52 protein-coding genes and 2 pseudogenes (1 of these 54 running past the window's edge) are annotated in these 56,192 nt (G+C 68.9%); 38 read left to right on the forward strand and 16 right to left on the reverse strand.

Going from position 1 to position 56,192, the window contains the following annotated elements; translation table 11 throughout:
• Positions 1 to 203: substrate-binding domain-containing protein (locus ACH4EW_RS25905; RefSeq protein ID WP_398260768.1), on the forward strand; the 203-nt coding region annotated here is incomplete at its 5' end.
• A 291-nt stretch (positions 204 to 494) separates the two neighbouring features.
• On the opposite strand, the gene ACH4EW_RS25910 is transcribed toward ACH4EW_RS25905, so the two are convergent.
• The gene (locus ACH4EW_RS25910; protein ID WP_398260770.1) at positions 495 to 1,082 is read right to left on the reverse strand and encodes an RICIN domain-containing protein; all 588 of its coding nucleotides are present in this window, start codon (positions 1,080 to 1,082) and stop codon (positions 495 to 497) included.
• A 582-nt stretch (positions 1,083 to 1,664) separates the two neighbouring features.
• On the opposite strand from ACH4EW_RS25910, the gene ACH4EW_RS25915 reads away from it, so the two are divergent.
• Entirely contained in the window at positions 1,665 to 2,312 is a 648-nt protein-coding gene (locus tag ACH4EW_RS25915) for a hypothetical protein (protein ID WP_398260772.1), read from the forward strand.
• A gap of 221 nt (positions 2,313 to 2,533) precedes the next feature.
• Here ACH4EW_RS25915 and ACH4EW_RS25920 read toward each other — a convergent pair whose 3' ends face one another.
• The gene (locus ACH4EW_RS25920; RefSeq protein WP_398260774.1) at positions 2,534 to 3,040 is read right to left on the reverse strand and encodes a pyridoxamine 5'-phosphate oxidase family protein; all 507 of its coding nucleotides are present in this window, start codon (positions 3,038 to 3,040) and stop codon (positions 2,534 to 2,536) included.
• Positions 3,041 to 3,296: 256 nt separating this feature from the next.
• Between ACH4EW_RS25920 and ACH4EW_RS25925 the strand changes: the two genes are divergently transcribed.
• Positions 3,297 to 3,776: a hypothetical protein gene (locus ACH4EW_RS25925; RefSeq protein WP_398260776.1), complete on the forward strand. Its 480-nt coding sequence runs from the start codon at positions 3,297 to 3,299 to the stop codon at positions 3,774 to 3,776.
• Between the two features lie 8 nt (positions 3,777 to 3,784).
• Positions 3,785 to 4,471: a vitamin K epoxide reductase family protein gene (locus ACH4EW_RS25930; RefSeq protein ID WP_398260778.1), complete on the forward strand. Its 687-nt coding sequence runs from the start codon at positions 3,785 to 3,787 to the stop codon at positions 4,469 to 4,471.
• Here the strand turns inward: ACH4EW_RS25930 and ACH4EW_RS25935 are convergent.
• Positions 4,422 to 5,759, reverse strand: coding sequence for a globin domain-containing protein (locus tag ACH4EW_RS25935; protein WP_398260780.1), 1,338 nt, complete (start codon positions 5,757 to 5,759; stop codon positions 4,422 to 4,424). The two genes, ACH4EW_RS25930 and ACH4EW_RS25935, sit on opposite strands and share 50 nt — an antisense overlap.
• 244 nt (positions 5,760 to 6,003) lie before the next feature.
• On the opposite strand from ACH4EW_RS25935, the gene ACH4EW_RS25940 reads away from it, so the two are divergent.
• On the forward strand, positions 6,004 to 6,750 hold the full coding sequence (locus tag ACH4EW_RS25940) for a response regulator (RefSeq protein WP_398260782.1): 747 nt from the start codon (positions 6,004 to 6,006) through the stop codon (positions 6,748 to 6,750).
• 14 nt (positions 6,751 to 6,764) lie between these two features.
• Here ACH4EW_RS25940 and ACH4EW_RS25945 read toward each other — a convergent pair whose 3' ends face one another.
• Positions 6,765 to 8,474: a GAF domain-containing protein gene (locus tag ACH4EW_RS25945; protein ID WP_398260784.1), complete on the reverse strand. Its 1,710-nt coding sequence runs from the start codon at positions 8,472 to 8,474 to the stop codon at positions 6,765 to 6,767.
• Between the two features lie 515 nt (positions 8,475 to 8,989).
• On the opposite strand from ACH4EW_RS25945, the gene ctaD reads away from it, so the two are divergent.
• Both ctaD and ACH4EW_RS25955 read left to right on the forward strand, forming a co-directional pair.
• Entirely contained in the window at positions 8,990 to 10,801 is a 1,812-nt protein-coding gene (gene ctaD, locus ACH4EW_RS25950) for a cytochrome c oxidase subunit I (protein WP_398260786.1), read from the forward strand.
• A 45-nt stretch (positions 10,802 to 10,846) separates the two neighbouring features.
• The gene (locus tag ACH4EW_RS25955) at positions 10,847 to 11,167 is read left to right on the forward strand and encodes a hypothetical protein (protein WP_398260788.1); all 321 of its coding nucleotides are present in this window, start codon (positions 10,847 to 10,849) and stop codon (positions 11,165 to 11,167) included.
• Positions 11,168 to 11,262: 95 nt separating this feature from the next.
• Here ACH4EW_RS25955 and ACH4EW_RS25960 read toward each other — a convergent pair.
• The 4 genes and pseudogenes from ACH4EW_RS25960 to ACH4EW_RS25975 all read right to left on the reverse strand — a co-directional run.
• A pseudogene (locus ACH4EW_RS25960) lies at positions 11,263 to 11,469 on the reverse strand (indole acetimide hydrolase); the annotation flags it as partial.
• Positions 11,470 to 11,478: 9 nt separating this feature from the next.
• Positions 11,479 to 12,099 (reverse strand): L-threonylcarbamoyladenylate synthase, encoded by a 621-nt coding sequence (locus ACH4EW_RS25965; RefSeq protein WP_351197723.1) that lies wholly within the window; start codon positions 12,097 to 12,099, stop codon positions 11,479 to 11,481.
• Positions 12,100 to 12,435: 336 nt separating this feature from the next.
• Positions 12,436 to 13,488, reverse strand: a complete 1,053-nt coding sequence (locus ACH4EW_RS25970; protein ID WP_398260790.1) for a polyprenyl synthetase family protein — start codon at positions 13,486 to 13,488, stop codon at positions 12,436 to 12,438.
• A complete protein-coding gene (locus tag ACH4EW_RS25975) occupies positions 13,485 to 14,549 on the reverse strand; it encodes a tetratricopeptide repeat protein (RefSeq protein WP_398260792.1) in 1,065 nt (354 codons plus the stop codon). Before ACH4EW_RS25975 ends, ACH4EW_RS25970 begins: the two co-directional genes overlap by 4 nt.
• A 522-nt stretch (positions 14,550 to 15,071) precedes the next feature.
• Between ACH4EW_RS25975 and ACH4EW_RS25980 the strand changes: the two genes are divergently transcribed.
• Both ACH4EW_RS25980 and ACH4EW_RS25985 read left to right on the forward strand, forming a co-directional pair.
• A complete protein-coding gene (locus ACH4EW_RS25980) occupies positions 15,072 to 15,263 on the forward strand; it encodes a DUF6381 family protein (RefSeq protein WP_398260794.1) in 192 nt (63 codons plus the stop codon).
• A 282-nt stretch (positions 15,264 to 15,545) separates the two neighbouring features.
• A complete protein-coding gene (locus tag ACH4EW_RS25985) occupies positions 15,546 to 16,055 on the forward strand; it encodes a DUF664 domain-containing protein (protein WP_398260796.1) in 510 nt (169 codons plus the stop codon).
• A 131-nt stretch (positions 16,056 to 16,186) separates the two neighbouring features.
• Here the strand turns inward: ACH4EW_RS25985 and ACH4EW_RS25990 are convergent, their stop codons facing one another.
• Both ACH4EW_RS25990 and ACH4EW_RS25995 read right to left on the reverse strand, forming a co-directional pair.
• Positions 16,187 to 16,993, reverse strand: coding sequence for an SAM-dependent methyltransferase (locus ACH4EW_RS25990; protein WP_398260798.1), 807 nt, complete (start codon positions 16,991 to 16,993; stop codon positions 16,187 to 16,189).
• A 321-nt stretch (positions 16,994 to 17,314) separates the two neighbouring features.
• Positions 17,315 to 19,306: an ABC transporter ATP-binding protein gene (locus tag ACH4EW_RS25995; RefSeq protein ID WP_398260800.1), complete on the reverse strand. Its 1,992-nt coding sequence runs from the start codon at positions 19,304 to 19,306 to the stop codon at positions 17,315 to 17,317.
• Between the two features lie 571 nt (positions 19,307 to 19,877).
• Here ACH4EW_RS25995 and ACH4EW_RS26000 point away from each other — a divergent pair.
• Positions 19,878 to 20,891 (forward strand): phosphotransferase, encoded by a 1,014-nt coding sequence (locus ACH4EW_RS26000; protein WP_398260802.1) that lies wholly within the window; start codon positions 19,878 to 19,880, stop codon positions 20,889 to 20,891.
• 7 nt (positions 20,892 to 20,898) lie between these two features.
• Here the strand turns inward: ACH4EW_RS26000 and ACH4EW_RS26005 are convergent, their stop codons facing one another.
• On the reverse strand, positions 20,899 to 22,146 hold the full coding sequence (locus tag ACH4EW_RS26005; protein ID WP_398260804.1) for a cytochrome P450: 1,248 nt from the start codon (positions 22,144 to 22,146) through the stop codon (positions 20,899 to 20,901).
• Between the two features lie 162 nt (positions 22,147 to 22,308).
• Here ACH4EW_RS26005 and ACH4EW_RS26010 point away from each other — a divergent pair, with 162 nt between their 5' ends.
• From ACH4EW_RS26010 to ACH4EW_RS26030, 5 genes are all read left to right on the forward strand, one after another.
• Positions 22,309 to 23,505 (forward strand): aromatic ring-hydroxylating dioxygenase subunit alpha, encoded by a 1,197-nt coding sequence (locus tag ACH4EW_RS26010; RefSeq protein ID WP_398260806.1) that lies wholly within the window; start codon positions 22,309 to 22,311, stop codon positions 23,503 to 23,505.
• A 289-nt stretch (positions 23,506 to 23,794) separates the two neighbouring features.
• Positions 23,795 to 24,241: a nitroreductase family deazaflavin-dependent oxidoreductase gene (locus ACH4EW_RS26015; protein ID WP_398260808.1), complete on the forward strand. Its 447-nt coding sequence runs from the start codon at positions 23,795 to 23,797 to the stop codon at positions 24,239 to 24,241.
• Between the two features lie 142 nt (positions 24,242 to 24,383).
• A complete protein-coding gene (locus tag ACH4EW_RS26020; RefSeq protein ID WP_398260810.1) occupies positions 24,384 to 25,061 on the forward strand; it encodes an ABC transporter permease in 678 nt (225 codons plus the stop codon).
• Positions 25,058 to 25,735 carry an ABC transporter permease gene (locus tag ACH4EW_RS26025; RefSeq protein ID WP_398260812.1) on the forward strand — a complete coding sequence of 226 codons (678 nt, stop codon included), beginning with the start codon at positions 25,058 to 25,060 and terminating at the stop codon, positions 25,733 to 25,735. The genes ACH4EW_RS26020 and ACH4EW_RS26025 overlap by 4 nt, the downstream gene beginning before the upstream one ends.
• On the forward strand, positions 25,732 to 26,685 hold the full coding sequence (locus ACH4EW_RS26030; RefSeq protein ID WP_398260814.1) for an ABC transporter substrate-binding protein: 954 nt from the start codon (positions 25,732 to 25,734) through the stop codon (positions 26,683 to 26,685). Before ACH4EW_RS26025 ends, ACH4EW_RS26030 begins: the two co-directional genes overlap by 4 nt.
• Positions 26,686 to 26,691: 6 nt before the next feature.
• Here the strand turns inward: ACH4EW_RS26030 and ACH4EW_RS26035 are convergent, their stop codons facing one another.
• Complete coding sequence (locus ACH4EW_RS26035; RefSeq protein WP_398260816.1) at positions 26,692 to 27,666, reverse strand: acetylxylan esterase; 975 nt, start codon at positions 27,664 to 27,666, stop codon at positions 26,692 to 26,694.
• A gap of 181 nt (positions 27,667 to 27,847) precedes the next feature.
• Between ACH4EW_RS26035 and ACH4EW_RS26040 the strand changes: the two genes are divergently transcribed.
• Entirely contained in the window at positions 27,848 to 28,123 is a 276-nt protein-coding gene (locus ACH4EW_RS26040; protein ID WP_398260818.1) for a DUF2087 domain-containing protein, read from the forward strand.
• Positions 28,124 to 28,235: 112 nt separating this feature from the next.
• Here ACH4EW_RS26040 and ACH4EW_RS26045 read toward each other — a convergent pair whose 3' ends face one another.
• Positions 28,236 to 28,997 (reverse strand): sulfite exporter TauE/SafE family protein, encoded by a 762-nt coding sequence (locus tag ACH4EW_RS26045; RefSeq protein WP_398260820.1) that lies wholly within the window; start codon positions 28,995 to 28,997, stop codon positions 28,236 to 28,238.
• Positions 28,994 to 29,353: a rhodanese-like domain-containing protein gene (locus tag ACH4EW_RS26050; protein ID WP_398260902.1), complete on the reverse strand. Its 360-nt coding sequence runs from the start codon at positions 29,351 to 29,353 to the stop codon at positions 28,994 to 28,996. Before ACH4EW_RS26050 ends, ACH4EW_RS26045 begins: the two co-directional genes overlap by 4 nt.
• Before the next feature lie 429 nt (positions 29,354 to 29,782).
• Between ACH4EW_RS26050 and ACH4EW_RS26055 the strand changes: the two genes are divergently transcribed.
• From ACH4EW_RS26055 to ACH4EW_RS26100, 10 genes and pseudogenes are all read left to right on the forward strand, one after another.
• Positions 29,783 to 32,467 carry a beta-N-acetylglucosaminidase domain-containing protein gene (locus ACH4EW_RS26055; protein WP_398260822.1) on the forward strand — a complete coding sequence of 895 codons (2,685 nt, stop codon included), beginning with the start codon at positions 29,783 to 29,785 and terminating at the stop codon, positions 32,465 to 32,467.
• A gap of 214 nt (positions 32,468 to 32,681) precedes the next feature.
• Positions 32,682 to 32,909: pseudogene (locus ACH4EW_RS26060) on the forward strand (NADPH:quinone oxidoreductase family protein); the annotation flags it as partial.
• Between the two features lie 65 nt (positions 32,910 to 32,974).
• Positions 32,975 to 34,162, forward strand: a complete 1,188-nt coding sequence (locus ACH4EW_RS26065) for an acyl-CoA dehydrogenase family protein (protein ID WP_398260824.1) — start codon at positions 32,975 to 32,977, stop codon at positions 34,160 to 34,162.
• A complete protein-coding gene (locus ACH4EW_RS26070) occupies positions 34,159 to 35,289 on the forward strand; it encodes an acyl-CoA dehydrogenase family protein (RefSeq protein ID WP_398260826.1) in 1,131 nt (376 codons plus the stop codon). The genes ACH4EW_RS26065 and ACH4EW_RS26070 overlap by 4 nt, the downstream gene beginning before the upstream one ends.
• Positions 35,290 to 35,464: 175 nt before the next feature.
• On the forward strand, positions 35,465 to 37,069 hold the full coding sequence (locus tag ACH4EW_RS26075; protein WP_398260828.1) for an ABC transporter substrate-binding protein: 1,605 nt from the start codon (positions 35,465 to 35,467) through the stop codon (positions 37,067 to 37,069).
• A 23-nt stretch (positions 37,070 to 37,092) separates the two neighbouring features.
• Positions 37,093 to 38,058 (forward strand): ABC transporter permease, encoded by a 966-nt coding sequence (locus ACH4EW_RS26080; protein ID WP_398260904.1) that lies wholly within the window; start codon positions 37,093 to 37,095, stop codon positions 38,056 to 38,058.
• Positions 38,051 to 38,908: an ABC transporter permease gene (locus tag ACH4EW_RS26085; protein ID WP_398260830.1), complete on the forward strand. Its 858-nt coding sequence runs from the start codon at positions 38,051 to 38,053 to the stop codon at positions 38,906 to 38,908. The genes ACH4EW_RS26080 and ACH4EW_RS26085 overlap by 8 nt, the downstream gene beginning before the upstream one ends.
• A gap of 77 nt (positions 38,909 to 38,985) precedes the next feature.
• The gene (locus tag ACH4EW_RS26090; protein ID WP_398260906.1) at positions 38,986 to 39,903 is read left to right on the forward strand and encodes an ABC transporter ATP-binding protein; all 918 of its coding nucleotides are present in this window, start codon (positions 38,986 to 38,988) and stop codon (positions 39,901 to 39,903) included.
• Entirely contained in the window at positions 39,896 to 40,576 is a 681-nt protein-coding gene (locus ACH4EW_RS26095; protein WP_398260832.1) for an ABC transporter ATP-binding protein, read from the forward strand. Before ACH4EW_RS26090 ends, ACH4EW_RS26095 begins: the two co-directional genes overlap by 8 nt.
• Before the next feature lie 109 nt (positions 40,577 to 40,685).
• A complete protein-coding gene (locus ACH4EW_RS26100) occupies positions 40,686 to 40,880 on the forward strand; it encodes a hypothetical protein (protein WP_398260834.1) in 195 nt (64 codons plus the stop codon).
• Between the two features lie 9 nt (positions 40,881 to 40,889).
• Here the strand turns inward: ACH4EW_RS26100 and ACH4EW_RS26105 are convergent, their stop codons facing one another.
• Positions 40,890 to 42,203, reverse strand: a complete 1,314-nt coding sequence (locus tag ACH4EW_RS26105; RefSeq protein WP_398260836.1) for a hypothetical protein — start codon at positions 42,201 to 42,203, stop codon at positions 40,890 to 40,892.
• On the reverse strand, positions 42,200 to 44,233 hold the full coding sequence (locus tag ACH4EW_RS26110; RefSeq protein ID WP_398260838.1) for a transglycosylase domain-containing protein: 2,034 nt from the start codon (positions 44,231 to 44,233) through the stop codon (positions 42,200 to 42,202). Before ACH4EW_RS26110 ends, ACH4EW_RS26105 begins: the two co-directional genes overlap by 4 nt.
• A 607-nt stretch (positions 44,234 to 44,840) precedes the next feature.
• On the opposite strand from ACH4EW_RS26110, the gene ACH4EW_RS26115 reads away from it, so the two are divergent.
• The 12 genes from ACH4EW_RS26115 to hypF form a co-directional block, all read left to right on the forward strand.
• Positions 44,841 to 46,640: a hydrogenase maturation protein gene (locus ACH4EW_RS26115; RefSeq protein ID WP_398260840.1), complete on the forward strand. Its 1,800-nt coding sequence runs from the start codon at positions 44,841 to 44,843 to the stop codon at positions 46,638 to 46,640.
• A 60-nt stretch (positions 46,641 to 46,700) separates the two neighbouring features.
• A complete protein-coding gene (locus tag ACH4EW_RS26120; protein WP_398260842.1) occupies positions 46,701 to 47,780 on the forward strand; it encodes a hydrogenase expression protein HypE in 1,080 nt (359 codons plus the stop codon).
• Positions 47,781 to 47,863: 83 nt separating this feature from the next.
• On the forward strand, positions 47,864 to 49,648 hold the full coding sequence (locus ACH4EW_RS26125; protein ID WP_398260844.1) for a nickel-dependent hydrogenase large subunit: 1,785 nt from the start codon (positions 47,864 to 47,866) through the stop codon (positions 49,646 to 49,648).
• Positions 49,645 to 50,235: a hypothetical protein gene (locus ACH4EW_RS26130; RefSeq protein WP_398260846.1), complete on the forward strand. Its 591-nt coding sequence runs from the start codon at positions 49,645 to 49,647 to the stop codon at positions 50,233 to 50,235. The genes ACH4EW_RS26125 and ACH4EW_RS26130 overlap by 4 nt, the downstream gene beginning before the upstream one ends.
• Before the next feature lie 50 nt (positions 50,236 to 50,285).
• Positions 50,286 to 50,900, forward strand: a complete 615-nt coding sequence (locus ACH4EW_RS26135) for a DUF5947 family protein (protein ID WP_398260908.1) — start codon at positions 50,286 to 50,288, stop codon at positions 50,898 to 50,900.
• Positions 50,897 to 51,598 carry a DUF6084 family protein gene (locus ACH4EW_RS26140; protein WP_398260848.1) on the forward strand — a complete coding sequence of 234 codons (702 nt, stop codon included), beginning with the start codon at positions 50,897 to 50,899 and terminating at the stop codon, positions 51,596 to 51,598. Before ACH4EW_RS26135 ends, ACH4EW_RS26140 begins: the two co-directional genes overlap by 4 nt.
• Positions 51,595 to 53,043, forward strand: coding sequence for a hypothetical protein (locus tag ACH4EW_RS26145; protein WP_398260850.1), 1,449 nt, complete (start codon positions 51,595 to 51,597; stop codon positions 53,041 to 53,043). The genes ACH4EW_RS26140 and ACH4EW_RS26145 overlap by 4 nt, the downstream gene beginning before the upstream one ends.
• Entirely contained in the window at positions 53,040 to 53,588 is a 549-nt protein-coding gene (locus ACH4EW_RS26150; RefSeq protein WP_398260852.1) for a hydrogenase maturation protease, read from the forward strand. Before ACH4EW_RS26145 ends, ACH4EW_RS26150 begins: the two co-directional genes overlap by 4 nt.
• A gap of 16 nt (positions 53,589 to 53,604) precedes the next feature.
• A complete protein-coding gene (locus ACH4EW_RS26155; protein WP_398260854.1) occupies positions 53,605 to 53,709 on the forward strand; it encodes a DUF6893 family small protein in 105 nt (34 codons plus the stop codon).
• A 122-nt stretch (positions 53,710 to 53,831) separates the two neighbouring features.
• A complete protein-coding gene (gene hypA / locus ACH4EW_RS26160) occupies positions 53,832 to 54,224 on the forward strand; it encodes a hydrogenase maturation nickel metallochaperone HypA (protein ID WP_398260856.1) in 393 nt (130 codons plus the stop codon).
• Positions 54,225 to 54,227: 3 nt separating this feature from the next.
• Positions 54,228 to 55,049, forward strand: coding sequence for a hydrogenase nickel incorporation protein HypB (hypB, locus tag ACH4EW_RS26165; protein WP_398260858.1), 822 nt, complete (start codon positions 54,228 to 54,230; stop codon positions 55,047 to 55,049).
• Positions 55,046 to 56,192, forward strand: the start of a protein-coding gene (hypF, locus tag ACH4EW_RS26170) for a carbamoyltransferase HypF (protein ID WP_398260860.1). 1,292 nt of this gene lie beyond the right edge of the window; only the first 1,147 of its 2,439 coding nucleotides appear in the window; it begins with the start codon at positions 55,046 to 55,048; its stop codon lies beyond the right edge, outside the window. Before hypB ends, hypF begins: the two co-directional genes overlap by 4 nt.

Below are 56,192 nucleotides of genomic sequence, written 5' to 3' on the forward strand. Positions count from 1 at the left end.
ACAGCGTCCTCGCACAGGCCGGCTGGCCCCCACTGACCAGCGTCGACCTGGGCTCCACCGAACGCGGCCGACACGCCGCCGAACTCCTCCTGGAATGCCTTCGCGAACCGGGCGGCGCAGAGCCCCTCGCTTCCCGCACAACTACCGTGCCTCCGCGCCTCGTCGCGCGCGCGTCCACTGCGCCGGCAGTGGCCGGCAGTTGAGAACATGAAGTTCGCATGACTCTCCACCACCTTCTGCTCCCGGGCCACTGGCCAGCGGAGCGGCGCGTTGCCGCATGCCACCGCTGAGCTGGAGTCTTTCCGTACAGTTCGGGCTGCTGAAGACGCGGGCGCCGTTGTCCGTGAAGTTCGCGATGAGGAGCACCACGTTGACATCGGCCCCCGGCAAGTCCGGATCGCAGTGCCTGAGTGCGGGGCATGCAACAGCCCCGGCGGTTGCGGGACCGTACGGGGCTGTGCGCGGCGCCGGTGATGCCGTGTGTTTGCGGCGGATCAGCTGTTGGCCACGGGGGTGTCGTTCTCCACTACGCGCCACAACCGGTCCGAGCTCGGCTGTGCGATGTCGAGGTCGAGGCTGTCCCAGCTGCCGTCGTTGTACCTGTTCAGGCTCAGGGCGAGGCTCTTGTCGACCGCGGGGCGGTACATCCACCAGCCCGTGTTTTTGCCATCGGCCTTCTCGCCCATCAGGCTCCACTTCTGGAGCTGCGAGCCGTCACAGGTCCGGACGATGACGGTGGTTCCGCGCTGAGGCGTCGCGGCGCTGGGTTGAAGGCACTTGTTCGCGGCTTCATTCTTGATCGTGGCCGTGTAGGTGTTGGGCCCGCCTGCCTGCCAGGCGGAGAAGTCGACCTCCCACCTCTCGGTGCTGTACTTCCACGCGGGGTCGCTGAGGGTGATGGCGGTGGCGCCTTCGCCGGTGCTGTTGTTGAGCAGAGCCAGGCGGCTTCCGTCCATTTTGTTGATCAGGTCGCGGTTGGGGTTGGGTGCGGCGGAAGCCGGCGCTCCACTGGCTGCGACGATGCCGCACGTGGCCAACACGGCGGCGGCGAGGGCCAATACGGGCTCGTGACGCTTGGACATACCAGGTGTCCCTTTCGGTGCATGAACGTCCGCGGGAGCAGGACTCCGGCATCCAATCAGCCCGGATACGCGCCGAAACGATCTTGCGCCGGAGGAGTCGCTCCGGTTCACCCGACCGAGGCACATCAGGCCTATTGCAGTCACTTCCGCGACACAAAGCGTGAGCCGGATGTCCTCACCCGGGCGGCGGTGAACACGCGGCCGAACGGCCCTGTTCTCGTACAGGACGATTTGGTGAGGCGACGGTGGCGGATGAGGGCGGTGGCCATGCCGACGAATCCGAGGAATGTGCCCAGGGCTGTCGGTGCCCCGGCGCACGGTTCGCTTCAGCCTCTGCCTCTCCTGCTCGGTCGGTCTGCGGGCCGGGGCCGGTTGCGCCGCTGTGGGGCGTGGGCTGTCCAGCCGTCGTTTGCCGCCCTCCGGCTCACAGGAGGCTGCTGTCCCGATCGATGCCTCGACGTCAGCCGTTCGATATACCCGATATGACAGGTGTTCGGGGTGTAAGTACGTTCAGTCACGGGTCGGCTGCTCGGTCGGCCTCTCTGAGACAGGAGCAGTGACATGGTTGCACGTTCCACCGTCGTGACCGCCGCCATCGCGGCCACTATGGCCCTTACCGCCACCGGCAGCACCTTCACCTCGGCAGCCACCACCGAGCCGGTCCAGGCAGCCCCGGAGGTCCGGCAGGCCGCCGCCCCGGCTTCGGTCCCCAATAGCGGGGGCGGCGCAGGAAAGGGCAACCAGGGCAGAGGCGACGAGAACAGGGGCAACGAAAGCAGAGGTGGTGAGGGCAGCGGCAACGGCGAGGGGGGAAGTAAGGACGAGGGCAGCGGCAACGGCGAGGGCAACGGCGAGGGGAGGGATAGCGACGGCGGGAGAGGTAACGACGAGGACAGAGGAAACGACGAGGGCAGAGGCTACGGCGAGGGGAGAGGCTACGGCGAGGGCAGGATCCACTTCAACGAGCGGACGTACTCCGCCTACCCCGGCGACTGCGTCACCGCGGCCAGCGGCCTCGGCTCCACGAGCTTCAGCATCTTCAACGACAGCCGGAGGACCGTCGAGGTCTTCCGCGGGGCGACCTGCGACAACGGCGGCCCCGTCGCCGTCGTCGGACCGTACGGTGCCACCTCAGGTGTGTTCGCACAGCCCGTCGAGGGAGGTGTGTTCGTCAACAGCGGAGTGGGAGGGAGCTTCCGAGTGATCGAATACGGCTTCGAAGACGAGTGACGGAGTCGTCCGCGTGACGTGACGTAGAACCCCGGCCCGCCGGAATCGGGCCGCGGTGTCCTTGGTGGCGTCCTTGTACGGGCACCCCGGCCGGGACATCTTCGTTCCAGATGCCATGCCTGCACCTGACACACGCCCGATCCACCCGCACCCCTGCCATGTCGAACCGAAAGCGGACAGCGAGGAACCGTGATCCGCCGCGCCCCCACGGAGACAGTGCATCAGGCCGTCAGCCGGATCCCGGTGACCAGATGCGGACGGATGTGGACCGCACAGTCCATCACCTGGTCCGACCAGGGCCTGATCAGTTGTTGGTAGCGCCTCAGAGCATCCGGATCGGTCACGGGGCGGCAGTATCCCGTCGCGACGACGCTCCAGCCCAGATGGGTCAGCGGATCGATGTCATCCGCCTGGTAGGCGACCACGACTCCCCGGCCGCCATGGTGCCTGGCCTGGGCGAACAGGTCCGAGTCCTGATGGGTCCGGATGACGATCCGACCGCGGTCCAGCAGATGGTTCACCGGCCGGATCGCGGGCAGCGCGCGCTGGGTGAAGACGATCCGCCCGAGCGACGTCCCGCCGAGCAGGCTCAGTGCCTGAGCGCCTGTCAACTCTACGGTGTGGCGTGGTCCGGTGGCCGCCGGGCCGTGCGTCGGGGCCGATGCCGACGGCGTGGGCCCGGCCGCGGGCGCGGACGACTGGGGCGACTGATGACCTGTATGGCTCATGGGGCGGCCTTGTCTCCTGATCTGCTCGCCTGTCGCACGAGTACATCGCGTGCTGCCATCCCCACGCCAGGGCCGAACGGCCCAGGGTCGAACGGCGCAGGGCCGAACGGCCCTAGCGGTGTCGGACCACCAGTCGGTTCACTGCGGTGGACCGCATGCTGCGGGCCGGCCCAACGGCGGCTCCGGGGGCCGGGCCGTGGCTTGTGGAATGTTCGGTCGGAGCGGGCAGTGCGGATGTGTACAGGAGGGGAACGCGTTGATCGCGGTCGTCGGACACAGAGACCTCAACAACAGAACTCTGGGGTTGGTGGAGGCTGAACTGAGAGCGAGGCTGGACTGCCTGGCAGAAGGCGTGGCCGCTCTCGTGCGGGTCGGGGCGGGGCTGCCGCTGGTGTTCGGGCGCGCCGCCCGGGAGGCCGGACGGAAGCTGACAGTACTGCTGCCGGCCCAGGGCGCGGTGCCGGCAGTGCTGCCCGAGCAGGACCGGCGGGCTGCAGGGGAACTGCTGGTCCTCGCCGAGCACGTACGGTTGCTGGCTTTTGATCCGGCCGACCGCAACGCTTGTGTCAGCGCCGATGAACGTCTGTTGGAGACGTGCCGGACCGTGCTCGCCGTGTGGGACGGTTCGCCGTCGGACGGCCGGGATGCTACCGCACATCTGGTTGCCTTCGCCCGGGCGCGTGGAATCCGGGTGGAGGTCGTCTGGCCGGACGGCTCCGTACGGGGGCCGGCATGAGCGCGTCGGTGCGTGAGTCTGAGCTGGTGGAGCGAGCCCCCGAGTCCGATGGCCGGGAGGTCCGCCCCTCGCGGGACAGGGCGAACGGCGGTGCCTCGAGCGATGATCGGGAGCGGACCGGGGCGCACCAGGGATTCGCATGGCTGTTGGTGATCACCGCCGCCCTCGGGCTGCTGGGTTCCTTCATGATCACCACCGACAAGTTCGAACTGCTCGCCGACCCCGACTTCGTACCCGCCTGCTCGCTGAGCCCCGTGGTGTCCTGCACGGATGTGATGCGCAGCGAGCAGGCGTCGGTGTTCGGCTTCTCCAATCCGCTCATCGGACTGATCGCCTTCGGGATGGTGATGGGGACCGGCGTGGGCCTGCTCGCAGGTGCGCGCTACCGGCGGTGGTACTGGCTGGGGCTGAACCTGGGCACCCTGTTCGGCGTCGGCTTCTGCATGTGGCTGATGACGCAGGCGCTGTACGACATCGGCGCTCTCTGCCTGTGGTGCGTACTCGTGTGGGTGGCCACCATCTTCATGTTCTGGCACACCACCGTGCACAATCTGCGCCATGGTGTCCTGCCCGCCCCACGCGCTCTCGTCGCGGCGGTGCTGGAGTTCCCCCTTGTGGTGCCGGTTACCTGGTGCCTGGTCATCGTCATGCTGATAGCAACCCGGTTCTGGTCGTACTGGCAGACGTTTCTGTGACTTGTACGATGCCGGTGATGTCGTGATGGGTGTGCATGGCCGGGACTCCGGCGGAGGCCAGCCGGGCAACGACGGCCCGCGTGGAGTCTGTCGTGGAGGCCTCGGGTGTCAGGGCCAGATAGACATGCTGCCGCGTGGTGGCCCCGGGACGCTTCGCCAGTATTGCGTCCAGGGCCCGCAGAGCGGGGGGATCCGCGGAGAGACCGGCCGGATCGGTCGGCCCGGCCTGACCGGCTGTGAGGACGGTCAGCCAGGGGCGTCCGCGCCGGAACGCCTCCAGATACGCCGCGTCGTACATGCCCTCATCAACCCTTGCATCCAGCAGCAGCCGCACCCGGTGCGCACGGGGCCGGTCGGCGTCGATCTGCTGGAGCAGGGCCTTCATCGCGGCCCATCCGGTGCCGGAGGCGATCAACAGAACGTCGGCGGAGGGGGTGTGATCGGGCAGGACAAGGGCGCCGCGCGGTGCGCTGAGGCGGACGGTGCCGCCCTCCCGCGCGCCGTACACCAGCGCATCACTCACCCCGTCGGCGCCCCGGGCCCGTACATGGAACTCCAACTCGCCGTCCGGATGCGGTGCGCGGGCCAGGTAGTAAGGACGCCATGCCTGCTCCAGCAGCGGCGACTCCAAGGACGCGTACTGCCCGGCCTTGAAGGAGTACGGCTGATGGGGGCGTACCCTCAGCACCGCGAGATCCGGGGTACGGAACTCGTGCGAGGTCACCGTCGCCTCCCAGCTCGGTGGTTCGGCGATCGCCTCGTCCGCGCCCCTGACCATCGCCGAAACGGCCAGCCGCAGCATCCGCAGCCAGGCGTCCTCCAGCGTACCGGTCCACCGGGCACCCGCACGCATGCGCAGCGCCTCGACCAGCGCCGTCTCGAACGCCTCGAAGTGTGCGGGGCGCACACCGAGCTTGCGGTGGTCGCGACCCAACTGCGCGAAGGTGTCGATCATCTTGTCCGTATGGTGCAGATTGCCGATCAGGTAGCGGAAGATCCCGACGAGATGGGCCTGCTGGAAGGCCATCGACTCGGGGAACAGCGACCGCAGATACGGATGCCGCTCGAACAGGGCCCGGTACAGCTCGGCGATCAGCTCCTCCAGCGGGCTCACCAGCGGCAGGAATTCGCTGATCAGTTGCTGGTCGGACGTTCCGTCGTACGCCTGCGGTGCCTCGGCGCACCCCGGTTTGTCATCAGCTCCGGCCGGGGACAGGATGCGTCGCCTCAGCCGCATCGCGTCATGCCGCGCGAGCAGTGCGTGGTAGTCCTCGCTCGGGGTGTTCATGGGCCGGTGACTCCTTGGGACAGCACGGTGGGGGACCGGGACGAGAGACACCTGTGGCGCCCAAACGATCTCGGCGGCGTCAGTATGGCACCGTGTGCAGTCTGCCGACCGGCCCCTGTCACCAGGGTCTTTCGGCCCTGTTCAGAGTCCGTTCAGCATGCTGTGAAACCCCGGCGAAAGGACGTGTGGACTAACGCACATACTGGTTGTCGCCCACCTCTTCCCCGAACCGATCGAGCATGGTGTGAATGACCTCGCGAAGTCCCCGCTGAGCACGGCCCCGTCGCAGTCCGCCGGCCCCGTACGCGTCTTCATCCTCGACGACCACGAGGTCGTACGGCGTGGCGTGCGCGATCTGCTGGAGGCCCAGGACGGCATCGAGGTCGTCGGCGAGGCGTCCAACGCCCGGGAGGCGCTGGCCCGCGTACCGGCCAGCAGACCACAGGTCGCCGTACTGGACGTACGGCTCGGCGACGACCCCCGCGGTGACCACGCCGGGATCGAGGTATGCCGGGAACTGCGTGCCCTGATGCCCGAGCTGGCATGTCTGATGCTGACGTCGTTCGATGACGACGAGGCTCTGTTCGACGCCATCATGGCGGGCGCGGCCGGCTACGTACTGAAGCAGATCAATGGGGCCGATCTGATCGCCGCCGTACGCACGGTCGCGTCCGGCACCTCGATGCTCGATCCACGGACGACCGCTCGTGTGATGGCACGTCTGCGGGGCCCCCAGCTCACCCCCGCCAAGGAGTCGGAGGCATCGGAACTGGACCAGCTCACGGCCAGGGAGCGCCAGATCCTGGACCTCATCGGCGAGGGCCTCACCAACCGCGAAATCGCGGAACGCCTCTTCCTGGCCGAGAAGACCGTCAAGAACCGTATCTCCTCGATCCTCGCCAAACTGGGCGTCGGCCGCCGGATTCAGGCCGCGATGCTCGTCGGCCGGATCAAGGACCGTCAGGGGCAGGCCCCGGTCCGACGGAGCTGACAGGTGCTCAGGCGTCAGTCGTGGAGCGGCACGCACCACGTGATCCGGGTGCCGCCGTCCGTCGGCCTTTCGACGGCGAGTGTGCCGCCGCACAGCTCCGCCCGCGTACGCATATTGTCCAGCCCGCCGACGCGCCTGGCCGGCTGACCGCGGTCATTGATCACGGTCCCCGTTCCGGTAGTGGTCGTGTCACCGTTCGGGATGTCGATACCGATGCCGTTGTCCGTGACGGTCAGAGTCACCGCGTCGTCGACCGACAGCACGATGCCGATACGACTCGCACGGGCATGGCGGGACGCGTTGGACACCGCTTCGGCGGCGACCGCTACCACGTGTTCGGCGAGTTCGTCCGGGACCGTGGTGTCCACCGGCCCGTCGATCCGCACAGTGGGCCGGAAGCCGAGGACATGTGCCGCTGTACGAGCGGTCTCCGCTATCCGGTGCCGCAGCCCGCTGCGGCCCGAACCGTCCGCCGTGCGCAGATCGAAGATGGTGGACCGGATGATCCGGATCGTGGTGTCCAGATCGTCCACCGCCCGGCTGACTCGCTCGGCCGCTTCCGGGCGGTCGGAGATGGCCCGGGTGGTGCTCTGGAGAGTCATCCCGGTCGCGAACAGCCGCTGGATCGCCAGATCGTGCAGATCGCGGGCGATCCGGTCCCGGTCGTGCAGCACGGCGAGTTCTTCGGACTCGGCCCGTCTGCGGGCCAGTTCCAGCGCGATGGCCGCCTGGTCGGCGAAGCCGGAGACGAGTTCGACCTCGGTGTCGTCGAACGGCGGGCGGCCCGCCGGCCGCCCCAGGCGCAGTGCGCCCAGTGCCCCGGTGTCGATCTGCAGCGGCACCGCCACCACCGCGCCCAGACCGTCCTCGGCACCGTCGCCGAACGGATGGGCCCGGGGATCGGTACGGACGTCGGCGCAGTGCACAGGCGTTCCGGTACGGGCGGCGAGCCCGACCAGGGATCCCGACGCCGGAACGGACAACCCCGTCACTCGGTCGGAGTCCCGGCCATGGGCGACGGCAACCGTGAGGCGTTCCTCGGCCGCTGATGCCGCCGGAGCCTCTGAGAGGGGCGCGGAACCGGGCCGCGCAGTGGGCAGCAGAATCGCTGCCCGGTCGGCCCCCGCCACTTCCATTGCCCGCTCGGCGATCAGATGCAGTACTTCGTCGGCGTCCGTCCCCGAGAGCAGGGTGCGGGTGATCTCGCCCAGTGCCTCCAGGCGCCGTTCCCGGCGGCGGCTCTCGTCGTACATCCTGGCGTTGTCGATGGCGACGCCGGCGGCGATCGACAGCGTGGTCAGCACCGCCTCGTCGTCGGCGTCGAAGCTCACCCCGCCCCGCTTCTCGGTGAGATAGAGGTTGCCGAACACCTCGTCACGCACCCGCACCGGTACGCCGAGGAAGGTGCGCATCGGCGGGTGATGAGGCGGAAATCCGAAGCTGCGCGGGTGGCTGCTCAGATCGGTGAGCCGCAGCGGTTCCGGATGGCGGATCAGCTCGCCGAGGATTCCGCGGCCGCAGGGTGACTGCCCGATCCTGGCGGCGAGTTGGTCCGACAGACCCACCGGCAGGAACTCCAGGAGCGTCTGCCCGTCCCCGACAATGCCGAGTGCTCCGTACTCCGCGTCGGTCAGCGTCACCGCTGCCTCCACGATGCCGCGCAGCACCTCCGGGAGTTCCAGGCCCCGCCCCAGACTCATCACGGCGTCCAGCAGACTGTGCATCCGGTCCGGCCGGCTGGGCTGCGGCCACGCGGCCGGACCAGGGCAAGAGGGTCCGTGCGCGCCGAGTGCGGGGGAGGAGGGGACGGGGGTAGGGACTTCCCGGTGGGAGCCGGGCTCGGAAGGTGCTGTCTCTGTCATAGGGGGGTGCCGTTCTCTGAGGCCGTGTGCCGTATGCCGGGTATCTGCTCACCGGATCACCGCAGGGCTGGGACCGGTCCACGGGCGGTCAGCCTACGGCAGCCCGGGTGCCGGGGGCCCGGCGGTGTGCGGTCTCGAAGGCCGGTCCGGGCGGAGCCGGTCGGCTGCCGGATGTACGGGGAAGTAGGGCCGGTTGGCCCTGCGGCCGGTGTCCGTCGGCCCCTGGGGCGCTTCGCGGCTCGCCACCAGCATGGTGCGGCCGGGAAGGTCCGGTCCCTCCCCTCGTGATCCACCGGACCTTCCCGACCGCTCCCTCAAGCCGCCGCGTGCGGCCGGGACGCGTTCGGAGAACTGCCAGAGCTGGAGGACACGGTCCGGTGGACGCAATGGAATCGCGGGGTAACAAGGCCGCCCCTGCATATGGCCCCAAGCCCCCCGGCCCCGGGGCCGACCCCGCCGACGCGCGGGCCATCGCCGTCGACGCGGAGGGCACCCCGGCCGGTCGCCGGATCACTCGGGCGAGCACGACTCAGCCCGGCAGGACGCAGCCCGGCACCGATCTGCCGGGCCGTTCCTCGCGCGGCCGGATCGTCGTCTCGTGGCTCACGACGACCGACCACAAGCAGATCGGCACGCTCTATCTCGTCACCGCGTTCGTCTTCTTCCTGATCGGTGGGGCGATGGCGCTGGTGATGCGCGCCGAACTCGCGCGCCCCGGGATGCAGATCATGTCCAACGAGCAGTTCAACCAGGCATTTACGATGCATGGCTCGGTGATGCTGCTGCTGTTCGCCATGCCGCTGTTCACGGGATTCGCCAACTGGCTCATGCCGCTCCAGATAGGCGCACCCGATGTGGCATTTCCGCGGCTGAACATGCTGGCCTACTGGTTGTTCCTCTTCGGTTCACTGATCGCCGCGGGAGGGTTTCTCACTCCTCAAGGTGCTGCTGACTTCGGCTGGTTCGCCTATGCCCCGCTGTCCGACGCCATCCACTCGCCGAGCATCGGCGCCGATATGTGGATCATGGGCGTGGCACTGTCCGGCTTCGGTTCCATTCTCGGGGCGGTGAACTTCATCACCACCATCATCTGCATGCGTGCCCCGGGAATGACCATGTTCCGGATGCCTATCTTCACCTGGAACGTACTGCTGACCGCCCTGCTCATCCTCCTGGTCTTCCCGGTTTTCGCCGCGGCACTTCTCGCGCTGGAGATGGACCGGAAGTTCGGCTCGCACATCTTCGACCCCGCCAACGGGGGTGCGCTTCTGTGGCAGCACCTGTTCTGGTTCTTCGGGCACCCGGAGGTCTATGTGCTGGCTCTGCCGTTCTTCGGCATCGTCTCCGAGATCATTCCGGTCTTCTCCCGAAAGCCGATGTTCGGCTATATCGGTCTCATTTCCGCGACGATAGCCATTGCCGGGTTGTCCGTCACCGTCTGGGCCCACCACATGTATGCCACCGGAGGTGTACTGCTGCCCTTCTTCTCCTTCATGACCTTCCTGATCGCCGTACCGACCGGAGTGAAGTTCTTCAACTGGATCGGCACGATGTGGAAGGGATCGCTTTCTTTCGAGACGCCGATGCTGTGGGCCACCGGATTTCTGATCACCTTCGTCTTCGGTGGACTGACCGGAGTCATCCTGGCGTCACCACCACTGGACTTCCACGTCACCGACTCGTACTTCGTGGTCGCCCACTTCCACTACACACTCTTCGGTACGGTCGTCTACGCGATGTTCGCCGGATTCCACTTCTGGTGGCCGAAGTTCACCGGCAAGATGCTCGACGAGCGCCTGGGGAAGATCACCTTCTGGGTGCTGACGGCCGGCTTCCACCTCACATTCCTGGTGCAGCACTGGCTGGGTGCGGAGGGAATGCCCCGCCGGTACGCGGACTATCTCGCCGCCGACGGCTTCACCGCCCTCAACACCCTTTCCACCATCGGCTCATTCCTGCTTGGCCTGTCGTTCCTCCCCTTCTTCTACAACGTCTGGAAGACCGCTCAGTACGGCAAGAAGGAAACCGTCGACGACCCCTGGGGTTATGGCCGCTCCCTGGAATGGATCACGTCGTGTCCGCCTCCCCGGCACAACTTCACCGCCCTGCCCCGAATCCGCAGCGAGTCCCCGGCCTTCGATCTGCACCATCCGGAGATCGCCGCGCTCGACCCTGCCCTGCCGCACTGACCCGTCTACCACCGCAAGCCCCACCCCTGAGGAGAGTGCTGCCCGATGTCCCATGGTGTTCTGGCGCTCGGCGTCGCCGTGCTCTGCGTATCGGGCAACGTCTGGTACCTGCCCGCCTGCATCGACCTGCGTGCCGGGCAGGACCGGCCGCGCTCCCGCCGGCTGGCCGCGGCCGCTGTACTGACCGGGTGGGGATCGGCGGTCCTCACGATGCTCCTGCTGCTCACGCCGGTCACACTGCCCGCGGCTGCGCCGGTGGCGGTCGCGGGCACCACCACCACGGTGTCCCTGGCCGTCCGCGCGCGGCTGCGTCGAGGCCAGGAGCAGCGTGAAGAGGAGGCCCGCTGGGCCGCGCTCTTCCGTTGATCACCGCGTTTCGCGTCCCTCCCGATGCCTGACGCCGGGCGGGTGAGAGCCTCCGGAGCGTGTGGTGTGCCGACGCCCCACGCGCCCCGGACTCAGGCAGGCACCGGTACGGCCCGCGGGTCGCGCGGGTCGGTCCCGGCCGGCACCTCGTATGCCAACCGGAGGTCGCCCGCACTCCGTGCCGGCAGGCCGTCGGTGACCAGCATCTGGGACGCCGGGCCGGGGTCGTCCGGGCGAGCGCATGGCGACGGCGCACCGGGTGCCCCTCGCCACGGGCCCGTACCCGACACGTGGCAAAGACGGCGGCGCGGCTACTCGAACCGTGCGGTGTCGCCCGCCCCTCTGCGTACGATCTCCAGCTCGCCGCCGGAGAAGTCGATGACCGTGGTCGGCTCCGTGCCGCAGTCGCCCGAGTCGACCACGGCGTCCACCACATGGTCGAGCCGTTCCTTGATCTCCCAGCCCTGTGTCAGCGGCTCGTCCTCGTCGGGCAGGAGCAAGGTGCTGGACAACAGGGGCTCACCGAGGTCGGCGAGCAGCGCCTGAGCGACGACATGGTCGGGAATCCGGACTCCGACCGTCTTCTTCTTCGGGTGCAGCAGCTGACGTGGTACCTCCTTCGTCGCCGGGAGGATGAAGGTGTAACTGCCGGGTGTCGCTGCCTTGATCGCGCGGAACACATCGTTGTCGATGTGCACGAACTGACCCAGCTGTGCGAAGTTCTGGCACACAAGGGTGAAATGGTGACGGTCGTCGAGGTTCCGGATCGACCGGATCCGGCTGATTCCGTCACGACTGCCCAGCTGGCATCCCAACGCGTAACAGGAGTCCGTCGGGTACGCGACGAGCGCGCCGGACCGGATGCTGTCGGCCACGGTGCGGATGGTGCGCGGCTGAGGATTCTCGGGGTGTACGTCGAAGTACTTCGCCATCCGCCGAGTCTAGTGCTGTGACCGGCAAGGATTACCCCGTCGCGACGCCCGGCACGCCGCAGAGACAGCGAGCGGCCGCGGCATCAGGCGAGCCAGGAGATCCGCCACCGGGCGCAACATCGCGTGCCGGCCAGGCCGAGGAAGACGGCTACCGCTACCTCGTGGAACCGTCCCAGCGCCGAGAGGACTGCGTGCACGACGGCTCCCACGACAAGGATTCGCCAGGCGTAGGCAGCGGCCGTCTGCAGGTGGCCGGACCCCGATGACGAGGTTCCGGCCCCCGGCGCTGACGGGGCGAGCCGGGGCAGTGGTGACCCGGTCGGGCCCCGCATCGGGTCACATCGTGCGGTCGACGAAGAACGGGAAAAGCGCGTGGATTTCACCGAGCGCGGCCGGGGCCAGCGGAGCGCCGTCCAGGCTGCGGCGGGCGCTCTCCAACTGCTGGTGGGCTTCGGCCAGCGTTGCGGAGCGCCCACCGGCTTCTTCGACGAGGTCGGCTGCCCGCCGGGCGGTGGCGCCGTCGAGCGGGTCGCCGGTGCCGAGTAGCGTGGCGAGGCGCCGGGCAGCGGGGTGGTCCGTGGCCAAGGCCGCGAGGACGGGGTACGTCTTCTTCAGCCGGCGCAGATCACTGTGGACGGGCTTGCCCGTGACCTGCGGATCTCCCCAGATGCCCAGGAGATCGTCCACGGCCTGGAATGCCACCCCGAGGTGCCGACCGGCCTTGCCGAGGGCGTCGACGGTCGTGGCAGGGGCTCCGGCCAGCACTGCACCCAGGCCCGTCGCACAGCCGAGCAGCGCCCCGGTCTTGTGCTCGGCCATCCACCAGTACTCGTGCGGCTGCACCGCTTCGGGCCCGGTCCAGGGCCGGGACTCGAAGAGCAGATCCTCGGCCTGACCGCGCACCAGGTCGGCCAGTGTTCCGGCGAGATGGCGGACCGCTGCCGCACTGTGCACGCCGGGAGCATCGGCCAGAGTCTGTACAGCCAGCGCGAAGAGCGCGTCCCCCGCGAGGATCGCGGGGCCGGTCCCGTACATCTTCCAGGCGGTGGCACGCTGTCTGCGGGTCTCGTCGCCGTCCATGATGTCGTCGTGCAGGAGGGAGAAGACGTGGATCAGCTCGACGGCGACCGCGCCGACGACTGCATCCTCCGCAGGGGCACCCGCGGCCTCGGCGCTGAGCAGCGTGAGGGCCTGGCGCACCCCTTTGCCCTGGGAGCCCATGACGGGACTGCCGTCCGCCGTGCCCCACCCGAGGGAGAAGGCGGCCATCTCCGTGTGCCACGGATGCAGACGCTGCACGGCCTGTGCCAGCGCCGGACGTACGAGGTCGCGGCAGCGGGCGAGGATCTGCGGTGCCGTTGCCGGGTGCGTTACGGGCGGTGGTGTCATCGTCGTCCGCTTTCCTCGTCCGTCTCACCATCGACCGGTGTCACGCCGAGTTCGGCGTACGCCTTGTCCACCATGTCCCGGGCGTTGAGCAAGCCGATCCGGCTGAGGGTGCGGCGCAATTCGTCCAGATCGGCGGCGGTCTCTTCGTGGTCGCGGCCGAGCCGGGCGAGCGACTTGACGAGTCCGAGCCGGGACAGTGCTTCACCCCGGGGTTCGGCCATCGCACGGAACTCGGCGAGCGCTTCCTCGTAGACCTGACGCGCCTCCTCGTAACGGCGCGCGCGGAAGAGGACGTTGGCGCGCATCTTGTGGTTGTACGCGAGGGCACTGGACAACTTCATCTCACGGCAGGTGAGTTCGGCCTCCGTGAGCAGGGACAGGGCGCGCTCCGGAGTGCCGTCCCGCAGGGAAATGATGTCGGCCATGCCGCGCAGGGCCCACGCGCGGCCACGCCGGTCGTCCGCGTTCCCGGCCAACTGAGCCGCTTCCTCGAACATGGCCAGGGCGCTGTCGAGCGATCCGGTGTTGCGGTGGATCTGCGCGATGCCTTCCAGCGCCCACACGGTGTGGCGCGCCTCGCCGCGGGCGCGCGCCTCGGCGAGCAGTTGTTCGTGCAGGACCGCTACGGTCTCGTAGTCGCCTTGTATTCGCCCGGTCTCCGCAAGGCCGGCGAGGGAATAGCCACGGGCAACGATGTCCCCGCCGCGATTGCCCATGTCGGCAGCGAGCCCCAACAGGCGGAAAGCGAGTCTGAGTTCACCGCGCTGCCGGGCGAGCGTCCCACCGCTCCACAGTGCCCAGGCCATCGCCCCCAGGTCGCCGGCCGACCGGGCGGCCCGGTAACTGGCCTTCCATGCCTGATCGGCTTCCTTTACGTTGCCGAGCCTGCGATGCGCCTCGGCCACCGCGAGCCCGCACCTTGCCACTTCCTGTTGCGAGCCACTGTGCTCGGCCTCCCTCAAGTGACGTACTCCTTCCGCCAGTACATCTGTGAGGGAGGAGTTCACCGACATCTTGGTGAGGGCGCCTTGGTACTCGGGCGCCAGTGCCTTGCTGTGCATGGGAGCCTTTCGCGCGCGGCCGGGTCGACGGCAGGGGCAACTATGCATTTGGTGTATACGTCAAATGCATAGTTGCCTGGTGATCGGACCCGGACGCTCGTGGGGGGTCGGACGTGCTTGTTGCTTGCGGCGAACCGCCTTGTTGTGGATCAAGACGAGAGTGACGTGTCCGAGGTTGCTCCGCGAGCAACAGAAGTCGACATCGCCCGTACCGGGAGGCCGGGACGGGGTAGCCCCGGCCGCAGGGCGCGGTGCGGCCGGGGCCGCTGGAAAGGGCCTCCTGGAGGTCGGCCCTGTCGTCGGCCGCGTCGTGGCAGGTTGCGATCAGGACAGTCGCAATGAGACCCAGGGGACCTACTCTGGAGGTGGGAAATCGCGTCCGAGCGGCGCCGGCCGCCGGGGCGCTGCTGCGGATGACCTCTGTCGCGTTCGGGAACGGCAGATGACCGGGCGGAGCGCGCTGCCCCCGGGAAACCCGGTTCCGTGGTGGGCCCGCTCCGCCCGCAGATCCAAGGAGTGACCATGAGCGAATCAGAAGAATATCGCGGTCGCGTGAGGCAGATGCGCGCCAAGGCGAAGGATCTGGAGGACGCAGCCGAGCGCACCACCGACCCCAAGGAACGCCAACGCCTGAAGGACAAGGCCCGCAGGATAGAAGCGGAGAGCGATCAGATCAGCGGCATGGCGAGCGGGGACATCTACCCCATGGAGTAGTCGCGGCCGAATGCCCCGGCCGCTCCACCCCGACGCCGTGGACGCACAGCCGTCGCGCAGCCCCTGAGCAACAGTGCTCAGGGGCTGCGCACGTCGACTCCGTGGCGGGCCGGGGGAATCCTGGCGTGGCCCGGACGTTGGACAAGGGCTTGAGCCGCGGACGTGATCGTCCTCGACCGCGTCCCCTATGCCGTCCCATCGCGTTAGCCGCCTGCGGCGAGGCGGGTCTCGCGGCGCGTGTCGATGGCAGGGGAGGAGCGCGAGAGCGGAGATGGTGATGGCATGAACAGTGCTGACCTTTTGACGGACGCGTTCACTCGCGTCCAGGAGACGGTGCACTCGGCGGTCGAGGGCCTTCCACACGCCGACCTCCACGCTCGCCTCGACGACGGAGCGAACACGATCGCGTGGCTCGTGTGGCACCTCACTCGGATCCAGGACGACCACGTCTCGGATGCGGCAGGTATCGAGCAGGTCTGGTTCACCCAGGACTGGGCGTCCCGCTTCGATCTCCCCTTCGCGAAGGACGCCACCGGGTACGGACACAGCACCGCAGACGTCACGGCTGTACAGGTGGGCTCGCCCGAACTGCTGCTCGGCTACTACGACGCCGTCCATGAACAGACTCTCGGGTTCATCAGTGGGCTCGACGGCAGGGCTCTGAACCGCATCGTCGACGAGGCATGGTCGCCGCCGGTCACCCTCGGGGTCCGTCTGATCAGCGTCATCTCGGACGACCTGCAGCACGCCGGTCAGGCGGCCTTCGTACGGGGCTCGCTCGACCGCCGGTAGAGCTCGACGCGAACGGAGGCCTGTTGTGCCGTCGGACGGCCTCGGCGCACTCCGATGCCCGTTCCATCTCCCGGCCCTCCGGAGCCGAGGTCGTGGACCGCGCGGCCTCGGCTCCGGAGGACCCCGGTGTTTCAGACCTTGAGACCGACGCCGCTCACCGCATGACCCTGCAGGGTGTCCACAGGGCCCTGGTCGGGATCGGGACGCCAGGCCGACGTCCTTACGACGCCCGGCTCCACCACGTCCAGGCCGTGGAAGAAGTCGGCGATCCGCTCGGGGCTGCGCAGATGGTACGAGCTGGCCGAGTTCGCGTTGTAGGAGGCGACGGCCTGGTTCAGCGAGTCACTCGTGTTCGTGCCGTCGCTGAGGGCCAGATAGCTTCCTGAGGGGAGCGCGGCCACCAGCCGGTCGACCAGCGCCCACGGGTCGTCCTCATCGGGGAGCTGCCCCATGATGCCCAGCATGGTCAGCCCGACCGGTCGGCTGAAGTCCAGTGTCTTGGCCGCCTCGGCGAGAATCACGTCGACATTCCTGACATCGGCGTCGATGTATGCGCTCGCGCCCTCGGGAGTGCTGGTGAGCAGGGCGCGGGCATGCGTCAGGACGAGCGGGTCGTTGTCGACGTACACAATCCTGGACTCGGGGGCCGCCCGCTGGGCCACCTCGTGCGTGTTGTCGGCCGTCGGCAGGCCCGTGCCTATGTCGAGGAACTGACGGATGCCCGCCTCTGCGGTCAGGAAGTGCACCGCGCGGACGAGGAAGGCCCGCTGCAGGCGGGCGATGGCGGCGAAGTCCGGGAACGCTTCGAGGATCACGTCGCCCATTTGGTGGTCGACGGTGTAGTTGTCCTTGCCACCCAGGAGGTAGTTCCACACGCGTGCCGAATGCGGCCGGTCCGTCTGAAGCCTGTCGGCCGGCGACTGCGATGATGTACTCATGATCAGATCCTCACATAACGGCCTCGCCCACGATTGGCAGTGGGAGAAGGAGCGGTGTCCGGGGCCTTCGAATCCAAGGCGGAGGTCCCAGACACCGCGACGCCGCTGACACTCGTGGGCGCGGTCGTAAGCCATCCGCGCCCGCCTGAGGCATTGATCACGGCGAGGATCCGCATGAGGATGCACCTCCTGGCGGAGGCGCATCCTGGAGAGCGGAGTCATGGACGGTCGGTCAGCAGCTTTCCGGTGCGGTGGATTTGGTGACTCTGCTTTCTGTCTCCCTTCCGGGCGAGGGATGTTGATCAGCACAGGTGTGACGACTCACGATTGGTCGCGGGCCGTCGGCGTGCTCTGGTGCGGGAGGACGGCATCCGTGGGGGCCGCGTACTGGGCGGCCTGGGTGCGGAACATGGAGGCGTAGCGGCCACCGGCCGCGATCAGTTCGTCGTGGGTGCCGTGCTCGGCCAGACGACCCCTGTTCAGCACGTAGATGGTGTCGGCGTGGCGGACGCCGGACATGCGGTGGGTCACCAGCACGACCGCCCGACGGGGGCCCGCGAGCTGCCGGATCCGGTCGAACGCGGCGATCTCCGCTTCGGGGTCCAGCGCCGAGGTCGGCTCGTCGACGATCAGTACGCTGTCGGCCGCGCAGGTCTGCGTGCGCCAGTGAGTGCGAGCCAGGCCGATCTTCTGCCACTCGCCACCCGAGATCTCCGAAGCGCCGCGGAACATCCGGGCCAGCAGCGTCGCCAGACCGTGGGGGAGCTTCGCGACGACCGGCGAGGCTCCGGCGTACTCGACCGAACGTTCCAGTTCCTCGTCGGTGGCGGCCTGGTGGGGGCGTCCGATGCGGATGTTCATCGCGGCGGTCACCGGCCACCGTTCGAAGTCCTGCGTCAGCAGCGACACCCGCTCGAAGAGCTGGGCCCGTTCGAGACCGGCCTCGTCCACACCGCCCCAGCACACGGAACCGCTCTGGGGCAGCAGCAACCCGGCGACGACCTTCATCAGTGTGCTCTTGCCGGAACCGTTCTCGCCGACGACTGCCGTCACCGACCCCATGGGCAGTGCCAGTGACACCCCGTCGAGGGCGGGCTCGTCGCGGTCCGGGTAGCGGTACGTCACCTTCTCCAGGACGACTGCGCCGACGCGATCGGGAACGTCGGCACCCCCGGCAGGGATGGCACGACGGGCCGCCTCGCCGAGGAACCGGTCATGGTCCTGGACGTAGAGACTCTCCTCGTGGAGCCGGTTGATGTTCATGACCAGGCCACCGAGGTTCGCCGAGCCCGAGCGGACCGCGACGACGGCCGTGCCCGCGACGGCGAGTTCCATGTGTCCGGACACGATCAGCCACCCCAGGACGGCGTACGTCCCGACCATGGCGGCCCCGGACATGCCTGCGGCCACCAGTTCGGTGAGGCCCTTGCCCGTGGCGAGCCGCTTCTGTTCCGTCTCGGCGCTTTCGGCCATGTCCTTGTACCGCTCCAGCAGGAACCGGCCCACCGAGTGAATGCGCACCTCCTGAGCCGCACTGCGGGACGTGAGAAGTGTGCCGATCAGACGGCTCGCCCGTACGTGCTCGATCCAGGTCATCACCGACACGTACCGCTCCTGCGCCACCCGCATCGCGCCCCAGCCGCGGGGCGCGGCGATCAGCACCAACATGGGCAGCAGCGCCGGATGCAGAACGGTGAGGACGCTGCCGGTGGCGAGGAGGGACATGGTGCCGTTCAGGGCGGCGACGCAGGCACCGATCATGCGCCGGGCGGAGGCGGCACCGTACTGCGCGACATCGATGAGCCGGCGGAACTCCGGATCCTCGATCGCCTCCAACTCCACAGCCGCCGCGGCGGCCAGGTACTCCGTGGTGGCCAGCCGCTCCACCAGAGGCTCCAGCCGGCCCGCCCGGGACGTGGACCAGCACGCCAGGCACGCGCTGATCACCGCGATCGCCCCGGCAGCGGCCATCGCGGGCAGCGCCTCGTACAGCCGGTCCACCGGTGCCTTCGTACCGAGCAGGGCATGCATCACAGCATTGACCGCGAGCAGTCCGACCGCCGCAGCGACACCTTGTCCGATCTCACTCACGGCGAGCGTCATCAGAGCCGGACGGTCGGCCTGCCAGGCTCGCCGCAGGGTGGCGCCGACCAGCCTGGGTAATGCGCGCACCGCCTCCGGCATGGTCAGGTCCAGCGTGGAGAGCTCATGCTCGGACCAGCCCGTTTCATAGCGCAGGGGCCCGCCGAAGAGCTCCTTCTCGCTTGCGGAGACGGCCGGCTCGGCCATGCGTACCCGGCCGAAGACCTTCATGCCGCACCCGCTTCCTGTTCCTGCATCGACGCCGCGGTGAGCGGGCTCGCGGGACGGAGCGGGTCGGGCGCTGCGTCAATGCGGCGCCTTGAAGGTGGTGGATTCGAAGGGCGATTCTCGAACGCGAGGTGACGGGTGGCGCGGGTGGGACTGGGACTCACAGTTGCTCCTCGAAGTCGGCTGGACCGGACGTGTGATCGGAAAACGTGCTTCAAGCGAACTCGTCACGGGGCATCGCGGACGAATCGTCGGACAAAAGTTCGACTCATTCTGGTGGGGCTTGGGGGTGCTGGCGAGGAGGGCGTGATGGTGCGTTCGATTCACTCGCCGGGTGGCCCGACACCTGATCGAGGGATTGCGTTGCTCTGGCGAAGCCGCAGCCCGGGCCTGCCGCGTGGCCTGTTCCCGGTGTTCTCCGCGTCGTCCCCGGAGGACACCGCGGCTACCTCTGCGGTCTGCGGAACGTTCGGCCCATGGAGGCTTGCGAAGGCACACGATGTCGTCGATGTGCCGTCTCACGCACCGCAAAAACCAGGTGAAGGCCCGTCAGGCACGGTGATGGGATGGTGCGATGCAATGTGATGCGCCGGAAATCGTGGACCGAGGGCAGTATCCCGATGCGGTGACGCCCTGGGAGCAAGAGGCATGGCGGGAGGAAGCCCTTGGGTGGGTGGAGCGCGGGCTTGCCGCTCACGGACTGGGTGCGACCGGGCGACGGAGGGTGAGGCTCCGGCCGTGGTCCGTGCTGGTACAGATGTCCGTCGAAGGACGCGACGCCGTCTGGTTCAAGGCCAATCCGCCCGCCAGCGCGTTCGAGGCGGGGCTGACGGAGGCATTGGCCCGCTGGGTACCCGAGTACGTGTTGAAGCCGCTCGCCGTCGACGCAGGCCGCGGCTGGTCGCTCCTCCCGGACGGCGGCACGCTCTTCAGGGACGTACTCGACTCGACTCGCGGCACGGCCGATACGCGTGCCTGGGAGGAGCCGGTGCGCCAGTACGCCGCGATGCAACGCGCACTTCTGCCGTACACCGAGGAGATCGAACTGCTCGGTGTCCCCAGCGCGCGCACGGCTGCGCTCCCCGAGACCTTCGACCGGGTCGTGGACCAGAACACCGCACTGGAACCCACTGACCTCAAGGCGTTGTGCGAGCTGCGGCCACGCCTGGCGGAGTGGTGCGAGGAACTGGTGGATGCGGGCATCGCCGATACACTCGACCACTCCGATCTGCACGACGGCCAGCTCTTCGCATCAGGGCCGGGCCGTTTCACCTTCTTCGACTGGGGCGACGCGGCCGTCGCCCATCCGTTCTGCAGCTTTCTGGTCCCCGCGCGTGCGGCCCGCGAGCGGTTCGGGCCCGAGGTGCTGCCCCGGCTGCGGGACGCCTACCTGGAACCGTGGGAGGGCGACGGCCGTACGAAGGCGGAACTGCGGCGTGCGGTGAGTCTGGCGTGGCGACTCGGGGCGATCGGACGGGCCTGCTCCTGGGGGCGTCTCTTCCCCGGTGCGTTCGACGGTGCGGGTGCGGCAGGCGACGCGCAGGGTGCCCGCTGGCTGCTGGAACTCCTCGCCGATCCACCGCTGTAGCTGCCGTTCACCAGGCGACCGGCATGCAGGAAGGCCCCCGCAGCACCATGCCCTTCTTCCACTCCACAGCGTCGGCGTCCGGCTCCATCCTCAGCACGGGGAAGCGCCTCAGCAAGGTGTCCAGTGCAATCTCGATTTCCACCTTCGCCAAGTGGGCGCCGAGACAGGTGTGCGCGCCGTAGCCGAAGCCGAGGTGGGGGTTGGGAGTGCGGGTGAGATCCAGCGTGTGCGGATCGGGGAAGACGAGGGGGTCGCGGTTGGCGGCGTGCAGGGAAATCAGGACCGGGTCGCCGGCCTTCACGGTGCACCCGCTCAGGAGGACGTTCTCGGTCGCGTAGCGTGGGAAGAGTGCGCCCGCGTTTCCGCTCGGGATGAACCGAAGCAGTTCGTCGACGGCACACAGCATGCGCTCAGGACCTTGCCTCAGGAACGTGAGTTGCTCGGGATGAGTGAGCAGGACGTAGGCGGAGTTGGGGATCTGATTGGCAAGGGTCTCGTAGCCGGCGACCAGCAGGACTGCGGCAAGATGGAGTAGTTCGTCTTCCGTGAGGCGATCGTGGTGATCACGAGCCTGAATCATGGCACTGAGGAGATCGCCGGCAGGCTTTTCGCGCCGCTCGGCGATCAACGCGGCCATGTAGTCGACGAGGCGTGCGATGCGCCCCCCTGTCTCTTCTTCGGACAGACAGGAGGCAGTCACGAAAGCCTTGACCCAGGTTCTGAAGTCGTGGCGGTCCTCATAGGGCACGCCGAGGAGTTCGCAGATGACGGCGATGGAAAAGGGCAGCGCGAAGTCCTCGACGAGATCAGTGGGTGGGCCACACTCGGTCATGTGACCGACGATTTCATCGGCGATCTTCTGGATGTTCGGTCGGAGCTGCTGCGCCCGGCGAGGGGTGAAGGCGCGAGCGACCAGCCTCCGCAACCGAGTCAGTTCGGGCCGGTCCATTCCCATCAGGCTGCGCTCTTCGCTCAGCTTCCGTGGTCGAATTCTGGGTTCATCACGACCTCGGCCGGCCGCCAGGCTGAACCGCGGATCAGCCAGGACTGTCTGTACGTCCCGGTAACCGACGGCGAGCCAGGACTGCTCCCCATAGGGCATTTGGACCCTGCATACGGGCTCTTTTTCCTGGAGTTTCGTGTACAGCGGATCCAGGTCAAGCCGATGCGGTTCACTGAAGGGGTATGCACGTGCCGCGGCAGCGGTTGTCGTTGCAGAGCAGGCAGCCGTTGGGCGGTTCGCGGAAGAGGCCACGATGACCCCCGGGGTTGCGAGGTTTCGGAGCGGCGTCGCACGCATGGGCCGCACACAAGCGGCAACCCTTCAGCTTGGCGGCGCCCGAGTATCGGTATTGCGGCCAGAGCCAACCTCATTATAGGCATTGCGCACAATCCAGGACATTCGGCCAGTCCATCCATGGGTCGGCACCTCAAGGCTCCGAACCCATCACCACGCAGCAGTGCGAACTCAGTAACACTTCAGCACCTCGGAGGGTTGTCCGATTGCTCAACGCGAAGACCGGGTGCCTTGCATCGACCCTGCACCTCTGATTACGTACACATTGTGACCGATATCGCACCTTTTGCGCCCGGTGGTGTCCGTCGCCCTTCGAAGGCCACAGCCGAGGATCAGAGAGATCTCGGGCCTGCACTGCCGTTCCCGATCGGCTGGTTCTGCCTGGGCCTGTCCCGTGAACTGCCTCGTGGCGGCGTTGTGACGCGCCGGCTCATGGACCAGGACTGCGTCCTGTACCGCACCCTCGACGGCGTCGCACGGGCTGTGGAGGCCCACTGCCCGCATCTGGGCGCCCACCTCGGTCACGGCGGCAAGGTCGCCGGCCAGCTACTTGTGTGCCCCTTCCACCGGCTCGGCTTCGCCCCTGATGGAGCGTGTGTCTCGTCCCCCAGCGGGTCGCCGCCGCGCGCCCGGCTCGGCCACCTGCCGCTGCGGGAGCTCAACGGGCTCCTGCTGGTCTGGCACGGGCCCGCCGACACGCAGCCCTCGTGGGAGCCGCCTGCCCTGCCGGGCTGGGCCAGACCGACGGCGCTTTGGAAGCGCGAGGTGGTCGCGCAGGTCCAGGACATCCTCGAGAACTCCTTCGACTGCCGGCATGCCTCCGAACTGCACGGGCTGAGCATGCGGCCGTTGGCACCACCCGAGGCGGACGGCCCGCTGATGAGCATCCGGGTGCGCATCCATCCCGCAAAGGGACGTCTTCTGCCCAGGCTGGACGGCGTCCTGGCCCACCAGACGATCACGATGGCCGGGCTGGGCATGCACACCACCGAGGTCATCGTGGACCGCCTCGGCCTGACGACATACCTGTGGACCCTGCCCACCCCCATCAGCCCCACCCGGACCGTCCTGCGCTTCGCGACCACGGCCGCCGTGACCGACACAGCGAGGATGCCTGGTGGGACAAGCCCGCTTCTGCGGACCGCTGCGTCCAGGGCCGCGGCACGAATCCTGCTGGGCGCCGCCATCAAGTACGCATACGAAGACATCAGGATCTGGGCTCACAAGCGGTACCAGCCCTATCCAGGACTCGCCTCCGACGAGCAGGCGATCGGGCAGTTCCGGCGCTGGGCCCGCCAGTTCTATTTCACGTCCTGAAGTCCCTTCACGAGCGCGAGCTATCCGGCTGCGCGCCTACGACGCCCAGCACAACAGCGCCCTCACCGGGCATCGATCTCGACGACCCCGAGGCAAGATTCGAAGCGATGCTGCAACTGCGGCTGAAGCCGCCGCACCCCTGACGCCGGCCCGCCTGCCGCCACGACACGCCGATCCGCCCGGTGCCGGGCGGGCGGAATGATGAAAGAGTCCTCGGAGCAGCGGGACGCACCGATGCCCGCATGTCCGTGTGTCCGCGTAACCGAATGTCGACGATGGGACAGATGCCATGCCTCTCAAGGGTGAGTACGAGCCGAGCCCCGCGCAGTGGGTCCGCGATCAGGTCGAGCTGTTCGAGAGCTCCGGCGGGAGGGAGGGGACCACGATGCGGGGCCTGCCGGTCATCATCCTGACCACCCGCGGGGCCAGGAGCGGCAAGATCCGCAAGACCCCCCTCATGCGGGTCGAGCACAACGGCATGTACGCCGTGGTCGCCTCACAGGGTGGTGCTCCCAAGCACCCGGTCTGGTACCACAACATCGTGGCCGACCCCAGGGTGGAACTGCAGGACGGCCCGGCCCGGCAGGACATGAACGCCCGTGAGGTCACCGGCGACGAGAAGGCGGTGTGGTGGCAGCGCGCGGTCGAGGCATTCCCCGACTACGCCGATTACCAGCTCAAGACCGACCGGCAGATTCCGGTTTTCGTCCTGGAACCGGCAGCCGAGCAGCACTGACGACCGTCCGGGCAGGCGCGGGCCGAAGGGGGACGTATCCGCCGAGCAGACGGCTGCCCGAGTGCGCCCGCCGCCCCCACCGGCGCCCCGGACAGCCGATCAGGACGCGCGTGCGCCCGCCCTGCCGCGCTCCAATGGACGGGTGACTGCGCTCCCCGACGACTGCCTCGCGCGCAATGAGTGGCTCTGCGGCGCCTACCTGACCAGCCGTCGCGAGATTCTCTGGGACGCCGTCCTCCAGCACCTCCAGCTCACCGCGGCCTCCGTACTCCTCGGGCTGGTTCTGGCCGTTCCGCTCGCCGTCGCGGCGCGCCACCGGCGCTGGGCGTCCGGCCTGGTCCTCGGTGTGACGACCATCCTCTACACCGTGCCGTCGCTCGCCATGTTCTCGCTGCTGCTGCCGGTGTACGGACTGTCCGCCTCGCTCGTCGTCGCCGGACTCGTCCTGTACTCGCTCACCCTCCTCGTAAGGAACATCCTCGCCGGACTGCGTGCCGTGCCCGAGGAGACCAGGCAGGCCGCACGCGGTATGGGGTTCGGCCCCGTGCGGTTGCTCGTTGCCGTGGAGCTGCCCCTTGCCCTGCCGGCCGCCATGGCCGGACTGCGGATCGCGACCGTCTCCGCGGTCTCCCTGGTCACGGTCGGTGCGATCGTCGGCTACGGCGGACTCGGCAACCTCATCTACTCCGGGATGAACACGTACTTCAAGGCCCAGGTGCTCACCGCCTCCGTCCTCTGCTTCGTCATCGCCGTCGCCGCCGACCTGTTGCTCCTGCTCGCGCAACGACTTCTGACTCCGTGGACCCGGAGGCAGTCGTGAACACCCTCGCCGACGCCTGGTCCTGGCTCACGACTTCGGCCCACTGGTCCGGTGACGGCGGCATCTGGAACCGTCTCGGCCAGCATCTGTTCCTCACCTTCGTCTGCCTGCTGATCAGCTGTCTGATCGCGCTGCCCATCGGCCTGGTCCTCGGCCATCTCGGCAAGGGCGGCGCGCTCGCCGTCAACATCTCCAACGTCGGCCGGGCGGTCCCCACCTTCGCCGTGCTGGTGCTGCTGCTCCTCACCCCGATCGGCGGGCACGGCGAGTGGCCGACCGTCATCGCGCTCGTCCTCTTTGCCGTACCGCCGCTGCTCACCAACGCCTACGTCGGTATGCGCGAGGTCGACCGTGATGTCGTACGGGCGGCCAGGGGAATGGGCATGACGGGCAGACAGCTCATGCTCGGTGTCGAGGTGCCGCTGGCTCTGCCACTGATCCTCACCGGCGTGCGGATCGCAGCCGTTCAGCTCGTCGCCACCGCCACCCTCGCGGCGCTGGCCGGCGGCGGGGGACTCGGCCGCATCATCACCGCAGGCTTCCACCTCGCCTCCACCGCGCAGGTGGTCGCCGGGGCCGCCCTCGTCGCCGTATTCGCCCTGATCGTCGAAGGGCTCTTCGAAGTGGCACAACGGCTCGCTCCCGAACGGCTCCGCGGCGAGGAATCCGGATGAGGCCGCGCAGGGCCCTCCCCGTGCTTCCGGCGCTCCTGCTGTCGGCGACCGCCTGCACCACCGGGCCCTCCCTGGAGAACCAGGGCGAGGTCACCGCACCACCGGGCGACAGCAAACACCTCACCATCGGCTCCGCGGGCTTCACCGAGAGTGAACTGCTCGCCCAGATGTACGCGCTGCTGCTCGACCGGGCCGGCTACTCCACGAAGATCATCTCCGTCACCAACCGGGAAATCTACGAACCGGCGCTGGAGAGCGGCCGGATCGACGTCGTACCGGAGTACGCGGCCACCTTCGCCGACTGGCTGAACGCCAAGAAGAACGGCGCCGACGCAGCCCCCGTCGGTGCGCCGGACCTCGCCGCCACGATGAAGGCCCTGCGCGCCCTCGCCGCACCCCATGGCCTCACTGTCCTCGATCCCGGGCGCGCAGTCGACCAGAACGCCTTCGCGGTCGCCGCACCGTACGCGGCGAAGCACCACCTGAAGACCCTCAGCGACCTCGGAAGATCCGCGCTGCCCGTACGGCTGGCCGCAGGCGACGAATGCGTACAGCGCCCCTACTGTGCACCCGGGCTGAAGAAGACGTACGGCGTCCGCATCACGGCCGTGGATCCCAAGGGCGTCGGCACCACCCAGGCCAAGCAGGCCGTCCAGGACGGTCAGGACCAGATGGTCCTGACCACCACCACCGACGCCACCCTCGACGACTTCGGCCTTGTCCTGCTCGCCGACGACAAGCATCTGCAGAACGCCGACTTCATCGTCCCCGTCGTCAACCGGTCCCGGGCGGGCAGCGAAGGCGTACGCAAGGCGCTGGGCGAGCTCAACACCGTACTGACGACGGCCGACCTGGCCCGGCTCAACGAGCAGGTCGACAGCCGGCGAAGGCTGCCCGAGGACGTGGCACGTAAATATTTGGAGTCCAAGAACCTCATCCCGCACGGGTAGGGGCTGTCAGGCAGTCAGCTTCCCGGGCAGCCAGCCCAGCTGCGCGGCCTCCTGGAACGGCCCACCGCCCTCGTGATCGTTGAAGTCGTACACCTCGATGGCCTTGTCCTGGTGGGCGTACGCGTTGAAGGCGGCGAAGACCGTAGAGGGCGGGCAGGTCATGTCCTCCAGGGCCGTCGAGAACAACGCCGGTGCACACCCGCGTGCGGCGAAGTGCACCCCGTCGAAGTAGGACAGAGTGGCCCTCGCCTGTGCGGCCCGGCCCCGGTGCGTCTTGAGGTAGTTGCCCACCTCGCGGTACGGGTTGCGATCGGTGACGGTGAGCGCGCGGGGGAAGTCGCACAGGAACGGGACGTCCGGCGCGATCGCCGCGAGGTCGGGTATCAGCCCGCCGACGGCGAGCGTGATGCCGCCGCCCTGACTCACACCGATGGCCGCGGTGCGGGCCGCATCGGTCAGCGGATGCGAGCGCGCCGCCTCCACCGCACGTACCGCGTCGGTGAACACCCGCCGGTAGTAGAACGCGTGCGGGTCCTCGATGCCCCGGGTCATGAAACCGGGGTACGAGGGGGCGCTGCCCACCGGGTCGGCGGTGTCGCCGACGAGCCAGCCGCTGCCCTGGCCCCGGGTGTCCATCACGAAGTGGGCGAAACCGGCCGATGCCCAGAGCAGATGGGTGTGGGCCAGTCCCCGTCCGCCGCCGTAGCCGATGAACTCCACGACCACCGGCAGCGGTTCGGTGGTGCCTGCCGGGACGATGAACCAGCCTTTGACCGGGTGACCACCGAAGCCGGCGAACGTGACGTCGTACACGTCGACGGTCGTCAGCCCCGTGCCCGTACGCAGCTCGAACCGGGCGTCGAGGTCGTGGGACCGGGTTTCGTCGAGGGTCTTCGACCAGAACGCGTCGAAGTCCTGCGGTTCCACCGACCGGCTGCGATAGTCACGCAGCTCGTCGAGGGGCAGATCGAACAGGGACATGCGGAACCGCCTTCTTCGCAGGGGTGAATGATCACCCGTGGGGATGGTTGAGCACACCGTACGGGTGCGGGCGGCGGACTCGCCGAACCGACCCGTACGGCCGAGCGGTTCAGGCCGACCGGGCCGCGGGTGCAGCGAAAAAGCGTTGTCCGCAGATTGGACGCCTGCGACGATCCCTCTCATGTCTGACAATGATTCAAGCGGTTCGCACCAAGTCGCGGCGCTCTTCTCGCACGGGCGTCTGACGGCGATCCCCCGCAAGACGGCCCGCCGCGAGCAGTTGCTGGTCCACCTCACCGAGACGCTCTTCGAGCGGGACCGGGCTTACACCGAACGTGAGGTCAACGAGGCACTGCTCACGGTGCACGAGGACTGCTCGGCGCTGCGTCGCTACCTGGTCGTCGCCGGTCTGATGGTCCGTCCCAAGGACGGCAGCAGCTACCGGCGCGGGCGGTAGGGCGGGCCCCGACCGGCCGTGAACATGGTCGCGACTGGAGAAACTCTTCACTTGCGCCGGCCTGAGTCGGGAGCCGGAGGTCCGGGGCCGGCGGCCGGGATGACGCAGTGGCTCACACCACGGCGTCGACGAGCATGAACGCGGCCACGGCCAGCAGTACCGCACCGAAGACCCGTTGCAGCGCGGCCGTGGACACCTTCGCGGCCAGGCGCTGCCCGTCCCACGCCCCGAGCACCGCCATCGCCGTGAACGGGGCGATCACCGCCCAGTCCAGCGCAGTGGGCGTGGCGAGGCGTGCGACCAGGGCGGCTGTGGAGTTCACCGTGATGACCAGCAGGCTGGTACCGACCGCTGCGGTCATCGGGATGGCCAGCACGCTGACCAGGGCGGGCACCGCGAGAAACCCGCCGCCCACGCCGAGAAACCCGGTCACGGCACCGAGCCCGGCGCCCGCCCGCGCTGCCCGCCCGGCGGGCACGAGGTCCGTACCGTCCTCGTTCTGTGCCGCGTGATCCGCCCGGGGGCGGAGCATGCGTACCGCGGCGACCACGGCGAGCGCGGCGAACGCCGCGGTCAGCAACCCGGGCGGAATCCGCGACGAAAGCGCCCCGGCGACCGCCGCCGGAACGATTCCGGCCGCTGCGAAGAGTCCGCCCGTACGCCAGCGGACCCTGCCCTTCCTGGCGTGGGCGACCAGCCCGGTGAGGGACGTGGCGATGACGATGAGGAGCCCGGCAGTGGTGGCGGCGGCCGGGGTGAAGCCGAGCAGATAGATCAGCGCGGGGACGGCGAGAACACTTCCGCCGCCGCCCAGTCCGCCGAGCGCCAGACCGACCACCGCCCCGGCGAGCAGCGCCAGAATGAGCGTGTTCATGCGACGGTGCCCGCCGCCCCGTGCCGGTCGCGCACCGGCAGCCCCTCGGCGGCCCAGGAAGTCATGCCGCCCACTACATCGACGGCCTGTGCGCCGCGGTCGGCGAGAATCCGGGCCGCCTGCCGGGACCGGTTGCCGGAGCGACAGATCACCACCACCGGACGACCCGTCGCCGACTTCGGCAGTGGCGCGCCCGCGGCAAGCCGGGACAGGGGCAGATGGCTCGCGCCCGGCGCGTGCCCGGCGTGCCACTCGGACGATTCACGTACGTCCAGCAGAACAGCCGAACCGTCGGCGGTCATTCGGGCGGCCTCGGCCGGGGTGACGCGGCCGGGGCCGCGACGGAAGAAGGACATCAGGGAAGACATGGGCAACATTCCTCGGGTGCGGGGGGTGCGAGTACGCGGTCGTCCGCTGCTCAGGCCACGGATGCGGGGGAGTCGGCGCAGTCAAGGACGGTCGGGCTCAGGCCCGCTGCCACCGCTCCATCGAAACCCGTGTCTCCATGGGGTCGATGAAGAACATGAGACGGCTCCTTCCGTTCAATTTACCCGTGGGGGTATCTGTCCTTCAGATTAGCACTGATACCCCGTGGGGTATTTCCCTGCGAGGGGGTGGCGGGTGCGTGTCCTGCTTCACGTGCGCGCGGGCGCCGCTTCTGAGAACAAAGCCGCAGGTCCACGTGTTGATGTTGTCCAGACCATTGACATGCAAGCGACACGATGTTGAATTCGGGGTTGTTGCGTTGTGTGAATCCAGTGACTTGAGTGATCAATGGAGGACCAATGTTGCCTCGCCCACCCCGTCTCACCGCGCTCGGCACGGCGGCGACCCTGCTCGCCGGCGGTCTGCTGACCGTCGTGCCGCCCGCCCAGGCAGCCGACAGCACCCGGACCGCCACCCCGGCGAAGGCTGCGGCGGGTCAGCGGACCCCAGCCATCACGCCGACCCCGCAGTCCGTGAGGAACCGACCCGACCGGATCACTGTCAGCCCCACGGTCACCCTGGTAGCGGGCGCAACCTCCGACGAGCCATCCCTCGAGGTGGTGGAGACCGCGCTGCGCCGGGCCGGTGCGCAGCGCGTCGTACGCAGTGACAGACCCGGCAGCAGCGGGCTCACCGTCCATGTCGGTGACTCCGCCGCGCTCGCCGCCCAGCACCTCGACGGCCCGTCCGCGCTGCCCGCCGACGGCTATGTCCTCGGCATCGGCGCCGGCCGCATCGTCCTCGCCGGCAAGGACACCACCGGCACGTACTACGCCGCGCAGACCCTGCGCCAGGTCCTGCCGCAGGCGAAGAATCCCGGTGCCCAGGTCGCCGGACTCGCCGTACGCGACTGGCCCGGCACCGCACTGCGCGGCGTCATCGAGGGCTTCTACGGCACCCCGTGGTCGCACGAGGCCCGGCTCGACCAGCTCGACTACTACGGCGAGCACAAGATGAACATCTATGTGTATTCGCCGAAGGACGACCCGTATCTCCGCGCGAAGTGGCGAGACGCCTACCCCGCCGACCGGTTGGCCCAGATCAAGGAGCTCACCGACCGGGCAGTCCAGCGGCATGTGGAGTTCACGTACGCGCTCTCGCCCGGCCTCTCCGTCTGCTACAGCTCGGACGCCGACGCCAAGGCGCTGGTCGACAAGTTCCAGACGATCTGGGACATCGGCGTACGAACCTTCGCCGTGCCGCTCGACGACATCAGCTACACCGACTGGAACTGCGCCGAGGACAAGGCGAAGTGGGGGACCGGCGGCGGTGCGGCAGGCGCGGCGCAGGCCTATCTGCTCAACCGGGTCAACAAGGAGTTCATCTCCACCCACCCCGGCGCCCAGCCGCTCCAGATGGTCCCCACCGAGTACTACGACGTCTCCGCGTCGCCGTACAAGAAGGCGCTGTCCGAGCAGCTCGACCCCGATGTCCTCGTCGAATGGACCGGTGTCGGTGTTGTCGCGCCGACCATGACCGTCGCACAGGCCGAGGCCGCTCGCACGGTCTTCAACCACCCGATCCTGACATGGGACAACTACCCGGTCAACGACTACGCGACCAACCGGCTGCTGCTCGGCCCCTTCAACGGGCGGGAGAAGGGGCTGCCCGGCAAGCTGGCCGGGATCACCGCCAATCCGATGATCCAGCCGTACGCCTCGAAGATCGCCCTCCATACCGTTTCCGACTACGCCTGGAACGACACCGCGTACGACGCCCGGACCTCATGGGGCGAAGGACTGAAGGAGTACGCGGGCGGCGACCCCCGCACCGAGAAGGCACTGCGGGCCTTCGCCGACGTCAATTACAGCTCGGCTCTCAACAAGGATCAGGCCCCCGAACTGGCGGCGGAGTTCGCCGGCTACTGGAAGTCCGGTGACGCCGCCCGGCTTTCCTCGGTGCTCGGTACGCTCGGCTCCGCACCCGACCGGTTGCGCAGCAGCCTCCCGGACCGCGGCTTCATCGCCGACTCCGGCCCCTGGCTGGACGCGACCAAGTCCTGGGCCACCGCCGCCCGTACGGCTCTGCGCATGGTCGAGGCGGCCCGCGCCGGAAAGGGCGCGCAGGCCTGGGAGCTGCGGCAGCAGCTGCCCGCACAGGTCACCGCGGCGAAGTCCTTCACGTACACCGGCCTCGACGGCCGTAAGGTCCCGGTCGCCGTCGGCGACGGGGTACTGGACCGGTTCATCGACGCGGCGAACGCCGAGCACGACCGGATCCTCGGGGTGAGCGGGCGGCCCACGGCTTCGACCAGCCTGGGCACGTACCAGAGCAACACCCTCGCGCGGATGCTGGACGGCGACGACTCCACCTACTTCTGGAGCGACGGCTCGCCCGCCGCAGGTGACCAGATCACCGTGGACCTGGGCCGGGCGCGGGACATCGGTGACATCACCCTCGCCATGGCCAAGCCGGGCAGCACCGACGACTACCTCCACGAAGGGGTGCTCGAGTACTCGGCCGACGGGCAGAGCTGGCAGCAGCTCACCGCCTTCTCCGGAAAGCCGGACGTCACCGCGACCGTGCCCGCCGGAACGAAGGCCCGCTATGTGCGGGCACGGGCGACCGCGGACCAGGAAAACTGGCTCGTCGTACGGGAGTTCGGCGTCGCGACCGAGGACGGAGCGGTGACCGGCGGACCGCCCGCGGCGACCGGATCCTCGCTGCGGGCGGCGTCCGACGCAGACCCCGGCACCGTCTACCGGGCGGCTCGCGCTCCCGAGGCCGGCGAGGCACTGGAGGTGGGGCTCGTCGCCGCACGTGCCGTGCGATCCGTCACCGTCCTGCAGCCGGCCGGGGTCGCGGGCCGAGCAGACATCCAGCTGCGGGGCACCGATGGAACGTGGCAGACCGTCGGCGCGCTCGTCGGCCCGTACACCGAGGTGCCCACCGCGGGCCGTACGGCCGACGCGGTACGCCTGGTCTGGAGCGCGGGATCGGCAGCGCCGCAGATCGCCGAAGTGGTGGTGGCCGGCCAGGACTGAGGCCCGACGGGGGGATCGCCGGCGGGATTGTGCCGTTCACCTTCCCGGCCGGCCAGTGGACCCGTTCCACGCCCGGTCCGGCCCGAAGTCCTTCGGGCCGGACCGGGCGTATCCATGTCCGCCTCAGGCCGAAACCATGCCACCCCACATGTGCCGGTCGGTCCTAATATGCGCCGGAGCAGTGGTAATGCCGACAGTGTTGTGGAGGCCCCTCATGCAGGCATGGCGAGTGCACCGGAACGGCGAGCCGAGCGAGGTGATGCGGCTCGAAGAAACCGACCGGCCCGCGCCCGGCGACGGGCAGGTGCTCCGCAAGGTGCTCGCGGCGGACATCAACTTCCCCGGCGCGCTGCTCTGCCGCGGCCAGTACCAGGTGCGGCCGCCGTTGCCGTTCGCACCTGCCGTGGAGATCGGCGAGCGGGTCGAGCTCGCCGGGCCCGCGGCCACCGTACACCGGCTCGCCGACGGCACCGGCCGGATCGTCGTCCTTCCGACAGGAGCCGCCCGATGACAACCCCGGACGCGGCCGAACTCCGCCGACGCACCCAGGCCCTGCTCGCCGCGCACCCCCCGGCCACCACTGACCGCACCGACTTCCTGAAGGCCCGCTTCGACGCCGGGCTCGCCTGGGTGCACTACCCGGCCGGCCTCGGCGGACTCGACGCGCCGCGCTCCCTGCAGTCCGTCGTGGACGCCGAACTCGCCGCCGCCGGCGCCCCCGACAACGATCCGCGCCGGATCGGCATCGGCCTCGGCATGGCCGCCCCCACCATCCTCGGCTACGGCACGGACGACCAGAAGCGGCGCTTCCTGCGGCCGTTGTGGGTCGGCGAGGAGGTCTGGTGCCAGCTCTTCAGCGAACCGGGCGCCGGCTCCGACCTCGCCGCCCTCGGCACCCGCGCCGTCCGCGACGGCGAGGACTGGGTGGTCGACGGACAGAAGGTCTGGACGTCCAGCGCCCATCTGGCCCGCTGGGCGATCCTCATCGCCCGCACCGACCCGGACCAGCCCAAGCACCGAGGCATCAGCTACTTCATCTGCGACATGACCGACCCCGGCGTCGAGGTACGGCCGCTGCGCCAGATCACCGGCGAAGCCGAGTTCAACGAGGTCTTCCTGACCGCCGTACGGATCCCGGACAGCAGACGCCTCGGCCCGGTCGGCGAAGGCTGGAAGGTCGCCCGGACCACCCTGATGAACGAGCGGGTCTCCATCGGCGGGGCACCTGTTACGCGTGAGGGCGGCATGATCGGCCCGGCCGCCCGCACCTGGCGTGAACGTCCCGAACTGCGCACCCACGACCTCCACCAGCGCCTGCTGACCCTCTGGGTCGAGGCCGAGGTCGCCAGGCTCGCCGGCACCCGGCTGCGCCAGCAGCTCGTCGCCGGACAGCCCGGTCCCGAGGGCTCCGGCATGAAGCTCGCCTTCGCCCGGCTCAACCAGGAGATCAGCGGCCTGGAAGTCGAACTCCTCGGTCAGGAGGGGCTGTTGTACAGCGACTGGACCATGCGCCGCCCGGAGCTCGTCGACTTCACCGGACGTGACGCCGGCTACCGCTATCTGCGCTCCAAGGGCAATTCCATCGAGGGCGGCACCAGCGAGGTGCTGCTCAACATCGTTGCCGAGCGCGTCCTCGGCCTGCCCGTCGAGCCGCGCAACGACAAGGACGTCGCCTGGAAGGACCTGGCCCGATGACCGTACCGACCGAAGGGGCCCAGGCGCCCGATCTGCTGTACTCGGAGGCCGAGGACGATCTGCGGGCAGCGGTGCGTTCGCTGCTTGCCGACCGGTGCGACGCGCCGACGGTGCTTGCCCGCGTCGAGTCCGACACGCCGTACGACCCGCAGCTCTGGAAGGTCCTTGCCGCCGGCATCGGCACCGCCGGGCTGCTGGTGCCGGAGAAGCTGGGCGGGCAGGGCGCCGGACATCGCGAGGCCGCGGTGGTGCTGGAGGAGCTGGGCCGCAGTGTGGCCCCCGTGCCGTATCTGACCAGTGCGGTCGTCGCCACCGAGACGCTCCTGGCGCTGGGGTCGCAGGACGGGCCGGTCGCCGAACTCCTCGGCGACCTCGCTGCCGGACGCAAGGCCGCGGTTCTCGCCGTGCCGTTCTCAGCCCCGGTCCCCGGTCTCGCGCAGCCGGCCGGCGTCGTCGCCGACACGCTGGAGGGGGTGGTGACCGGCGTCGCCGATGCGTCCGCAGCCGATGTGCTGCTGGTGCCCACGACCGACGGTCTGTACGCGGCGGAGACCGGCTCCGCAGGGGTCACCGTCGAGCCGCTCGTCCCGCTCGATCTGACCCGCCCGCTCGCCACCGTCAGCCTCACCGGAGCCGCCGGTTCCCGCTTGGCCAACGGTGCGGCCGCGGTCTTCGCCGTGCGACGAGGGCTGCTGGCGGGCGCCGGACTGCTCGCCTCCGAACAGCTCGGACTCGCCGAGTGGTGCCTGACCGAGGCGGTCCGCCACACCCGCGAGCGGCACCAGTTCAATCGGCCGGTCGGCTCCTTCCAGTCCCTCAAGCACCGCATGGCACAGCTCTGGCTGGAGGTCGTGTCGGCCCGCGCCGCCGCGCGAAACGCCGCGGACGCCCTCGCGACCGGCAGCCCCGACACGCCCTTGGCCGTGGCCGTCGCACAGGCGTACTGCTCGAAAGTCGCTGTGCATGCGGCGGAGGAGTGCATTCAGCTGCACGGCGGCGTCGGCATGACGTGGGAGCACCCGGCGCACCTGTATCTCAAGCGCGCCAAGGCCGACTCGATCGCGTACGGCACGGCAGGACACCATCGCGAGACCATCGCCGAACTCATGGAACTGCCCGCACCGTAATCGCCGGAGCGGGAACAGCCGACTGTCCGGCGGGACTTGGGAGCTGAGGTGCGTGTTCACGCACCTCAGCTCCGCAGTCTCTCCGTTCGGCGGGGTACCGAGCATCCCTTTACCTGCTGTTTAATTGCGACTGGCTCGCAATAACAGTCGATCTTCAATAAGGGATGTGCAGAGTATGACGGCCCGATCGATACGGGGAGCGGTCGCCGCGACACTGGCGACCGTGCTGTCGTTGACCGCGGCAGCCTGCTCACAGCCGGGTGGCTCGGACGGCAGCAACTCCGGTTCGGGTGCGGGGGACTCGGCCGTGGTCGGAATCGCCTACGAGCCCGACAGCCTCAGCCCGCTCCTGGGCTACGGCAAGGACGGCAACTCCAAGATCTTCGACGGGCTGCTCGCTCTCGACGAGAACATGAATCTGCGGCCCGCGCTCGCCACCGCCCTTCCCGAGGTGAGCGACGACGGACTCACGTACACGTACAAGCTCCGCCGGGGCGTGAAGTTCAGCGACGGGAAGCCGTTCGGCGCCAAGGACGTCGTCTTCACCTATCGCACCATCCTGGACGAGAAGACCAACAACGCGTCCCGGACCGAACTCGACGCGGTGAAGAGCGTCGAAGCGACCGGCGACGACACCGTGGTCTTCACGCTCAAGTACCCCTACGCGCCCTTCGCCCAGCGCACCGTCCTGCCCATCGTCCCCGAACACGTCGCGGGCAAACAGGACGTCAATACCGGCGACTTCACGACCCATCCCATCGGCACCGGGCCGTACCTGCTCACCAAGTGGTCCAAGGGCGAGAAGCTGAGCTTCAAGGCCAATCCCCACTACTGGGGCGGCGCACCGAAGGTGAAGAAGTTCACCATGGCGATCATCAAGGACGACGATGTACGTGCCACCCGGCTGCGCTCCGGCGAGCTCGACGGTGCGATCCTGCCACCCAACCTGGCCAAGGGCTTCGCCCGCGAAAGCGGGATGCGGACATACGCCGCCACGACGTACGACTACCGCACCGTGACCCTGCCCACCCACAACAAGGTCACGGGCGACACCGCGATCCGGCGCGCCCTCGACGTCGCCGTCGACCGGCAGGCCATGGTCGACTCCATACTCAACGGTGAGGGCAGGCCGGCCTACGGACCTGTCCCCACCGACAGCGAGTGGTTCACCAACGGCACCGAACGCACCCACGACCCTGCCGCCGCAAAGAAGATCCTCGACGACGCCGGGTGGAAGCCCGGCAAGGACGGCATCCGGGCCAAGGACGGCGTACGCGCCGAGTTCTCGCTCTGGTACCTCACCGGCGACAAGCTCCGCCAGGACCACGCACTCGCCTACGCCTCCGACGCCAAGAAGGCCGGTATCGACATCACCACCGAGGCCGGGACCTGGGAGGTCATCGAGCCCCGGATGAAGCAGGACGCGGTCCTCGCGGGCGGCGGATCGCCCGCCGACCCCGACTTCGACCAGTACAGCCTGCTGAATTCCTCGCTCGCGGGCGACGGCTTCAACAACATGGCGTGGTACGACAACAAGGCCGTCGACCAGGCACTCGAAGCGGGCCGCAGGAGCGGCGACAAGGCCGAACGCAAGGCCGCCTACGACACCGTCCAGCGCGAACTGGTCAAGGACCCCGGCTACACCTTCCTCACCCACATCGACCATCTCTACGTCGTGAAGGACCGCTTCGGCACGCTCACCACCCAGGTGGAACCGCACGACCACGGCCTGGCATCCGGCCCGTGGTGGAACGTCGAGGACTGGACGCCGAAGAGGTGAGCCACCGCATCCCCTGGGGGCCGATGGGCAGGATGGTGGCACGGCGGGCGCTGCTCGCCGTCCCCGTCCTGGCCACCGTGACGTTCGGCGTGTTCGCAGTCGCCGCCGCCTCCCCCTTCGACCCGGTCAAGGCGTACGCGGGCACCGCCGGTCTCACCGCCTCGCAGGAGAACCTCGATCAGCTGCGGGCCAACCTCGGCGTCGACCAGCCCGTCGTGACCCGCTGGTGGAACTGGCTGACCTCCGCGCTGAGCGGCGACCTCGGCGACTCCAGCGTGATGCGCCAGCCGGTCGTCGATGTCATCGGCGAACGCCTGGGCTGGTCCGTGCTGCTCGCCGCGAGCGCCTTCGCGGTCGCCATCGTCCTGGGTACGGGCCTCGGCGTGCTGGCCGCACGCAGGCCCGGCAGCCTGCTCGACCGGGGCGCCAGCGCCGCCGCGTACACACTCGAAGCCGCCCCGGCCTTCTGGACCGGGCTGCTCGCCATCTGGTTCTTCGCCGTGAAACTCGATGTGCTGCCGGCCGGCGGCCTCACCGACGCGGCCAGCGACACGGTCACCTTCGGCCAGATCGCCACCCATCTGGTGCTCCCGGCGGCCGTGCTCGGGATCTCCCAGCTGCCGTGGTTCTTCCTCTACGTACGCCAGGGCGTCGCCGACGCACTGGACGAGGACCCGGTGCGCGGCGCCCGCGCTCGCGGACTGCGCGAACGAACCGTGCTGCTGGGCCACGCACTGCGCTCCGGGATGCTGCCGATGCTCACCCTCATCGGCACCCGAGTGCCCGAACTCATCACCGGCGCCCTGCTCGTCGAGACGGTCTTCAGCTGGCCCGGCATCGCCGCCGCCACCGTGCAGGCCGCCACTTCCGTCGACTTCCCGCTGCTCGCGGCACTCACGGCGCTCGCCACCTTGGCGGTCGTCCTCGGCAACCTCCTCTCCGATCTGCTGTACGCGATCGCCGACCCGCGAGTGGGCTTCGATGGCTGAATTCGTCCTCGGGCCCGCCCGCCGCATCACCCGCCGCATCCGCGTGGTCAGCTCCGCCGTGATTGTCGCCGCGATGCTGCTCGCGGTCATCTTCGTACCGCCGCTGGTCCAGCTCGACCAGCAGGCCGTCGACCTCGCGGCCAAACTTCAACCGCCTTCCTGGCAGCACCCGTTCGGCACCGACGACGTCGGCCGCGACCTGCTGCTGCGCTGCGTCTACGGGCTCCGCGTCTCGCTGCTCGTCGGCATCGTCGCCGGGCTCACCGCCACCGTCATCGGGACAGCCGTCGGTGCACTCGCCGCCGCGTTCGGGGGATGGACCGACCGGATCGTCATGCGGCTGGTGGACACCTTCTCGTCCGTACCGCATCTGCTGCTCGGCATCTTCATCGTTGCCATGTTCCGTCCTGGCGTCGGCCCGGTGATCGTGTCCGTCGCCCTCACCCACTGGCTGTCGACGGCCCGGATCGTCCGTTCCGAAGTGCTGTCGCTGCGCTCGCGCCCGTTCATCGACGCGGCGATCTCCGGAGGGGCCTCGCGCGGGCGGGTCATCGTCCGGCATCTGCTGCCCTCAGTGCTTCCGCAGGCGGGCCTCGCCGCGGTGCTCATGGTGCCGCACGCCATGTGGCACGAGTCCGCGCTCTCCTTCCTTGGGCTCGGGCTCCCCACCCACCAGGCGAGCCTCGGCAACCTCGTGCAGACGGCGCGTGGTTCGCTGCTCGCCGGGGACTGGTGGCCGACGCTCTTCCCGGGCCTGTTCCTGATCATCCCGACCCTCGCTCTGGCGGGTCTCGCCGGTGCCTGGCGCGAACGGATCAACCCGCGCCGCCGATCGGAGCTGATGCTGTGAAGACCACCCCGGACCCGCAGACTCCGGACCCCCAGCCCCCGGCCCTCTCCGTCCGTGGGCTCTCCGTCCGCTTCCGGATGCGCGGCGGGCGGTACATCGCGGCCGTCGGCGACGCACACTTCGACCTTGCGGCGGGGGAATGCCTGGCCCTGGTCGGCGAGAGCGGCTGCGGAAAATCCGTACTCGCCTCAGCGCTGCTGGGGCTGCTCCCCGGCAATGCGCAGACCGAGGGTTCGGCGGTGCTCGGCGACGGCACCGATCTTCTCGCCGCCGATGAACGGACTCTCGCCCGCACCGTTCGCGGCCGACGCATCGGACTCGTACCGCAGAGCCCCGCGGCCCACCTCACCCCGGTCCGAACGGTGCGCGCCCAACTGGAGGAGACCCTCCGCGAACTGACCGGCATCCGAAAGCCCGCACTGCGCGCCGCGGCGGTACAGGCCGCCGAGCGCGCCGCGTTCCCGGCCGGCCACCTGGACCGGTATCCGCACGAGCTCTCCGGCGGTCTCGCCCAGCGCGCCGCCACCGCGCTCGCCCTGATCGGCGACGCACCCCTGCTCCTGGCCGACGAACCGACCACCGGACTCGACCGCGACCTGGTCGAGCGAACCGTCGACGAACTGCGCCGCCACACCGACGGGGGCCGCGCCTTGCTGATCATCACCCACGATCTGGCCGCGGCCGAGCGGATCGCCGACCGGGTCGCCGTGATGTACGCGGGCCGCATCGTCGAACTGGCCGACGCCGACCGGTTCTTCGGAGAGCCGGGACCACGCCATCCCTACGCGCGCGGGCTCCTCGACGCCCTCCCGGAGCGCGCCTTCGCCCCCATCCCCGGAATGCCACCGGAGCTCGGAGCCCTCCCCGACGGGTGCGCGTTCGCGGCACGCTGCAGCCGCGCCGACGACCGGTGCTCCGTACCACCACCGTTCGACGGCCATCTCGCCTGCCACCACGGTCTGCCGGCAGGCGCGGAGGAGTCCGCCCATGCTTGAACTCACCCGTATCACCGCCGGATACGACCCCCGCGACCCCGTCGTTCGCGATGCATCCCTGACGATCGCGCCGGGGGAGTCGGTCGGACTGCTCGGCCCGAGCGGCTGCGGCAAATCCACCCTGGCCAAGGTCGCCGCCCTGCTGCACCGCCCGGACGCGGGCACGGTCGCGCTCGACGGCGAGCCGGTGCGCGGCTGGCGGCACCGCGCCCCGCGGGCGCAGCGCACCGCGGTCGGCGTCGTCTTCCAGCAGCCCCGGCTCTCGGCCGACCCCCGGCTCAGCCTGCGTGAACTCATCGCCCAGCCGCTGCGGGCGACCGGCCGGCGCTCGGAGGTGACGGACCGGGTGGCCGAGCTGGCACCGGCTGTCGGTCTCACGGCCGAACTGCTCAACCGGCGTCCCCACGAGGTGAGCGACGGCCAGTTGCAGCGTGCCTGTCTGGCCAGGGCGCTGGTCCTGCGGCCGCGCTGGCTGATCTGCGACGAGATGACCGCAATGCTCGACGCTTCGACGACCGCTGCGCTGGTCGCGGTGGTCGAGGACTACCGACGCGAGTCCGGGGCCGGGCTGCTGGCCGTCGGCCACGACCGCGTGCTGCTGGAACGCTGGTGCGACCGCACAGTCGGCTGGCAGGAAATCTCCCCGGACGCGGACGCACCGTCCGGAGCGTGACAGCCAGTCAACACCCGTATGGCCGACATGCCAGTCCGCCGGACGGCTTCGCCGCTACGCCACACTGGCGGCCGAATGCCGCATTCCGGCGCGGCGGAGGAGGTTGGCCATGGCCATTTCGATCTCACTGGTGCTGCTTCTGCTGATCCTTGCGTTGATCTTTCTCCGCAACGGGGGGCTGAAGGTTTCGCATGCGCTGGTCTGCGCCATGCTCGGGTTCTTCCTCGCGGGTACGAGCGTGGCGCCGACCATTCAGAACGGTCTGACGGCCACGGCCGACGTCGTCAGCAGCCTCAAGCCCTGACTTCCGCGTTCAACCGCCTACTGCTTTCCAGTTCGGCGGCTGGGCGGGGTCGAGTGTCCGCCAATGGGCGAGGACTTCGGGGTCCTGAGCGTCGAGCCAGTCGGTCAGTTCGCGGAAGGAGACACAGCGCACCCCCTTGCGCGGGCAGACCTCTCGCATGGTTTCCTCGACGGCATCCATGTAGATACCGCCGTTCCAGTCCTCGAAGTGGTTTCCGATGAACAGCGGTGCCCGGCTGCCGTTGAACACCCGCTCGAATCCGGCGACATAGGAATCCCGTGCCTCCTCGCGCCACTTCTGGTACTGCGCGGGGTCGCCCTCAGTGCTGCCTTCCGACTGGTTGTAAAGGAAGTTGAAGTCCATGGACAGCACCTGGAAGTCCTTGCCGGGGAACGGCAGCATCTGCAGCGGGAGGTTCCAGATGCCGTTCTTCTTGGACGGCCAGATCTGGAAATCTCCCGGGGAGCTCGCGTCGTATCGCCAGCCGAAAGGCTTGGTCGCCGGCAGAAGGGTCTTCTGCCCTTCGAGACAGGGGGCCCGTCCGCCGACGACCTCGCGAGTGGGGTCGAAGGGCAGCGGATCGAGATTCTTGAAGCCTGTGTTCGTCTTCCAGTTCTGCACGAAGGAGTAGAACTCGTTGATCTCGCCGATCCACTCGTCCGTACTCCAGTCCCCACCGCCCTTCTTGTCGCAGAAGTGGCCGTTGAAGTGTGACCCGATCTCGTTGCCCTCGCGCCAGGCGCCGCCGAGCTGTTCCAGCGTCATGCGGATGTGTTCGCGCGTCGGGTACGAGATCGCGGCCTCTCCCGGCTTGTGCTGGGGCGGCTCGTAGAGGTTCCGCTTCTCCTTCGGGAGCAGGTAGATACCGGTGAGGAAGAACGTCATGTGCGCATTGCTCTCCTTCGCCGCACGGCGGAAGCGGGAGAACAGGCGATCGTCGCCCTCGAGCGCACCGTCCCACGAGAACACCACGAACTGAGGCGGTTTCTCACCCGGCTTGAGACGCTCTGCCTTCAACTGGCCGGGCTGCGGCCCGGTGTAGGACGTTGAGCCGTCTCCCAGAATCTTGATCTCTCCGTCCCACTCCTCCTCTTCCGTCTTCTTTCCGTCACCCCCGCGATGTTTCCGGGCGGTGGGCGTAGGTGCGGCGACGGTACTCGTGGCCTGCTGAGGGGTCCGGTCGTCCGAGGAACCGTCCGACGCCAGCGAGATGAGCGTCGCGGAACCCGATGCGACTGCACATGCCGCGAGTCCCAGGGCGATACGCGGCGTCAGGCGGGCGCGTATTCGGCGAACGGCAGATTTTGCTCTGGTATCTGTCACTTCGTCATGGCTTCCGTGTATGTGTTCCAGATATGGGACGAGAGCTTCTTGCCGGCCCCCGATTCGCCGCCGAGTCCCTTCAGGGGCAGTGGTGCCAGACTCTTCGTCAGGTCCATGCGGTACACGACAACGGATGTGGACGCCGCCCGGTTGTAGCCGACATGCCAGCGCGCGGTGTCGTCCTCGGTGGTTCCGGCTTTGGCGGTGACCGGTGAGGCGGAGGCGGCGCCGCTCTCTGCGCCGGGCCGTGTGAGCGCTGCGGTGACCTCGTCGGCGACGGCGGACCGCACGGCGCGCTTCGTCCGTGGCGGATCCAGCTGGACCGGCTCGCCGTTGCGCGTGACCTTTCGTACCGAGTGCGGATCGGTGTGCATCCCGTGGGCCGCGAACATGCCGTACGCGCTGGCCATGCGGATGGCGCTCGGTGTGGAGTTGCCCATCGAGAACGCGGGAACGGGTGGTCCGAAGCTGGACGGGAGCAGCCCGGATGCCTCGGCCGTACTACGGACCTTCTTCAGTCCCGCATCCATACCGAGTTGGAGGAACGGGGAGTTCACGGCCTTCGCCATGGCGTCGTGCAGACTGATGCGGCCGTAGGAGTGGTCGCCGTCATTCTGGCCCTTGACCATCTTGCCACTGCTGGCCCAGTAGGGGCCTTCGGGCGTCATGACCGGAATGTCGTCGTCACCGTCGTACACGGTCGAGGGGGTGACGGTGGTCCGGGGGCCGTTGCGTTTGTGTGAGACGCCGTGCTCCAGGCCGGCGGCGTAGACGAAAGGCGTGAACGCCGAACCGGCCGGGACGGTACCCGCGTTGGATTCGTTGAAGGCCTGCCGCTCGAAGTCCGGTCCGCCGTACACGGCGAGGATCCGGCCGTCCGGGGAAACGGATGCGGCCCCGAACCGGACATGGCGGTCGGCCTTGCGCCGCTTGGGATCGAGTGTGCCGCGCGCATCCTTCACGGCCCGGGTGAGGGCCGTCATCCGCGGCTTCTCGAACGTCGTGTAGATCTGGTAGCCGCCGAGGTCGAAACGTGCGTCGGAGATGTGTCCGGCACGTTTGGTGTACGACTCGGCGAGCTCGACGAGGTAGCCGTCCTGCCCGCCCGTGCTGTTCGGCCTGTGAGGGGGATTCGGCTCGGGAAAGGTGGTGTACCGGGCACGCTCGGCCCGGCTCAGCTTGCCGATCTCCACCATGCGGTCCAGCGTCCACTCCCACCGTTCGACGGCGCGTTCACGGTTGCGGGGGCGGATGGCGGGATCGTAGAGCGAGGCCCCCTTGAGCACGGATGCGAGGAACGCGCCCTCGCTGGCGTTGAGTTGGGTGACCTCCTTGCCGTAGTAGGCCTGGGCCGCGCGCTGGAGGCCGTAGGTGCCACGGCCGAACCAGCTGGTGTTCAGATACTCCTCAAGGATCTTGTCCTTGCTCACATGACGGTCGAGTTTGACCGCGAGCAGCATCTCGGTGAACTTGCGGGAGAAGGAACGGTCCTGGGAGAGGTAGACGTTCTTGACGTACTGCTGGGTGATGGTCGATCCGCCCTGGGTGTCTCCCTCGCTGACCGTGTGCCACAGCGCGCGGATGATTCCCTGCGCCGATATGCCGGGGTCCGAGTAGAATTCGGCGTTCTCGGCCGCCAGTACGGCCCACCGGACATCGTCGGGAATCTTCGGCAGAGGCATCTCCTGGCGGCTCACCCAGCCCGTACGGGCCAAGGGCGTGCCGTCGGCCCAGTAGTAGACGGTGTCCTGCTGGGTGGCGAACGCGTTGAGGTCCTTGGGGATGTCCGTGCGCGCGTAGGCGATGCCCACCACGGTCGTGAGCGTTGCGATGAACATCAGGCACGCACCCGCGACCAGCCGCCACGAGGGCACCCATCTCCGCCAGCCGCGCCGGCCCGTCCGCGGATAGTCCGGTTTGTGCGGCAGGCGCAGGCGCGGCCGTTTCGCCTGTTTCCAGCGCCTCGTCCAGGGGCGCAGTGCGGCCCCAGCGGCATTCGCCGATCTGCTGAATATGTTGTGCTGTGTCATTCCGTCCAGCCATGACAGGCCGGGCCAAGCCGCAGACTACGACCGTGCCCGTACACGTGTAGTGGTCATTGCTCGTCCGCCGCCACACTCCATTTCGGCCGGCCCTCCCGGGCCCTGCGGACACCTGCCCGCGTCAGGCGGGCGGCAGAGTCATTCGTCTCGGCCGGTGTATGGCATGTGCATCCCCAGGTTCAGTTCAGGTCGTGCGGCGGCCGGTCGGACCGAAACGCCCAGAGGGCGGCCACACGCTTCCCCCTCGCCGACTCCGCCACAGCAAAGGCCAAAGCCTGACCGAGAGTTGTGTCGCGAAGTCACGTAAAGATAACAGGCTGCCGGGGGTGGATCAGGCCGCCCGGCCCCTGCCGGTCTTGGACCGACCGGCAGATGAGGGTGCGTAGTCGGGCTCGTGCCGAACGCTCGGCTCCGCATCGTGCCGGTGCTTGATTCATTCCGATCCGTCGGGCGCGCACCCCGATGCCCGGGTTCCACTGAGTGGTCGCCGATGTGCTCGCTTTCGGGTGACTTCGTGGCCGGTTGCCGGCGGAGCCCCGACCGCAGTGCCCCACCATCGCAACCAGCCGGACCTGCCCGGCGTTGGGAGATCGTCATGCACATCCTGCTCGTGGCCAGCGCGTTCAACAGCCTTACTCAGCGTGTTCATGCCGAGCTGAGAGACCGCGGTCACGCCGTAGCAGTGGAGCTCGCAGCTCTGGAGGCGTCCGCGCGCGACGAGTCGCTGCGTCGGGCTGTGCGCGATTTCGCGCCCGACCTCATTCTGGCTCCGTTGCTGAAGACCGCCATCCCCCGGGACGTCTGGGCGGCGCACACCTGCCTCGTCGTCCACCCCGGCCCCCCGGGCGACCGCGGGCCTTCCTCCCTCGACTGGGCCATCCACGAGGGCGCGAACACATGGGGCGTGACGGTTCTGCAGGCCGACGAGGAGATGGATGCCGGCGACATCTGGGCATCGGCCACCTTCCCGGTGCCCCCGGTGGGCAAGAGCGACCTGTACCGCAACGAAGTCTCCGACGCCGCGTTGCAGGCCGTGCACCTCGCCGTCGAGCGCTTCGCGTCCGGTGCGTACGTTCCTCGTCCGCAGACCGGCGGCGACGAGGAGTTGCGCATCCGCACGCGGCCGTACCTACGCCAGGAGCTCCGTCGCATCGACTGGGAGTCGGACTCCACGGAAGCGGTCCTGCGCAAGTTGCGGGCCGCCGACTCGAACCCCGGCGTGCGTGACGAACTGCTTGGAGACGAATGGTTTCTGCACGGGGGGCACCCGGAGCACGAACTGCGCGGCGCGCCGGGTGAGTTGGTGGCCGTACGGGCAGGGGCCGTGTGCCGGGCGACGACCGACGGCGCGGTCTGGATTCCCGAGCTTCGTCCCCGCCGAAGGCCGGGAGGACCCGCCACGTTCAAACTGCCCGCTGTGACGGCGCTCGCCGGGCGTCTTCCCGTACTGCCTGAGCATCCCGCGCCGCTGCACGAGGAAGGGCGCCGTGGCTGGAGCGACATCGGCTACCGGGAGGTGGGGCAGGTTGGAATTCTCTCGTTCTCCTTCCCCGGCGGCGCGATGAGCACTGCGCAGTGCCGGCGCCTGCACGAGGCCTATCGGCTGGCCTGCCGACGGCCCACCTCGGTGCTGGTACTGGGAGGCGGCCGGGACTTCTTCTCCAACGGCATCCACCTCAATGTCATCGAGGCTGCCGCCGACCCCGGCGAGGAGTCCTGGGCCAACATCAATGCCATGGACGACCTCGTGGAGGCCGTGCTGACCACCACCGACCGGCTGGTGGTCTCCGCCGTCGGTGGCAATGCGGCCGCGGGCGGGGTGATGCTGGCCCTGGCTGCGGACGAGGTCTGGTGCAGGTCGGGGGCAGTGCTGAACCCGCACTACCGACTGATGGGGCTGTACGGCTCCGAGTACTGGACGTACACGCTGCCGCGCAGGGTGGGGGCCGCCGCCGCGGAGCGCCTCACCGGCAAGGCGCTGCCGGTGAGCGCCGAGGCCGCTGTGCGGCTCGGCCTCGCCGACCGGACGGTCGACTGCGATGCGCAGTCGTTCGCGGGCGAGGCCGCCCGGCTGGCGGCCCGTCTCGCCGCGTCGCCCGCGGCACAGTCGCGGATCGCCGCGAAGAAGACCGAACGGGACCGGGACGAGGCCGCCAGACCCCTGGCCGACTACCGGGAGGAGGAACTGGCCGTGATGTGGCGGACCTTCTTCGATCCACGGGCGCCCTACCACGCACTGCGGCGTGCGTTCGTGCTCAAAGATCCCCCGCCTGTCCAACAGTCGCACCTCGTCCCGGCCTCGACCAGCAGATCCGCGGGGAACCGGCCCGACCGGGAGCCCGATGTCACCGGACTGGCGGCGCACGACGGGGCAGCCACTCCGAGTGCTTGGTAACAAGAACAGTGAAGGTCGATATGTCGGCCTTCGCGTGTCTCTTTCCAGGGAGGCATCCTCATGGATGCAGCAACGTCGAACACCGTGGACGCACCGGCTGCGGCCACCGGAAAAGAGTCCCCGATCCACATCCTCTGGATCAACGCGGGGCTGAGCTGTGACGGCGACTCGGTGGCCCTGACTGCCGCGATGCAGCCGAGCATCGAAGAGATCGTGGTCGGTGCCCTGCCCGGTCTTCCCAAGATCGAGGTCCACTGGCCGCTGATCGACTTCGAATGCGGTCCGGTGGGCGGTGCGGACACGTTCATCGAGTGGTTCTTCAAGGGCGAGCGCGGCGAGATCGACCCCTTCGTCCTGGTCGTCGAGGGTTCCATTCCGAACGAGACGATCAAGCCACAGGGGTACTGGTGCGGCTTCGGAGACAACCCGGAGACCGGCCAGCCGATGACCACCAGCGAATGGATCGACCGGCTGGCGCCCAAGGCCCTGGCGGTCGTCGCCATCGGCACCTGCGCCACGTACGGCGGTATTCACGCGATGGCCGGCAACCCGACCGGAGCCATGGGCCTGCCCGACTACCTCGGCTGGGACTGGAAGTCGAAGGCCGGAATCCCGATCGTGTGCGTGCCCGGCTGCCCGATCCAGCCGGACAACTTCTCGGAGACCCTGACGTATCTGCTGTACCAGGCGGCGGGATCCGCTCCGATGATCCCGCTGGACGACAAGCTGCGTCCGACCTGGCTGTTCGGTGCCACCGTGCACGAGGGGTGCGACCGGGGCGGCTACTACGAACAGGGCGATTTCGCCGAGACCTACGACTCGCCCAAGTGCCTGGTCAGGCTCGGCTGCTGGGGCCCTGTCGTCAAGTGCAACGTACCCAAACGCGGCTGGATGAACGGCATCGGAGGCTGCCCGAATGTCGGCGGCATCTGTATCGCCTGCACCATGCCGGGCTTCCCTGACAAGTTCATGCCGTTCATGGACCAACCACCGGGCGCCAAGGTCTCCGCCACCGCCAGCGGTGCGTACGGGGCGGCCGTCCGCAGGCTCCGGGCGATCACGGCGAAGACCGTGGACAAGGAGCCGAAGTGGCGGCACAAGAGGGGTCGGCTGACCACCGGCTACCGGCCCCCGTGGTGAGTAGGCCGAGAACACCGACCGCACTCCACACCTTCCGGTGACGACCCCAATTCCCGCTTCTCAGAAGGGCTACGGAAGAAACGATGGCACCGAAAACGAAGGCGGCCGGCGACGGCAGCGGCCTGGTGGAGATGGCCTGGGATCCGATCACCCGGATCGTGGGCAGTCTCGGCATCCATACGAAGATCGACTTCAAGCAGAAGCGGGTCGCGGAGTGCTACAGCACCTCGTCGGTCTTCCGCGGCTACAGCGTCTTCATGCGGGGCAAGGACCCCCGGGACGCCCACTTCATCACCAGCCGCATCTGCGGGATCTGCGGTGACAACCACGCCACGTGTTCCGTGTATACGCAGAACATGGCGTACGGCGTGAAGCCGCCGCACCTCGGCGAGTGGATCATCAACCTCGGCGAGTCTGCGGAGTACATGTTCGACCACAACATCTTCCAGGAGAATCTGGTCGGGGTCGACTACTGCGAAAAGATGGTTCGCGAGACCAATCCCGGCGTCCTGGAACTCGCCGAGCGCACCGAAGCGCCGCACGCCGGGGAGCACGGATACCGCACGATCGCCGACATCATGCGGTCGCTCAACCCCATCGAGGGCGAGTTCTACCGCGAAGCCCTCCAGGTGAGCCGCTACACGCGGGAGATGTTCTGCCTGATGGAAGGGCGCCATGTGCACCCCTCCACGCTCTACCCGGGCGGCGTGGGCACGGTCGCCTCCGTTCAGCTCTTCACGGACTACCTCAGCCGCCTCATGCGCTACGTGGAGTTCATGAAGCGGGTCGTGCCCCTTCACGACGACCTGTTCGACTTCTTCTACGAGGCCCTGCCCGGGTACGAAGAGGTCGGCCGCAGGCGGGTGCTGCTCGGCTGCTGGGGAGCGCTCAACGACCCCCAGCACTGCGACTTCACGTATGCCAACATGAGCAACTGGGGGCGGAAGATGTTCGTCACCCCCGGTGTGATCGTGGACGGCACACTGGTCACCAATGATCTGACCGAGATCAACCTCGGCATCCGGATCCTGCTGGGCAGTTCGTACTACGACGACTGGCAGGGCAAGGAGCAGTTCGTCACCCATGACCCGCTCGGCAACCCTGTCGACCCCCGCCACCCGTGGAACCAGCACACGATCCCCGCACCGCAGAAGCGGAACTTCGACGACAAGTACAGCTGGGTGATGTCACCGCGCTGGTTCGACGGCAAGGACCACCTGGCCCTGGACACCGGCGGCGGCCCCCTCGCACGTCTGTGGTCCACCGCGCTCTCCGGGCTCGTCGACGTCGGCTATGTCAAGGCCACCGGTCACAGCGTCGTCATCAACCTGCCGCGTACGATGACCAAGCCCGAGACCACCTTCGAGTGGAAGATCCCGAAGTGGAGCAACGCGCTGGAGCGCAATCGGGCACGCACCTACTTCCAGGCGTACGCCGCCGCGATCGCGCTGCACTGTGCCGAGCAGGGGCTTGAGGAGGTCCGCGCCGGACGTACGCAGACCTGGGAGAAGTTCGACGTACCGGACGAGAGCATCGGCGTCGGATTCACCGAGGCCGTACGCGGTGTGCTGTCGCACCACATGGTGATCAGGGACGGCAAGATCGCCAACTATCACCCCTACCCACCGACGCCGTGGAACGCCAGCACCAGGGACACCTACGGAACTCCCGGGCCCTACGAGGACGCCGTGCAGAACACTCCGATCTTCGAGGAGAACCCGCCGGAGAACTTCAAGGGCATCGACATCATGCGCACCGTGCGCAGCTTCGATCCGTGTCTTCCGTGCGGCGTCCACATGTACGTCGGCGGGGGCACGACCGTGCAGAAGATGCACGTGCCCACCGGGCTGAGCGGACTCGGCGGATGAGCGCGACAGCACATACCGCGGCAGCGAAGGCGCTCGACGCGGAGCAGGCCGGACATCGCATCGAAGAGGTGCTCGAGCAGTTGACGGCGGCCGGGGACCGCGAGGCCTCCGCGGCGGCTGAGGAACTGGTTCGGGTCCTGATGGGCTTCTACGGCGCAGGGCTGGCCCGGATCCTCGACGGGCTCCGGGCCGCACCGGGCCGGGAATCCGGTGACACGCTGGACGAACTCCTGGGCGACGAACTCGTGTCGAGCCTGCTGGTCCTGCACGACCTGCACCCCGAGGACAGCGGCACGCGGATCGGGCGGGCCCTCGCGGCAGTCCGCGATCCCGTCGAGGTGGTGAACTTCGACGAGGGCACGGGCACCCTGCGCCTGCGGACCGCCGGCACGGGCGGATGCGGCTGCTCCGGCGCATCGTCGGCGCAACAGTCCGTCGAGAACGCCCTGGCCTGCTTCGCACCGGAGGTGACCACGGTCGAGATGGAGCCCGCCTCCGGCACTCAGGAGCCGGCACTCCTTCAGATCGGAACCCGCCCGCCGCAGGACGCGGCAACCGCCGGCCCGGCCCCGGCCAGGACGCCGTGAGCGCGCCCATGACGTGGGCCGGGCGGCCCGCGCCCGCCTCGGGCGTGCACATGCTGCGGCGGTTCGCGGCACCGCGTGAACCCCGGCAGGAGCGGTGCGAACTCTGCGGAGTGCCGGTGGCAGAGCAGAACCACCGGCATTTGGTGGACACCCAGCAGCGTTCACTGGCGTGCGCCTGCACCCCGTGCGCCCTGCTGTTCGAGCGGCCCGGCGTCGCGCACGGCCGGTTCCTGAGCGTGCCGGACCGCTATCTGTCGGACCACGACCACCGTCTCGACGACGACGCGTGGGCACTCCTGCAGATCCCGGTCAGCGTCGCGTTCTTCTTCCGCAACGCCGCGCTGGACCGGCTGGTGGCGCTCTACCCGAGCCCTGCCGGAGCCACCGAGAGCGAACTCGATCCGTCGACCTGGCAGACGGTCCTCGGCGGCAGCCGTCTCTCGGAGCTGCTCGAACCCGACGTGGAAGCACTGCTGCTGCGCCGCACCGAAGGCCGGGCCGAGTGCTATCTGGTACCGATCGACATCTGCTACGAGCTGGTGGGACGCATGCGCCTGCTGTGGCAGGGCTTCGACGGTGGAGCCGAGGCCCGTGCCGATCTGCAGGCCTTCTTCGAACACGTCGAACGCAGGGCCGAGGCAACGGAGGGAAAACGACGCCCATGACGGACTTCACCTTCAACTGCATTGGCGTACGCGCCGACCCGTACGCGGCCGGCCCCACCCTTGTCTTCCGGCTGCGCATCACCGCGTCCGAAGAGACGCGGGTGCACGCACTCGCGCTGCGTTGCCAGATCCGCATCGAGCCGGCCCGGCGCGGCTACGGAACGACTGAGACCGAAGGCCTGACCGATCTGTTCGGAGAGCGCTCCCGGTGGGGCAGCACACTCCAGCCCGTGCAGTTCGCCCAGGTCCCGGTGATGGTTCCCGCGTTCACCGGGGCGACCGAGACGGACGTCGTCGTGCCCTGCACATACGACCTGGAGATCGCCGCAACACGGTACTTGAACACGCTGACGGATGGTGAGGCGCCGCTCATCATGCTCTTCTCCGGGACCGCCTTCACCGGTACCGGCGGCTTCCGGGTCGAGCCGGTGCCCTGGGACCTGGAGGCACCCTTCCGGATGCCGGTGGCGGTGTGGCAGGAGATGATCGACCAGCACTTCCCCGGGTGCAGCTGGATCCGCGTACCCCGCGACACCATGAAATCGCTGCTCGAGTTCCGGTCCCGGCACGCACTGCCCTCCTGGGAGGCGACCGTCCGGGCGCTTCTCGATACAGCCGGGACCACGGCCCTCCAGCCGCCGGACCGAGGATTCGCCGACGCCGGGCTCGCCGGACTCGCCGAGCGGACGGCGCAATGACCGCATCCGCGCTCAGCCCCGCGCTGGAATCCCGTTTCGCCGCTGCCCGGGACGTGGCCGACGCCGTCCTCTTCGAGGGCTACGTTCTCTACCCGTACCGTGCGTCGGCGGCGAAGAACCGGCTTCGCTGGCAGTTCGGTGTGCTCGTACCACCGGCCTGGGCGGCAGCCGCCGACGAGCACGATTTCCAGCACACCGAGTGCCTGATGGAACCGAGGACCGGCGCGGCTCTGGTGGCCGAGGTGCGGTTCCTGCACGCCCAACGGCGCACCGTGCAGAAGCTCCGCGACGACGGCACCTTCGGGACAGTTCCCGAACTCCACCTCACCGACCGGGTCCTGGTCCCCTGGGACGAGGGTGCGGAGGAACGGGTCGAAGCGCTCACCACCGTGGCCGAGCTCACCGGCGACGGAGTCGTCGTCCCCTTCACGCGCCCGGCACGCGAGGAGACCGAAACCGTCCGCGACGAGGACGGCCGGACCGTGGGCCGCCTGGTGCGCCGCTGCGAGGAGATCAGTGGCGCACTGCGGCTGTCCGCTGCCGAAATCGACGGCCCGTACCGGGCGATGCGGCTCACCGCAGTCGTGGAGAACACCAGCACATGGACGCCGGACGCCGGTGACGCCGACCGTGATGCCGCACTGCCCAGGTCACTGGTGGCAGCCCACCTTCTCCTGGGCCTGAGCGCAGGCTCGTTCCTGTCGATGACGGACCCTCCCGAGTGGGCCAAGGGCGCAGTCGCGGGCTGCCGGAATCTGCACACCTGGCCCGTACTGGCCGGGGATCCCGGCCGCTCCGACCTGGTGCTCTCGTCCCCGATCATCCTTGAGGACCACCCGGCCATCGCCCCGGAGAGCCCCGGAGCGCTGTACGACTCCACGGAGATCGACGAGATCCTCGCGCTGCGCACGGCTGCCCTGACGGACCAGGAGAAGCGCGAGGCCCGGGGGACGGACGACCGGGCGGCCGCCGTGATCGACCTGGCCGACTCGATGCCCCCCGAGGTCCTGGAACGGCTGCACGGTGCGGTGCGCGCACTGCGGGAGGTCACCGAGCCGGGTGCGCCCGCAGCCGTTCCGTCCGGCGGACTTCCGCAGGTGCCGGAAGGATCCGGCGAGTGCGACTTGATCGGGCCGGACCAGCCGTGGTGGGACCCGGCCGCCGACGCCGGCGCCGACCCGGCCCGCGACCGGATCCTGGTGGACGGCCGGTCGGTGGGCGCGGGCAGCCGCGTGCTCCTGCGACCGGGCCTGCGTCGCACCGACGCGCAGGACCTCTTTCTGCAAGGGCGCAGCGCACTGGTCGAAGCAGTACTCCACGACGTGGACGGCACAGTGCACCTCGCGGTCACCGTGGAGGGCGATCCGGGAGCGGACATCCGACGCGAGCAGGGCCGGTTCCTGTACTTCCAGCCCGACGAGGTGGCACCACTGGAGGACGCATGACAGCGCCCCCCGAGCAGAGAACGACGACTCTGGTCGCGGGCGTCGGGAACATCTTCCTCGGCGACGACGGCTTCGGTGTCGAGACCGTACGACGACTGGCGTCAAAACCCTTGCCCGGCCACGTCGAAGCGGTGGACATCGGGGTGCGCGGAGTCCACCTCGCGTACCAGCTTCTCGACGGATACGACACGCTGGTCCTGATCGATGCCACCGAACGCGGCGGCGATCCCGGAACGCTGTATCTGATCGAGGCCGACCGGCCCGGCCGTATCGAGCCGCAGGAAGCTCTGCTCGACGGCCACCGCATGTCCCCCGACGCGGTCCTTGCCCTGCTGGAAACCCTGTGTGCCGGTACGGGCTGCGTCCCCCCGAGACGCACGCTGGTCGTCGGATGCGAACCCGCCTGCGTGGAGGAAGGCATCGGTCTGAGCGATCCCGTGGCCGCTGCCGTACAGGAGGCCGTGAACATGGTCCTGCGCCTTGTGCGGGACGACGAACGGACCGCGTCCACCGCACAGTCGGCGGCCGGACCGGCCATCAACTGAGGAGACGAACACCGACATGAAGAAGATCATCATCGGCGGCGCCCTCGCCGCCGCCCTCGCCGCACTCGTGGCTCAGGTACTGCCCGACGTCAAACGCTATGTGCGCATGCGGTGCATGTGACGGCACCTGAGTGGCCGGGCCCGGGCTGAACCGAATGACGTACCTGCCCCGCGGCGTCGGCGAGCCGGTCCCGCGGCGGCCGTGACCTCCCGGTGTAATGACGCCGGGCAGGACGGAGACCCATGCACGAGATGTCCATCGCCATGGCCGTTGTCGGCCAGGTGGAAGAAGCGGCCCGAGCCGGCGGCGCCGTCGCCGTCACATCCGTCCGGCTCCAGGTCGGCGAGCTGGCCGGAGTGGTCCCGGACGCACTGTCCTTCTGTTTCGAACTGGCCTGTGCCGGGACCGTTCTGGAAGGCGCGGAGCTCGTGGTCGACTCCGTACGGGCGAGAGCCCGCTGCGCGCCCTGTGCGGATGAATGGGCGGTCGGAATGCCACCGCAGCTGTGCTGTCCCTTGTGCGGCGAGGCAACCGCGGAGCTGCTCTCGGGCCGCGAACTGCAGATCGCCGACGTCCACTGGGATGAAGGACCTGCGCAGAAACACACCCATGAACCGATTTCCGAGGAGCGCTGAACCATGTGCCGTGTGGTCGATCTGCAGCAGGCGGTACTCGCGAAGAACGATATGACAGCGCACCGCCTGCGCACCGAACTTGCCGCCCGCGGCACGACGGTCGTCAATCTGCTCTCCAGCCCGGGCAGCGGAAAGACGGCACTGCTCGAACGTGAACTGGTCCTGGCCCGTGAGACGGGCGTCCCTGTCGCGGCGCTGACCGCCGACCTGGCCACCGAGAACGACGCCACGCGCCTGGCCCGCTCCGGAGCCCCGGTCAAGCAGGTGCTCACCGACGGACTCTGCCACCTGGAGGCCCGGATGCTGGGCGGGCACCTCGACGGGTGGCTGCCCGAGGACACCCGGCTTCTCTTCGTGGAGAACGTCGGCAACCTGGTCTGCCCGGCCTCGTACGATCTCGGCGAAACTCTGAGGGTCGTGCTCGCCTCGGTCACCGAGGGCGAGGACAAGCCGCTGAAGTACCCCACCGCCTTCGGGCTGGCGCACCTGGTGCTCGTCACCAAGACGGACATCGCCGAGGCTGTGTCCTTCGACGAGGATGCGTTCCGCGCCCACGTCGAACAGGTCAATCCCGGTGTGGAGGTGCTCCTCACCTCTGCCCGGCGTGGTGACGGCGTCGGGACGCTCCTCGAACGGGCGCTCGCCGCCGCGAACGGAGCCCCGGTCCACCGGCCCGTCATGGCCCGGCAGCACCACTCCACGCACACCCACACACACGCGGAGCCCGGAGAGGCTTCTCACAGCCATCCCCACACACATGCCGGCCGGGGCGAACCGGGCGCTGCGACGGATGCGTCCGACACCATGGCGCAGACCCGCGCGTGACGACGCGACCTTCCGGCCCGGCCATCGGCGAGCCGACGCAGCGTCGCCGGGTCACCGTCCGGGGCGTCGTCCAAGGCGTCGGGTTCCGGCCCTACTTGTACACGCGCGCCCTCGCGATGGGCCTGGCGGGACATGTGACCAACACCCCCGAGGGCGTCGTCGCGGAAGTCGAGGGCCCGCCGGCTGATGTAGCCCTGTTCTGCGAAGGGATCGCCGCGGACGCACCGCCCATGGCCGTCCTCGAGTCCGTCGAGCACAGGGAAGTCCCCGCCGCGGGCGGTGCCGGATTCACCATTGTCGCCTCCCGGACCGGTGGACCTTCCCGCACTCTGGTTCCCCCGGACGTGGCCACCTGCGCCGACTGCCTCGCCGAGCTGGCCGACCCCGCGGACCGCCGCCACCGGCACCCCTTCATCACCTGCACCAATTGCGGGCCGCGGTTCACCATCGTCACGGATCTGCCGTACGACCGTGCGCACACCACCATGGCCCGCTTCCCCATGTGTCCCGACTGCGCCCGCGAATACGCGGACCCCGCAGACCGCCGCTTCCATGCCCAGCCGGTCGCCTGCCACCGATGCGGCCCCCGCCTCGATCTGCTGGTGGCTCACTCGGATCCGGACAAGGCCCCGCGGCGCTCAACCGCAACGAACCCGGTCGCCGAAGCCCGCAGACTCCTGGCCGGCGGCGCGATCCTGGCCGTCAAGGGACTCGGCGGATACCACCTCGCGTGCGACGCGACCAACGCCCGGGCCGTGGCCGCGCTCCGCCGCCGCAAGGCCCGTGGCGACAAGCCGTTCGCCCTGATGGCCCGCGACATCGGCGACATCGAACACCTCGTACATGCCGGTGCTCAGGAGCGGGCCCTGCTCACCGACGTGGTCCGGCCGATCGTCCTTCTGAGGCGCCGCAGCCGCGCCATCCACGGACCGGGCGCCCCGGCACCGTCGGACAACGTGGCCCCGGGCAGCCCCGACCTCGGCGTCATGCTTGCCTACACCCCCCTGCACCACCTGCTCCTCGGCCTGCCAGGCGACCCGGCGGGACCGCGCCTTCTCGTCATGACCAGCGGCAACGTGGCCGGGGAGCCGATCGTCACCGACGACGCGGACGCGCTGGACCGGCTCGCCCGCCTGGCCGATG

It is taken from the genome of Streptomyces sp. NPDC018000 (assembly GCF_044328025.1).
In the GTDB taxonomy this organism is placed as follows: domain Bacteria; phylum Actinomycetota; class Actinomycetes; order Streptomycetales; family Streptomycetaceae; genus Streptomyces.

Bases quoted from the DNA above. Each gene is read 5' to 3' on its own strand.
- ACH4EW_RS25975 (WP_398260792.1), bottom strand. From the start codon at position 14,549: ATGCACAGCAAGGCACTGGCGCCCGAGTACCAAGGCGCCCTCACCAAG.
- ACH4EW_RS25910 (WP_398260770.1), bottom strand. From the start codon at position 1,082: ATGTCCAAGCGTCACGAGCCCGTATTGGCCCTCGCCGCCGCCGTGTTG.
- ACH4EW_RS25935 (WP_398260780.1), bottom strand. From the start codon at position 5,759: ATGAACACCCCGAGCGAGGACTACCACGCACTGCTCGCGCGGCATGAC.
- ACH4EW_RS25965 (WP_351197723.1), bottom strand. From the start codon at position 12,099: ATGGCGAAGTACTTCGACGTACACCCCGAGAATCCTCAGCCGCGCACC.
- ACH4EW_RS26000 (WP_398260802.1), top strand. From the start codon at position 19,878: ATGCAATGTGATGCGCCGGAAATCGTGGACCGAGGGCAGTATCCCGAT.
- ACH4EW_RS25995 (WP_398260800.1), bottom strand. From the start codon at position 19,306: ATGAAGGTCTTCGGCCGGGTACGCATGGCCGAGCCGGCCGTCTCCGCA.
- ACH4EW_RS26115 (WP_398260840.1), top strand. From the start codon at position 44,841: ATGCACATCCTGCTCGTGGCCAGCGCGTTCAACAGCCTTACTCAGCGT.
- ACH4EW_RS26140 (WP_398260848.1), top strand. From the start codon at position 50,897: ATGACGGACTTCACCTTCAACTGCATTGGCGTACGCGCCGACCCGTAC.
- ACH4EW_RS25980 (WP_398260794.1), top strand. From the start codon at position 15,072: ATGAGCGAATCAGAAGAATATCGCGGTCGCGTGAGGCAGATGCGCGCC.
- ACH4EW_RS25985 (WP_398260796.1), top strand. From the start codon at position 15,546: ATGAACAGTGCTGACCTTTTGACGGACGCGTTCACTCGCGTCCAGGAG.
- ACH4EW_RS26035 (WP_398260816.1), bottom strand. From the start codon at position 27,666: ATGTCCCTGTTCGATCTGCCCCTCGACGAGCTGCGTGACTATCGCAGC.
- ACH4EW_RS26120 (WP_398260842.1), top strand. From the start codon at position 46,701: ATGGATGCAGCAACGTCGAACACCGTGGACGCACCGGCTGCGGCCACC.
- ACH4EW_RS26135 (WP_398260908.1), top strand. From the start codon at position 50,286: ATGCTGCGGCGGTTCGCGGCACCGCGTGAACCCCGGCAGGAGCGGTGC.
- ACH4EW_RS26065 (WP_398260824.1), top strand. From the start codon at position 32,975: ATGACAACCCCGGACGCGGCCGAACTCCGCCGACGCACCCAGGCCCTG.
- ACH4EW_RS25920 (WP_398260774.1), bottom strand. From the start codon at position 3,040: ATGAGCCATACAGGTCATCAGTCGCCCCAGTCGTCCGCGCCCGCGGCC.
- ACH4EW_RS26080 (WP_398260904.1), top strand. From the start codon at position 37,093: ATGGGCAGGATGGTGGCACGGCGGGCGCTGCTCGCCGTCCCCGTCCTG.
- ACH4EW_RS26075 (WP_398260828.1), top strand. From the start codon at position 35,465: ATGACGGCCCGATCGATACGGGGAGCGGTCGCCGCGACACTGGCGACC.
- hypB (WP_398260858.1), top strand. From the start codon at position 54,228: ATGTGCCGTGTGGTCGATCTGCAGCAGGCGGTACTCGCGAAGAACGAT.
- ACH4EW_RS25970 (WP_398260790.1), bottom strand. From the start codon at position 13,488: ATGACACCACCGCCCGTAACGCACCCGGCAACGGCACCGCAGATCCTC.
- ACH4EW_RS26125 (WP_398260844.1), top strand. From the start codon at position 47,864: ATGGCACCGAAAACGAAGGCGGCCGGCGACGGCAGCGGCCTGGTGGAG.
- ACH4EW_RS26045 (WP_398260820.1), bottom strand. From the start codon at position 28,997: ATGAACACGCTCATTCTGGCGCTGCTCGCCGGGGCGGTGGTCGGTCTG.
- ACH4EW_RS26030 (WP_398260814.1), top strand. From the start codon at position 25,732: ATGAGGCCGCGCAGGGCCCTCCCCGTGCTTCCGGCGCTCCTGCTGTCG.
- ACH4EW_RS26015 (WP_398260808.1), top strand. From the start codon at position 23,795: ATGCCTCTCAAGGGTGAGTACGAGCCGAGCCCCGCGCAGTGGGTCCGC.
- ACH4EW_RS26040 (WP_398260818.1), top strand. From the start codon at position 27,848: ATGTCTGACAATGATTCAAGCGGTTCGCACCAAGTCGCGGCGCTCTTC.
- ACH4EW_RS26010 (WP_398260806.1), top strand. From the start codon at position 22,309: ATGGGTCGGCACCTCAAGGCTCCGAACCCATCACCACGCAGCAGTGCG.
- ACH4EW_RS26130 (WP_398260846.1), top strand. From the start codon at position 49,645: ATGAGCGCGACAGCACATACCGCGGCAGCGAAGGCGCTCGACGCGGAG.
- ACH4EW_RS26155 (WP_398260854.1), top strand. From the start codon at position 53,605: ATGAAGAAGATCATCATCGGCGGCGCCCTCGCCGCCGCCCTCGCCGCA.
- ACH4EW_RS26050 (WP_398260902.1), bottom strand. From the start codon at position 29,353: ATGTCCTTCTTCCGTCGCGGCCCCGGCCGCGTCACCCCGGCCGAGGCC.
- ACH4EW_RS26090 (WP_398260906.1), top strand. From the start codon at position 38,986: ATGCGCGGCGGGCGGTACATCGCGGCCGTCGGCGACGCACACTTCGAC.
- ACH4EW_RS26150 (WP_398260852.1), top strand. From the start codon at position 53,040: ATGACAGCGCCCCCCGAGCAGAGAACGACGACTCTGGTCGCGGGCGTC.
- ACH4EW_RS25945 (WP_398260784.1), bottom strand. From the start codon at position 8,474: ATGCACAGTCTGCTGGACGCCGTGATGAGTCTGGGGCGGGGCCTGGAA.
- hypA (WP_398260856.1), top strand. From the start codon at position 53,832: ATGCACGAGATGTCCATCGCCATGGCCGTTGTCGGCCAGGTGGAAGAA.
- ACH4EW_RS26085 (WP_398260830.1), top strand. From the start codon at position 38,051: ATGGCTGAATTCGTCCTCGGGCCCGCCCGCCGCATCACCCGCCGCATC.
- ACH4EW_RS26055 (WP_398260822.1), top strand. From the start codon at position 29,783: ATGTTGCCTCGCCCACCCCGTCTCACCGCGCTCGGCACGGCGGCGACC.
- ACH4EW_RS26145 (WP_398260850.1), top strand. From the start codon at position 51,595: ATGACCGCATCCGCGCTCAGCCCCGCGCTGGAATCCCGTTTCGCCGCT.
- ACH4EW_RS26095 (WP_398260832.1), top strand. From the start codon at position 39,896: ATGCTTGAACTCACCCGTATCACCGCCGGATACGACCCCCGCGACCCC.
- ACH4EW_RS26100 (WP_398260834.1), top strand. From the start codon at position 40,686: ATGGCCATTTCGATCTCACTGGTGCTGCTTCTGCTGATCCTTGCGTTG.
- ACH4EW_RS26070 (WP_398260826.1), top strand. From the start codon at position 34,159: ATGACCGTACCGACCGAAGGGGCCCAGGCGCCCGATCTGCTGTACTCG.
- ACH4EW_RS25955 (WP_398260788.1), top strand. From the start codon at position 10,847: ATGTCCCATGGTGTTCTGGCGCTCGGCGTCGCCGTGCTCTGCGTATCG.
- ACH4EW_RS26110 (WP_398260838.1), bottom strand. From the start codon at position 44,233: ATGACACAGCACAACATATTCAGCAGATCGGCGAATGCCGCTGGGGCC.
- ACH4EW_RS25990 (WP_398260798.1), bottom strand. From the start codon at position 16,993: ATGAGTACATCATCGCAGTCGCCGGCCGACAGGCTTCAGACGGACCGG.